We start from the raw sequence: 52,064 nt of genomic DNA, 5'->3' as shown, positions 1-52,064 counted from the left end.
CTCCTAACCTCCCGCGCCGCGCGCCCGGACGCTGTTTTCGCAAGCTCCTGGCCCGCCAAAATCGTCCCATGAAAGCCATCCTCGCCCTTGAAGACGGCCGCCTTTTTGAAGGCCGCGCGTTCGGATCATCCGGCACCACCACCGGCGAAATCTGCTTCAATACCTCGATGACCGGGTATCAGGAGATCATCACCGACCCATCCTACCGCGGACAGATCGTCACCATGACCTACCCGCAGATCGGAAACTACGGGGTCACCCCGGAGGACGCCGAATCCGCCTCACCGCATGTCCGCGGTCTCGTCATTGGCGAACTTTCACCCGTCGCCTCAAACTACCGCTCGCGCCAGACCCTCGCCGACTACTTCACCGAACACGGCATCATCGGCATCGAGCACATCGATACCCGCGCCCTCACCAAGCACCTCCGTTCGCTCGGAGCCATGCGCGCCTGCATCACCACCGAGCTCAGCGCCGAGGAAGCGATCGAAACCGCCAAGAGTTCCCCACCGATGGAAGGCAGCGACTTCGTCAAGGAAGTCTCCACCAAGGAAAGCTACACCTGGGATCAGGACTCGCGCCGCTTTACCCTGCCAAACGTCGTCACCGAGCAGCCCGACAACTGGCTCCCGCTGCCACCGGTCAAGCACCGCATCGTCGCCTACGACTTCGGCATCAAATACAACATCCTCCGCCGCCTCCGTCAGGCTGGCTTCGAAGTGGAAGTCGTCCCATCGACCACTCCCGCCTCCGAAGTCCTCGCCAAGAAGCCCGACGGCGTCTTCCTCTCCAACGGCCCCGGCGACCCCGCCGCACTCGGCTACATCCACGAGGAAGTGAAGCAACTTATCGGCAAGACCCCGATCTTCGGCATCTGCCTCGGCAACCAGATCCTCGGCCACGTCTTCGGTGGCTCGACCTACAAACTCAAGTTCGGCCACCGCGGCGGCAATCAGCCCGTCAAGGACCTGCGCTCCGGCAAGATCTCAATCACCTCGCAGAACCACGGCTTCGCCGTCGATGGCACCAATCTCCCCGACAACGTCGAGGTCACCCACATCAACCTCAACGACAAGACCGTCGAGGGCATCCGCCACAAGGAGCACCCGATCTTCAGCGTCCAGTACCACCCCGAAGCCGCCCCCGGCCCGAACGACGCCACCTACTTCTTCGACGAATTCGCCGCGCTCATCGATTCGACCAAATAAAAATTTCACCGCCAAGACGCCAAGAGCGCCAAGATGGAGTCAGTCATGATTTCTTTGCGGCCTTGGCGTCTTGGCGTTTCCCATTTTCAAACCCTGATCACTGATCACTGTCCACTCGGCTCTTTTTAATGAACACCATCGTCACCGGTCTCCAATGGGGAGACGAAGGAAAAGGCAAGATCGTCGACTACCTTACCGAAACCGCCGACGTCGTCGTCCGTGGTCAGGGAGGAAACAATGCCGGCCACACCGTCATCGCCCGCGGCACGAAATACGTCCTGCACCTCCTTCCTTCCGGCATCCTCTGGGACAACAAGAAGAACTTCATCGGCAATGGCGTCGTAGTCGATCCCATCGGCCTCGTCGCCGAGATCGAGAAAGTCGAAGCCCAGGGCGTCTCGATCACTCCCGACAAGCTCTTCATCTCCGACCGCTGTCACGTCGTCCTTCCCCTGCACAAGGAACTCGATGCCGCCCGCGAAGCCGCCCTCGGCGACCGCAAGATCGGCACTACCAAGCGCGGCATCGGCCCGGCTTACGCCGACAAGATCAACCGCGTCGGCCTGCGCGTCGCCGACCTGCTCAACGAAGCATACTTCCGCGAAATGATCGCCCACCGCACCGCCGAAGCCAACGAGGTGCTCGCCAAGTTCGGCCTTCCCACCTTCGACGCCAAACAGCAGGCCGACGAAGTGCTCGCCGCATTCGCGCGACTCAAACCGCACGTCATCAATACCATTCCCGCCCTTCACAAGGAGTGGAAAGCTGGCAGCACGATCCTTTTCGAAGGCGCGCAAGGCGGCCTGTTAGACATCGACTACGGCACTTACCCCTTCGTCACCTCATCAAACACCACCTCCGGCGGCTGCTGCACCGGGACCGGCCTGCCACCAACCGCCATCGATGAAGTCATCGGCGTCTGCAAAGCCTACACCACCCGTGTCGGTTCCGGTCCTTTCCCCTCCGTCGACGAAGGACTCTCGCAATACCTCCACGACCTCGGCCGCGAATTCGGCGCCACCACCGGCCGTGCCCGCGGCTGCGGCTGGCTCGATGCCGTGCTCCTCCGCCACGGCTGCATGGTCAATGGCACCACCGGACTCGCCGTCACCAATGTCGACGGCCTCGACAACTACGAGACTCTTCGTATTTGCATTGCCTACGACATCGACGGCACCCACCACGAACTGCCACCCGCCGACCGTCACGCCTGGGATCGTGCCAAGCCGGTCTACGAAGACCTTCCCGGCTGGATGAGCGACACCACCGCCTGCACCAGCTACGACCAGCTCCCGGAGAACGCCAAGGCCTACCTCCAGCGCCTTTCCGATCTCTGCGAAACCCCGATCAAGTTCATCGGCGTCGGCCCCGACCGCACCCAGACACTCGTCCGCTGATGAGGGGAGCGCGGGCGTCCCGCCCGCATCCACCCCAATTGGCGTCGGCCGCACTCTCGCTTTGACATTGAAAAATTGAGCATTGGAAATTCCCCCGCAATTCACCATTGGTTCACCCAATTTCAAAGTCGCTACTCCAATCACCCTCCATGCCCGAAACGCCAACAACGCCCAAGCACATCGCCATCATCATGGATGGCAACGGTCGCTGGGCAAAAGAACGAGGTCTCCCCCGCCGGGAAGGTCATCGTGCCGGCGCCGAATCCGTCCGGGAGTGCGTGGAAGCCTGCAAACAGCTCGGCATCGGATATCTCACTCTCTACGCCTTTTCTTCGGAGAACTGGAATCGTCCGGCCGCCGAAATCACCGCCTTGATGGCTCTGCTCGAACGCTTTCTCGATCAAAAGGCCGACGAGATGATGAAACAGGACGTCCGGCTCCAGGCGATCGGCCACATTGAAAGGCTTCCTGAAAAAACCCGCAAAAAGCTCCGCACCGCCATTGAGCGCACCGCCAACAACAAATCCCTGACCCTCGTGCTCGCCCTTTCCTACGGCTCCCGTGAGGAAATCACCGAAGCCGCCCGTTCGCTGGTCAAGGATGCTTCAGAAGGCCGACTCACTGCTGCTGATGTGACCAAGGAATTGTTCGCCTCACGCCTCTACACCCACGACATTCCCGACCCCGATCTCATGATCCGCACCTCCGGCGAAATGCGGGTGTCAAATTTCCTCCTCTGGCAAATCAGCTACGCCGAGCTCGTCATCTTCAAGAAATTCTGGCCCGACTTCGGCCAATCCGACCTCTTCGAAGCGGTCGAGGAGTATTCCCGCCGCCACCGACGCTTCGGCGGACTTTAGTAATGCACGTCATTCAACTCGCCTTTTCGATGAGCGAGGTTCATGGATAGGACCAGCGGACGCCCACGGGGTTCACTTTTATGCAATTTTACGCATGTCCTAAATTCTGATGCCTGCCTCGCTGCTTGCGCTTGCCGCCATCTCGCCACAATCTCCCGCGCCCCAATCCATGGAAACTTCCGAAGGCCAAACGATTCTGATCGTTGACCGGGACCACGACTTTCTCGAGTGGGCCACGAAGCACCTTGCCGCCGATGACCTGCGGATCCTTCGTTGTGACCAGGCCGACAAGGCGATCAAGGTGGTCGAGAAGACTCCGATCGACGTGGTCATCTCCGACATGTCGATCCAGCCTTTTGACGGGCTCGAATTGCTTTCCCGGATCAAACAGGTCGCCCCTAACACACTGGTCATCCTGACGGTTGGCTTCCCCAGCACGGGTCAGGTGATTGAGGCGACTCAACACGGAGCCCACGACGTGATGCGCAAGGAGGCCCTGCCCTTCGAGCTGCGACCCGTGGTCGAAAGTGCCCTGCAGCTCGCCGGGGAAAGGCGCGATGCCGACCAGTCGAATCCGGAAGTCCAACAGCAGGACAGCCGAGTGAAAATCATCGGCGTCTCCCGTGCGCTTCAGGATGTTTTCAAAGTCGTCGGACGCGTTGCCCGATCCGACGCGCCCGTGCTCGTTTTTGGTGAGTCTGGCACCGGCAAGGAACTCGTTGCCCACGCAATCCACGAGTATTCCCCCCGCCGACAGCAGGAATTTCTGGCGATCAATTGCGGCGCCATTCCTGAAAATCTCCTTGAGAGCGAACTCTTCGGTCACGAGAAAGGTGCCTTCACCGGCGCCATCGCCAAACGGGCCGGCCGCTTCGAGCAAGCGGATGGAGGCACACTCTTTCTCGACGAGATTGGAGACATGCCGCTGTCGGTCCAGGTGAAGTTGCTGCGCGTTCTTCAGGATGGCACTTTCTCACGCGTCGGTTCCAATGAAACCCAGAAGGCGGACGCGCGGATCGTCGCTGCCACCAATAAGAATCTCGCCGATGAAGTCGCTGCCGGGAACTTCCGGGAAGATCTCTACTACCGACTGAATGTCGTCGAAGTCAGACTGCCGCCGTTGCGCGACCGTCCGGAGGACATCCCATTGCTCGCAGAGTTCTTCCTTCAGCGGATCACCCGCAAGAATGGCATGGCGCGCATCAAGCTCTCGGGCGAAGCCGTCACTGCCCTGCAGGCGCATCACTGGCCGGGCAACGTTCGCGAGTTGGAGAACACGATTGCGCGGGCTTGCGCCCTGGCCTCTTCGAACATCCTCCTGCCTACGGATATTCCCTTGGCCACGGCCCCGGGTGCCTCGTTGAAATCCCTGGCGGCCGCAATGGACTCGCTCCTCGATGCCATGCCCGCCGGGCGCGGTCACGCCTGGCTGAATGAAAAATTTGCTGCCCGTGTCCTGGAGCGCAACGACGGCGACCTCAAGCAAGCCGCCTCCGCTCTGGGCGTCACGACGGCCGAGTTTCGAAAGAATTTGCGCTGACGGTGGGCCATCTCCCTTTCGCAGATTAGGGTTTAGCGTTTTTCATTTCATTCGCTATCGTCCCCCCATGTTGCTGCGCACTGCCCTTTTCCTGGCCATCCTCCCGATGGGCCCAGTGCTGGCCGAGGGCCCCAAACTCGAGGAAATCCCCGCCTACTCACTTGGGATCGACGCGCTCTCAGGCCAGTTGTGGGGAGTCGCCACCGCCCGCTTCGAGGACGCGCTCGAAACTGAGGATCTTGATCCTTCCGTGCGCCAGGAATTGCTGCTGCGTCTCGCCGAATCCCAGATTCGTGATGGCAAGGCCGAGGCAGCTCAGAAAACCTTGGAAAATCCCGCCCTCGCCGAAAATCCGTCGCTGGGCTTCTGGCGCGGGCAGGCCCTCACCGTCGCGGGCAGGTTCAGCGATGCGATCGAAGTCTTCCGATCGGAAGCCACGGGAGCCAAAGCCCCGCATCGCCGCGAAGCTCTTCTTACCCAAGCCGGTCTTCAGCGGGCCATTGGCGACAGCAATGCCGCGCTGATCACCATCGATCAACTGCTGGCGATCGATTCTTCCATGCTTCAGGCCCGTCTTTTCAAAGCCAGCTTGCTCATTCAGGAGGAGCGGGCGGATGAAGCCCTCAAGGTCCTTCCCGCCGACTCGGAATTGGAGGGAGCCTTGGCAAACGAGGCCAAATTCCTCCGCGCCCAAGCCTTGTTGGCAAAGAAGGACTATGAGGAAGCGGCAGCCATTTTCAGCCAGCTGATCGAATCCACCAGCAAGCAATCCCTCGAACGGTATCACGCCTCCTCTCTCGGTCTGGCGCGTGCGCGATTGGAAGTCGGGGCGACCACCGCAGCCGCTGACGGCCTGCTTGCCTTCATCCAGCTCAATCCCGCCTCACCCCTGCTCAACGAGGCTTTCGACCTTCTCATGGAGTGCGTCCCCGCCCAGCCCACACCCAATGACGCCATCCTCACCCGCATTCGGGAATGGGTTCCGAAAGCACGCCTCACCTCCCCCGCCCTCCCGATCTGGAGCGATCGCGCCGCCGCGAGTTGGCCCTTCGTCGAACCGGAGAAAACTCAAAGTGCTCCCGAGGCCATGTTCCACCTTGCCATCGGTCTGCGCCGCGAAAACTCGGCCGATTCAAGAGTCGCTGCACGCCGACTTTTTAACCGACTCCGTTTGGAATTTCCCCAGCATCCCTTGGTTGCACGAGTGCTCTTGGAAGGAGGCCGATGGGATCTGGAGGACGGTCGCAGAGAACAGGCCGCCGTCAGTTTCGCCGCCTTGAACTCGCTGGCCGATGTCCGTCCCGAACTTCGTGCCCAAGGCCTGACACTCGAAGGCACCGCTCGATTCAAGGAGCAGGACTTCGAAGGAGCCGCCGAATTGTTCCGACAAGCCTCCGAACTATTGGAAAACGAGCAACGCAATACGGCACGCCTCAATGCCGCCACCTCGCTGCTCGCCAGCGGAAACGTTGCTGCCTTTGAAAAACTCACTGAGGAGGTCGAAAACCCCAAACTGCAGAGTCACCTGAGCTTGGAGCGCGGCCTCTACCTGGCGTCGAAACGGGACCCCGGTGCCCTGCCCGCGCTCCGAGCGTTCATCGCCCGCTACCCGAAACATCCCCGGTTGCCCGAAGCCCGACTGCATGCTGCGCTTTCGGCTCTCGACGCCATTCCTCCCGATATTGATTACGCTCAAGAACAATTGGATGCCTTGAGCGAAGAAGCTCGACTTGAACTGCCTCCCGCCCACCTCGCCATGGCGGAAATCCATCTTCACAACCGCTCAGGCGAATGGGCGCTGGCAGCGGAAAAGGCCAAAGCCTACCTCGACTCCAACGAAACCGGATCCATGCGCACTTCCATCCAGTTCGAACGCGGCAAGGCCCTCTTTCAGAACCGGGATTACAACGATGCCCGCCTCGTTCTCGAGAAACTCGCCACCGAAGCTCCGGACTCTCCCCAGGCCCCGGCAGCCCTGCTCCTTTCCGCAAGAGCCGCCGCCGAAGGAGCCACCCCTCAGTCCCAGGCCGAAAGCATCGATCTCTTCGACAAGCTGATCGACACCGGTTCCACCTTCGCGGATGTCGCCCGCCTCGAGAAAGCCGACATGCTGATCCACCGGCTCTCGATGCTCGATGAAGCCGTCAAGACCCTCGATCCTTGGTTTCAGAGGATGGAGAAAGATGATCCCTTGTTGCTCAGCGTCGGTCTCCTTCTCGGTGAAGCCCTTTTCGCCAATGCTGAAACCAACACCGAGGTCCTGAATCGGGCGCTGTTAGTCTACGACCGCCTGCTCGCCGACCTGCCCGCCGATTCTCCGACCCGCTCGAGCATCCTCTATCGCAAAGGCATGACGCTCGAAAGATTCGGTGACCGCGAAGACGAAGCACTCGACTGCTACGTCGGAGTCGTTCAGGCCGCCAGCGGCTCCTCCCGTGCCGATTGGAAATCCGTGGAGCTTTGCGGTTTCAGCGCATTGAGAATCCTGGAAAAGCGCAAGCAATGGGCAGCTGCGAAGAAATTTGCGACACGAATCGCCGATCTCAAGGGCCCCCGCTCGAAGGAAGCCGCCGAGCGCGCCACTACCCTCGGACTGGAACACATGATCTGGGACGCCGCTTCCGGTGAAGAAGACATTTCAGAAGACGAGGAAAGGTAGCCCCCTTTTTTGAAACTCTTCCCGATGACTTTCCCCATCCTCGCAGGCACGCTCATCTCCACGTCCGCCGAAGCCCGAATCGCAAGGTTCCACGCCAAGCCCCCGGTCCTCATGCTTCCCAAGCAGTTCCAGCCGCACCCGGGAGGTCGTTGATCCTGCTTGAATCGTTCAGGCTATCGAGCACGATGGACCCCATGAACCAAACCCCTCTGAGATTCACACGCCGCCGCTTCCTCGGAACTTCCATCGCGACCGCCTTCGCCGGGCCCCAGATCGTTCGCGCGGAAACCCTCGGCAACAACTCCAAGACCGGAGCAAATTCCCGCATCGGCCTCGGCTTCATCGGCGTCGGCCTGATCTCCCAAGGACACGTTGCCAGCTTCGCCGGCATGAAGGACGTCCAGCCACTCGCGGTCTGCGACGTGCGCGACTGGAAGATCAAGGAAGCGGTCGGCAAGTTGAAGGAACTCGGAAACGACGACATCCAAACCACCTCCCGCTTCGAAGAAGTGCTGGCCAATCCGGACATCGATGCGGTCTGCGTCATGACCCCGGATCACTGGCATGCGGGAGTTGCCATCGCGGCCATGAAGGCGGGCAAGGACGTTTATGTCGAGAAACCGATGACTCTGACGATTGAAGAGGGCAAGTTGATGGTCGAAGCGGAAAAGAAATACGGCCGGATTGTTCAGGTCGGATCGCAGCAGCGCTCAGCAGTCCACTTCCGTATCGCCGCCAACCTGGTGCGCAACGGCATGATTGGTGATATCAAGGAGGTTTACTGCAGGCTCGGCACCTTTCCGAAGCAACCGAAGGAAGAGACGATCATCCCGGTTCCGGAAGGCTTCGACTACGACCGCTGGCTTGGACCAACCCCCTTCTACGAATACTCCAAGAACCGTGCGGAAGGAAACTATGGCGGTGGCTGGCGTTGCTACTGGGATTATGGTAGCCGCAAGTTCGGCGACTGGGGCGCCCATCACTTCGACATCGTCCAGTGGGCACTCGGCCGCGATGACACCGGACCCGTCGAATTCATTCCGGCCGGATACGATGGCAACAAGTACCACCACTTCCGCTATGCCGATGGCATCACGGTCTGGCGCGACAAGCAACCGGACCACGGTCACATGATCCGCTTCATCGGCACCGAGGGCGAAGTCCACGTCAGCCGCGGCAAGGTCGAAACCATGCCCAAAACTTTGGTGCGGCACCGCTTCGGTGAGGGCGACGAGCAGGTCTACGAATCGAAGGACCACCGCCAGAATTTCATCGACTCGATCAAATCGCGGAAGCCGACCATCTGCCCGGCGACCGTCGGCAAAAGAAGCGGGGAAATCTGCCTGCTCGGTGGCATCGCCGAGCGTTTGGTGCAACCGCTGAAGTGGGATCCCGTGACCGAGCAAATCACCAACAACGCCGAGGGTGCCTCCATGCAGCAACGCCCGCGTCGCAAAGGCTACGAGCTTCCAGACATCGGGTAAGGAATCGTATTCCTCCGATCGCCCTCGTTCTCCCACTCGTCCATCGTCCTCGAAATTGGTGCCAGAAGAGCCCATCGGTTCGAGGACGAGCAGGATGGACGCGCCTCCAAGCACCCGCCATTCGGGTCGAAAATCGGTAGATCCTGATCAAGAATGGAAGCCTCGCTTCTCCCCTTCTCATGCGTTTGAGTGAGTGGGATGGCTCAAAAAAGAGGCGCGGATTCCGAGCACCCTCGCTCGACCTGCGGCTTATTCACAAAAATTTGAGCTGAATCGCTGGCGAGCAGAACCACTGAGCTACGCGTTTCTCCTCGTTCAACGCCGCCCAACTCGTCCTTCAGCGGGTGGTTGACCGCGCCCTTAATCCAGCAATTTCAGGGGAATTCCCAGATGTTTTAAGGAAAAGCGTAATTTCAAGGAGGCGAATTCTATCAGGATTACTTGCTATTTCAAACTAGTTGGTAGTCTGATTAAGCTTCTTAAAAGCTTCTTGATCAATGACTTACAACATGTCCAAGCTAACCCAATGGCCACCCTCCCCCCCCTCCCTTTGGCTTCGATCGAAGCCATGCGGCCCGTCTTCATGATTGTCATGGGGCTCTCCCTTCTGTTTGTCGCCTGGCGCCTGACGCGTCACACAAGCGGATGGTCGTCCCGAATCCTGATGGCTGGCGCACTCCTCCTCGCGCTCGGTTACTCGCTCATCATTCCCCTCTACCAAGCGAATGTGATTATGCCGCTCAGCCTGCTTGAATACTACCCGAATGCCGATGCTGGCCAAGTCGTGGGATGGCACCTGGCCAAGATCTTCTCCATGAATGGTGGCTGGCTGCTCTTCGGGCTGGGCCTCGCAATCCACGCCAAAGTCTTCGAGACCATGCGCCCTGCTCCAGCACTCGCCCGCAAATCCACTCCACAATCTGAACCCACCCTCGGATGAACTTCCTTCTCGAAATCGCCATCAAACAAAGCTTCCTCCTCGATCTTCTGGGGGTCGTCGGACTTGGCCTCGTCGCCCTCGCCGCCATCCGCTTCGCGAAAAAGCAGGGCTCCACCGGTGGAACGATCATGATCTGGGGCGCACTCGCCCTGCTCACCGGACGAATCGGCATTCTGATTTTCTCCCACATCATGCCATCACCTGATCAGGTTGGGTTTGACCCCACCCTGATTGCCCTCTGCAAGAACGTCCCATTGACCCTGCTCACCGTCGGACTCGGCGCGATCGTTTGGGGACTCTGGGGACACGAGCGAAAGCTTTCTGGCGAACCCATCACTGACTAATCCCCCCCGAACCAGCCCTTCCGGCCGCTTGGCCGGAAATGAAAAGTGGCCCGTGATTTCCCAGTCGGAGAATCACGGGCCACTTCTTTTAACCAGTCAGTGGTGGGGTTGTTTTTGATCCGTTGAGTTTCCTTTTCGTCTGGCTGATGACTTCCGTGGGGAGGGGGGGAGTGGAAGCATCAGCCCGTCGCGCAGGGCGCTCAGTTGATGGCCAGAGAATGACCCGAAATCCCTCCCGCGCCCATTACGTGATCACCGGGAACGTGATCACGGAGGGAAATTGCCACCATTTCCCAGGTTGACTTGACCGATTGGTCAAGTAGCTGTTCGGCATGCCTCCGACGAGCACTGCCCGCCTGCGTCTGCTGGAAGCCATGATTGGCGCCATCTGGGAGCGGAGCTATGGCTCGACCTCGGTCGACTCGATTTGCGAGCGCGCGGATGTTCGGAAAGGCAGCTTCTATCATTTCTTCAAATCGAAATCCAAACTCGCGGTCGCGGCCCTCGACCACCTTTGGGAGACTTCAAGCAAACCCGTAATCGAAGAAATCTACGCCCCATCCCGTCCTCCGCTCATCCGCTTCGAGAAGATGATCGAGTACTGGTATCGAAGTGCTCTCGAATGCCAGCAGGAACACGGACGCGTCCTTGGCTGTCCTTATTTCAATCTCGGAGTGGAAACCGCATCAGTCGAACCCGAGGTCGCCAACAAAGTCCGCGAGATTCTCGATTGCTATCAGCAATACCTCGAAAACACTTTGGAGGAAGCCAACGAAAAGGGCGACATCAAGATAGATAGCCCCCACGAAACCGCCGCCTGTATTTTCTCGATGATCGAAGGCTGCTCGACTCAGGCCCGCATTCACAACGATCCCGAGAGAGTCCGGCACTTCGCAGAGGCATTCGGCCGAATCGTCGGAGCGAAGCTTCAACCGAATCTCCAAGGTCAGACGGCCGATTTCTAACACCTTTTCCAGAGACGATCCAATTCTAACATGAGCTCCTCATCTCAATCGCGCCAAGGCCTTGCCTGGATTGGCATCCTTTTCCTTCTCGCCCTCACCTCATGGTTTGGGTGGAAAGCACTCCGTGATGCAGAACCTGAAGCCGGACCGAGCGGTCCTCCCGGCGGTCGACCACCGAGCACCGTGATCGTCCGCCCGATCGAAGAGAAGGAAGTCGTCGAAAGACTCACCGTCACTGGCACCCTGCGTGCGGTTCGACGCGCCGATGTTGCCGCTCGGGAATCCGCTGCCATTGACAGCCTCAGCATCGACGAGGGCGATCTGCTCGCCGCCGGAGACACGATTGCCCGCCTCGACACGCGCCGAATCGAAGCGCTGGTGCAGGAATCCTCCGCCGCACTGACTGCTGCCAAAGCCGAGATGACCCAGCGCGAGGCCGAAGCCGAACGTGCCGTCCAGGACGAAGAAATGATGCGCGGCCTCTGGGACCAGAAGGCCGTTGCCGAGCGCGAGTATCTCGACAGTCTCCGCGAATTGAAAGTGAGCGAAGCTCGGGCCAACGCCGCCTCCGAGGCGATCGCCGTTGCCGAAAAGCGCCTCGAATTGCTCGAAGTTCGGTTCAACGATCTTGAAATCAAAGCGCCCTTTTCCGGCCGGGTCGTGGCTCTCCACACCGAACTCGGCGAATGGGTCAACGAAGGGGATCCGGTCATCACCCTGCTCTCAACCGGCGAGGTCGAAGCCTGGCTGCAACTTCCTGAAAGAAGCGCTTCACTCATGAAGCAAACGTCTCCCGAGTCCGTGGAGCTGCGCCTTCCAGGAAGAATCGAGAGTATCCAGGCCGACAAGATTTCACTCGTCCCGGATGTCGAAGGGCGTTCCCGACAATTCAACCTCATCGCCCACATTTCCGACCCCGAGAACCTTCTGACACCCGGCTCATCTGTCGAGGCCAGCGTCCCTCTTGGAGCTCCCGAGAAGCGTCTTGTGATCTCCGCCGACGCGGTCCTGAAGAGCTACTCCGGAAACCATGTCTTCGTGCCCGACTTTACGAACGATGGCCCTCCCATTGCCAAGCAGGTTCCAATCGAACTGCTCTACGAGCGAAACGGCGAATCGATCATCGCCTCAGGCGCTCTTGCCGCGGGCGACCCGGTGATCGTCGAAGGCAACGAGCGGCTTTTCCCTGGGACTCCACTCGACCCGAAGGATTGGGAAAGCACCCGGGGCGACGCCGCAGAACGGCAAGACGTTGAACCATGAAAGGCCTCATCGAAGCCCTGATCCGCCAACCGATCACGATTGCGGTTGGTACGATGCTTGCCGTATTTACCGGCATTCTCGCGATCACCCAGGTACCGGTCCGGATGACCCCGGAGGTATCCTCGATCGTGATCGCCGTTACCACCAACTGGGAGAATGCGTCATCCGAAGAAATCGAGTCCGACATCATCGAGGAGCAGGAAAAGGTGCTCGGCGAAATCACCGGGCTTCGATCCATGGTCAGCACCAGTGCCGCAGGACAGGGCACGATTCGTCTTGAGTTCGAAACCGGTATCGACATTGCCGACGCGCAAGACGAGGTCCTTCAGAAACTCGATGAAGTCCCCGGGTATCCGAACGGAGTCCTTCAGCCAGTCGTGGAGGACATCGACCCGGAGTCCGCCGATTACATTTCGTGGATCGGGCTGTTCTCCACCGATCCCGAATTCGATCCGGGTCAGCTCTATGATTTCATGGACCGGAGCATCAAGCCACGCTTCGAACGCATCCCCGGCATCAGCGAAGTTGGAGTTCGTGGTGCCACCGCTTCCGAGCTTCAAATCATCGTCGACCCCCATGCGCTCGCCCAGCGCGGGATCACCTTCGCCCAGTTGCGCGACGGCATCGCTTCGGCCAACGCCAACTTCTCCGGCGGCAAGATCGAACAAGGCAAGCGCGACTTCCGAATCCGTGCCACCGGTCGCTTCGACAACCCCGAGTCGGCCGGTGAAATGATCATCTTCCGCGATGACGCCGGACCGGTTTACCTCAGCGACGTCGCCGAGATCCGCAGCGACTGGAAGGAACCGACCTCCTGGGTCCGTGCGCGCGGCCAGCGGGCGGCATTCTTCAATTTCCAACTCCAGCGCGGTGCCAATCTTCTCGAGACCATGGGCCTGCTGAACGCGGAAGTCGCGGCCTTGAACGAGCCCGGTGCCCTCCTCGCGGAAAAGGCCGTCGACCTCGGTCTCGATGGCACGCTCGAACTCGTCCAGACCTACGATGCCTCCACTTACGTGCAGGACGCCTTCCTGCTCGTGCGGTCAAACCTGATTCTTGGCGGTATCCTTGCCACGATCACCTTGCTGTTTTTCCTCCGCAGCCTGCGCGCGGTCGGGATCATCGCGATCGCCATTCCCGTTTCCACCATCGCCTCCTTCTCGGTCCTCGTGATGCTCGGTCGCTCGATCAACATCATCTCCCTTGCTGGCCTCGCCTTTGCCGTCGGCATGGTCGTCGACAACGCCATCGTCGTCATCGAGAACATCTTCCGCCACCTCGAGATGGGCAAGAAACCGGCGAAGGCCGCACGCGACGGAGCCGTCGAGGTCGGTGGTGCCGTTTTGGCCTCGACCATGACCACGGTCGTCGTCTTCGCCCCCATCCTTCTGATTCAGGAACAAGCGGGGCAACTGTTCCGCGACATCGCCCTTGCCCTGATGGCAGCGGTGACGCTCTCCCTGATCGTCAGCCTAACAGTGATCCCCGTCGCCTCGGGAAAATGGCTGACTCCGCACAAGAAGGATGGTGGGCCGTCGTTGTTCGACCGCATCTTCGGATCGACCTTCTTCAAGATTCTCGGTGCTCCTTTCCGCCCCTTCGGGATTTTGTTCGAAAAGATGCCGGACCTCGCGGCGAGTGCCGTCGCATCCATCACCTCGACCTGGCCACGCCGACTCACCGTGATCGTCGCCTTCACGGCCGTGACCATCATCGGCACGCGAGTGCTGCTGCCACCGCTCGACTACTTGCCGAAAGGCAATCGCAACCTCGTCTTCGGTCTGCTCTTTCCCCCACCCGGCTACAATCTGGAGACCCTCTCCAAAATGGGTGAGCGCATCGAGGAACAGATCAAGCCGCTATGGGAGGCGACTCCCGACAAGTATGGTATCGAAACCCGGCTCTCCGGCGGCAAGATGGTTTCCGAGAACAACATCCAGCCCGTTCCGGTGGGCGACGGCTCCGGCGAGATGGTCACGCCGCCGCCACTCGACAACTACTTCCTCGTCTCTTTCGAAGGCCGGATGTTTCACGGGGGCATCTCGGCAGACAAGTCAACGGTCGCCGACCTTGTCCCCGCCTTCAACGCAGCCGCCTCAGGCACCGCGACTCCGGACACTTTCGCCATCGCCTTCCAAATGCCCTTGTTCCGCGTCGGCGGATCGACCGGAACCGCCGTCCAGATCGATTTCCAGGGCCGCGATCTCGATGCCGTCTCAGGTGCTGCCGGTGCCGTCATGGGCGCGCTGATGAGTGGCCCCGGCCCGCAGGCGAAAATCACCCCGGCCCCGCCGAATTTTGCCTTTCCGCTCGATGAAATGCGTATCGTTCCCGACGACGCCCGCCTGCGCGAACTGGAGATGACCCGTTCCGATCTCGGCCTCGCCGTGCAGGCCGGCGGCGATGGCATCGTGCTCTTCCGCGACTACGAGCAGGATGGCGAACTCAAGGACATCAAGATTCTAACAAAAGGTGATGAGGATCAGGAACCTTTGGACCGGCTGCTCGATCTCCCGGTCGCCACGCCTTCCGGCGAAATCGTCGACCTGCGCTCCATCGCGAGCCTTGAGCGCGTGCGTGGACCCGATCAGATCCGACATGTGGACCGTCTCCGGGCCGTGACCCTCGAACTCACCCCTCCTCCCGGGCAGCCATTGGAAACGGTGATCTCTGAGGTGAACGGGCTGATCGAAGGCATGAAGGAACAGGGTGCCATTCCACCCGGCGTCGATGTCAGCCTTTCCGGCTCGGCGGGCAAGCTTGCGGAGATCAAGAATTCGCTCCTTGGCGACGGCACCCTCATCGGCACGGTCGCCAGCAGCCTGTTCCTCGCCTTCGTCGTCATCTACCTGCTGATGGTCATCCTTTTCCAGAGCTGGAGCTACCCGCTGGTGATCATGCTCAGCGTCCCCCTCGCCACCTTTGGCGGATTCCTCGGCCTGGCATTGGTCCACAAGTGGAGCGAGCTCGACCGCTACATGCCGGTCCAGAACCTCGACATGCTGACCATCCTCGGATTCGTGATTCTCGCCGGCGTGGTGGTGAATAATGCCATCCTGATTGTCCATCAGGCACTCAACTTCATGAAGCGGGACGGGCTTGAACCCATGAATGCCGTCGTCGAAAGCGTCCGCAGCCGCGTGAGACCCATCCTGATGTCCACGCTGACATCCGTCGGCGGCATGCTGCCACTCGTCCTGATGCCGGGTGCCGGCTCCGAACTCTACCGTGGTCTGGGTGCGGTGGTGGTCGGCGGTCTGACCGTTAGTACGGTATTCACCGTATTTCTCGTTCCCGCCGTCCTCAGCGCGATCTTCGCCCTCAAGCAACCCGAGCCTCAAACCGACTGATCCGGCCGGACCACGAACCATGCGTCTCCGCTCCTCCATGATTCACTCCCTCAAAGTCACTGCCCTCGGTGTTCTTTTCGGCGTTTCCTTCAGCTCCTGCGCAGTCGGCCCGGACTACGTTGCGCCCCAGGCAGAGCTTGAAGCTTCGTTCAAGAACGCGGGCTTCTCCGAACCCCCTCCCGAGGGCTCGTGGTGGTCACTGTTCCAGGACCCGGAGCTTTCGCGGCTGATCAACGCAGCAAACACCAAAGGTCAGGGCGTGCGCAGCGAACTTGCCCGCTATGATCAAGCCCGCGCAGCTCTCGGACTGGCCCGAGCCGACGCCTCGCCGGCGGTCACCGCAGACGCCTTCGCCGTCAAACAACAGGACAGCCAAAACGCCAACTTCTCCTTCGGCACCTACAACGAGTACCGCGCAGCCCTCAATCTGAGCTGGGAAATCGATCTGTGGGGCCGCGTTCGACGCGGGATCAAAGCCGCCGAAGCCAACATGCAGGCTGCGGAGTATGACTACCAGGGCCTGATCCTTTCGCTCCGCGGAGAAATCACGCGCGCCTATGTGTCCCTTCGCTTCGCCGATGCCGAAATTGATCTGCTGGAAAAAACGCTGCAGCTCAGAACCGAAGCGCGACGCCTGATGAAGGCTCGCTTTGATGGAGGCGCCAGCAGTCGCATCGACTTCAAGCGCGCCGAGACCGAAGAGGAAAGCGTCCGCGCGGAACTCGCCCAGATTCGGGCGCAGCGGGATCGCTTTGAAAATGCCCTCGCCGTCCTGACCGGCCGCAGTGCTTCCGGATTCCACATCGCCGCGACCGGCAAGACCCCCACCATCCCCACGCCCCCTTCGGCCGTTCCCTCCGACCTCTTGAGGCGACGCCCCGATCTCGCGGCCAACGAAAGAAGACTGGCCTATGCCAGCGAAACGATCGGCGTGACGATCGCCAACTACCTTCCCCAAGTCAGCCTTACCGGCATCGGAGGATTCCGATCGCTCAGCAGTTCCGATCTGTTCAATCCTCAATCCAAAGTCTGGACTCTCGGGCCCGAGGTCTTTTTCCCGGTCTTCCAAGGCGGTCGGGCATTCTCCGACACCGACAGCGCGAAAGCCGCCTACCGTGAGGCTTTGGGAATCTATCGCGGCTCACTACTCACCGCAGTCCAGGAGACCGAGGACGCACTCGGCGACACCCGCTACCTCGCCACCGCTTCCAGCGCTCGGGAAAAAGGTGCCTCCAGTGCGCAAGATGCCGCCACCCTCAGTCGCAAACGCTACGCCGCGGGCATCACCGACTACTTCGAGGTCGTTGATTCCGAACGAACGGCACTCAATGAACAACGTGCCGCCCTCGCCATCGGACTCGACCGGGCCCTGGCGGCCACTCGCCTGATTCAGGCATTGGGAGGAGGATGGACCCGCTGAAGACTCGGAAACTCCCTGCCCATCAGGCAATGGATCAGGCAATGCTTACGTTCGGACACTAGACAGGCGGCCAAAGCCGGTACATGCTTCTCCAGATGCTCCGACTTGCCGTCCCCATTGTATTGGCCGCCCTGATCGGGTCTGCCGCGGCAAGCCCGAAGATTGCTGTCGTGCGCGTTGCCGAGATCCACCGCTCCCTTGATGCCACCAAAGAACAGGAAGCCGCCATCAAGGCCGAACGTGAGGCACTCGCTACAGATGCCCGGCTCCGCGCCTATCGCTCGGTCCTCCAGGAACTCGAAGGCATCAGCAAAAAACTAAAGGAAGCTCTGGCCGACACCGCCAACCCAGACAACTCTGTCAGGGAAGGCCTCAAGCGCGACTATTCACTGAAACTCCAGGAAGCCTCCACCCTTCATCGTGAATACGAAAGCTTCCGCAGCGATCGTCTCCGTGAAATAAATGCCAAAATGGTCTCGCAAATGCAGGCAAGTCTCAATCTCATCCACGCCAAGGCCTCCGAGCTCGGTGAGCAGCAAGGTGTTGACTGGGTTCTCGACAGCTCTGGCCACACCAATACCGGAACACCCTTCATCCTCTACGCCAAAAATCCTCTCGATCTGACCAACGATGTCCTCAAGGCCCTCGGTCAGTCGACCCTCGAAACCGCAGAACTTCCCCGTTAACCCCCATGGAACCATTCCTCGAATACATCAAAGAGCCCTTCGTCTGGGGCCTCCTCATCGGCCTCGGACTTGCATTTTTCACTTGGAAATCAGGTCTTTCGAACAAGATCCGCCTCTCACGTGACGTCCGCCGTCTCGAAAGCGAACTCCGTGAACTGCAGGGCCATTTGAATACCCAGCTCAAAATCAATTCTCAGGGCAACCAGACCCTGCAGGATGAACTCGACGAACTGCGTCGCCAGAACGAAAATCTGAGGGTTTCTTTCGCCGCCGTCCAAACCAAGCCGGGCCGCGCCGAAATCAGGCAGTTTCAGGTGACCGACAATGCCGTGCGACTGATGCGTGAGCAGGCGCCCGGATTCGCCCCAGCTTGGGAAAAAGCCGTCCGCCAGGCCGAGCAGGAAGTCGAAGCCAGCGAAAGCGGCCTCAAGAAGCTCGTCAGGAAAGTCATGCCCGGTATCGGCATGTCCTCCGGTGCCGCCGCTGCGACCCACGACGACGACGAGTCCTGATCGGGACCCGACGCGAGGTCCACTTCGGGACCCCAGCCTGGACTCCTCCCTCCCTCTAGCGAGGGCGGAACAAGCGTCTTCCGGTTTACGGAGCCGGGAGGAAATCGCTGTCTCGCAAAATCTTCGCTTTAACACGACGGGATTTGCTATATGAGCCAGAGCCAGCAGTAATGATATTATCTTGAGAAAGCATCTTGATATCTATTCTGTTACCTCATTATTCTCGTGCGCCTCAACGACAAGTCCCCCACTTAACTCGTGATGACGAAAGCCACCGGCAGCAGCAGCCTTCAACTCCTTGACCTGTTGGTTTCCGTCTGGTCAACCGGCCGGGGTTGCAAGATTGGCCCCCTGTCTTCAAATGGATCCCCGTCCACCTTCGCGACCTCTCGTCCTGGCTTTCTCTACTGCTGGAATGAGAGCCACGAACCGGTCAAAATCACCTTTTTGGCTGAAGGCAGCCATCGGTTCTCACAGGAAAACGGGCATGCCCTTTTCATTGGAGCTGGACGCGGGGATCTAGCCCTCCAAATCCCCGATCTCCCCCAACATCTCATCAAGGCGGAGGACCCAATCGATGCAAGGCAACTTCAAGAAATCATCGGGGATGCGCGCAACAGCATTCGATCACCGCAGCCGGACTGCAGGGATGAACTTACGACCATTACCTCTGCCCAACGTCTCGCCGCACTGGGATACGATGCCCGCAACGGTAGCAATGGCGGCGACAAGTCCGAGAAGCTTTCAGCGAAGAGTCGGTTCGTCGACGATCTGCATGCCTGGCTGGCCGAGCATATCAAGGATTCGGTCAAACTCGGTGACGCCGCCAGCCAACTCGGCAAGAGCCCGCGCCAACTGACCAGGATCCTCAAGGACACCAGCGGAGCAGGGTTTGCCGAACACCTGACCATGCATCGTCTGACCCTTGCCCGCACCAGCTTGATGAGGTCCGACGAATCCGTCATGGAGGTCGGGAGGAAGTCCGGATTCAATAGCCGCGAGCAATTCATTCGTTCGTTCAATAAGGCGTTTGGCTGGACGCCCCTTCAGTTCCGCAAAGCCTGGAACCGGGCATCTCTCGCTCAAGGCGAGCTCGACTCATTATGCCGGGCATCCGAGAGATCGGAGGTCAACTGGCAGGAGCCTGGCCAGCTTGCCAACGGTCCGACCAACCCAGAGAACTGCACTCCCCACACCCTCGTTGTCACCAACGCAGTCCATGAGATCGTCGAACTTTTCTCAATTGATCCAGCGGGCAGGCCGTCCCGAGTGAATGTTCTCGATCGAGGCGCGATGGTCTTCATCGGTCGCGATTTCGAAAACTCCAGCTGGCTCGTCCGCACTCTCACCGGCAGCTTCGAGCGGAGTTTTACCACTCCCGCAAATCACTGCATTGCGACGATCAATCCGACCCTCGGAGGCAAGAAGAAGGGTCGCAGGTAAGAAGAAACCCGCGACCCTTGTAAATCCGTTTTTGCGAGGCCTTCCTCGGCATCAGGAAGCCGCCAACCCGTCAGCAAGAGCCTTGGGCAATGGCTTCTCCTTGCGCCGCAACGCCTTCCGCATCTTCGTCAGCGCCACATTCTGAAGCTGGCGGATCCGCTCGCGGGTCACCCCAAATTCGCGGCCAACTTCTTCCAAGGTCAGTGGCTTCTTCCCACCAAGCCCGAAACGCTCGTCGATGATCCGGCGCTCGCGTTGATCCAGAACCGCAAGCAAGTCGTCCAACTCGCCGTGCATGTTCTTGTCGGTCAAACTGTCGAGCGGGTTGTCGGCCGCCTCATCACCAATAATTTCGCCAAACTGAGTGGCCTCACCATCGTTGATCGGGGCGTCCAACGAGGTCGGACGCTGCGAAGCCTGCTTGAGCATCGCCAACTTACGACGCGGCAAGCCGAGTTCCTCGGAAAGCTCTTCGTCCGTCGGTTCACGCCCAAGCGCTTCTCCCAACATCGAAGAAATCCGCCTCATCTTGGCGATCTTATCGACCATGTGGACCGGAAGGCGGATCGTCTTGCTCTGGTTCGCGAGGGCACGCTTGATGGACTGCTTGATCCACCAAGCCGCGTAGGTTGAGAGCTTGCCTCCTTTTTCAGGATCAAACCGTTCGACCGCCTTCATGAGTCCGATGTTGCCCTCGGAAATCAGGTCAGCAACCGGAAGCCCGTAGCCCGAATAGTCCTGAGCGATTTTCACCACCAGTCGCAGATTCGCGCTGATCATCTGGGTGCGGGCGGCCTTGTCACCGTTCTTGATTTTCGCGGCAAGTTCCACTTCCTCTTGCGGAGTGAGAAGCGGTGTCTTGGAAATCTCCCGAAGGTAGAGTTTGAGGCTGGAGTCGTTTTCAAATGCCATTGTTTTGGGTCCCTGTGCGGGATGGTTCGTGGGTCTCTAGAGGGTTAAACGTCGCAGGGAGCTGTTTTGTTCCCGATTTCTTCGACTTAATTTGTAACTACATGGTTATCACCATCCATTTCCCTCTTCAAGGATTGTAACCAGCAAACCCCATACCACGCCCATTTTTTCCCAGTTTCCCCTTGTAACTTAGGTAATTGTGAAACGTGACGTTTTCCCGACGGCCATTATGACCGATGCATTTTGCCCCTATCGTGGCAGAATGTCCCAGTCCCCTCTATTTCCAATCTACGCACATTCACGCATTCCTAAATTGATCCGTCGGTCTCCCCTCAGGTTCACGCGGGTAAATTCGCCGTAAAGCAGACCTCCGCTTCTTGATCGCTGCAAGCGTCGCCCACAGCATCTCCGATGTGATGAAATCAACACTCCGCATCGTGCTCTTCCTCGGCCTACTCCCTCTCCAAGCCTATGACCTTCATGAATGGGGCACCTTCACCACCGTCTCCGGCTCGGATGGGAAGCTCTTGATCGGCCTCCACCGGGAAGAAGAACATCTGCCCTCCTACGTCTTCCACCACCCAGGCTTCAATCAGCCACCACGGACGAACGTCTACCCTTTCGCGATTTCCGCCAAACGGATGCCTATCCCAGTCACAAACGTGAAGGTAAAGATGGAGACTCCGGTGATCTATTTTCACTCAAGAGAAGCATTCTCCGCCAAAGTCGAAGTCGAATTCGAGGGAGGCACCATTGCCCAATGGTATCCCGAGCGCAGTGGCGGTGAAGTCGTCACCACTCCAAACCCGAGCATTCTCCCCAAACCCGACCTCCCCAAGTTCCTCGATTTTGCCAAACCTTACACCGGTTCGATCGAATGGCAGATCGATGTGCTTTCCCCATCCGCCAGCAAAGAGACGACGCTTTTCCATCCGGATGACCTGCTCCAGTGGACCTACGCCCGGGTCCCGGAGGCGAATGTCGTTCGAGCAAAGAATGGCAGTCACGAAGGCTTCCTTTTCTACCGCGGGCTCGGAAGTTTCGATCCGGGTCTGGTGACACGCGTGACCGACGACGAAACGCTGCATCTTGAGAATCAAACTGGCGGACGCATCCCCTACACACTCGTTTACGAACGTTTTCCCGATGGCAGCTCCCGTTGGTGCGAGTCAGGGGGCCTCTCCCAGCAATCGACAAGCAGCATTCCTGAGTCATCTCTCAAGGTGCGGTCTGCCGGGTTCGACGCCGAGCTCTTCGAAACCCTGCGTGACAAGCTCGCTGCCCAAGGCCTGCTCAAATCCGAAGCCGAAGCCATGGTCAAGACCTGGTGGAACAGCTACTTTGAAAAGCCCGGTCTGCGCGTCTTCTGGATCCTTCCCGGAGAAAAAATCGACGCGATCCTTCCTCTAACAGTCGAACCCGCCCCCGAAAAAACCGTCCGCGTCATGGTTGGCCGCTCGGAAATCCTTCGCCCAAAGCAGGAACGTGATTGGTTGGCCATGGCAAGTTCCACCGAAAAAGAGGAAGCTTCCAAGTGGATCTGGATCACCAGCGGCGACCGCTTCGGACTGGCCTACGCCCAGCGCATTGAGATGCTCCGAGCCCAGGCGAAACGCTGATCAACCGCGGCGAATCGTCGAGCCAGTAAAAACGATCAAGATCCGATACACCTTTTTCTCACGCGTTTCGATCTTCCCGGTCTGAAGGTCGAATCGCTCCGGAATTTCCTGTCGGTGAATGTCCACACTGGCTCGAAATCCGCGCTCGGAAAAGATATCGATCAGAATCGCCAAGGCAACCGGCTGCTCGAACAGCGGATCTTCGGTGTTGATCATCGTCCGTCCGCTCACCGCATAGCGTTTGATGATCGGCATCATCTTTTCCTGAATGAAGTTAACGACGTCTCGTAGAATCTCCGGATGCTTCACCTGGTAGCCATCGAGACGACGCACCAGTTCCTGACGGGCGTGCTCGACGATTTCCTCTGCCAAGGGAATCGACCGCAGCGAATCGTATGTCCGGGGATCGAGCTCGAGTGAACTCTGGTAGTCCAGCTCACGGATGATGTTCTGCTGCACCACATCAATCGAGGCCTGCGCATTGATGAAGTGGTAGTGGAAAATCTGCTTCAACGAGACCAGCGCATCAAAGGTCTTTTCCTTGAAGGTCCGATAGCGATTGCGAGCCAGTTCAGGATCAAAGTCGGTCTTCCTTTCCTCCCACAGTTCACCGACACCCGATTGGCGGACCTCCCTGTTGTGGGCAATCGATTCGCGACCCCGTTTCAGCTGCCGCTCGATGCTTTCCGCCTCATCAACGAACAGCACCATGATGTGAAAGGTCGGCTGCCGGAAGTGATGGGCCATGCGGGTCCCGGAAAACTCGCGCCGCAGCGCGATCATCTGATCGTAAAACAACTTCAAACACTCCACCTGGACCTTGGTCCGTGGAAAGCCGTCAAGGATGGTACTATCCCGAAATCTCGGCTCTAACAAACGAAACAGCAGAAGGCGCAAAACCTCTTCGTCGCCGACCATTCCACCCTCTTCCTTGATCTTCCGCGCTTCGGGCGAATCGAGCAGCTCACTAATAACAATCGGCTCCGCCGTGATGCCGCGCATCTGCCGGATGAAGTTTGTGTTCGTCCCCTTACCCGAACCCGGGGCACCACCGAGCAGGATCAACTCCTTGGGAAAACGCATGTTCTCGCGGCCGATCTCGGCTTCGAGATCTTTCCACACCCGATTGAAAATGAGATGGGCGTCCTTGATCTCAAGATCCTGTGGAGGACTTGGCGCGGGCTGCTGCTTGGATGTCATCTGGCCGGAACCCCACACCAACTCGGTCGGATCGTCCAGCCCAGTGATCGCTTTCCTTGTTATGCCAATCGCTCCATCGCCCTTGCGAACAGGCCAAGCCCGGCCCATAGCTCGTCGGTGTCCTCGCTGATCCGCCGAACCGGAGCCTTCTCCCACCGCAACCCTCGGCTCTTCGTCTGGTTCCGTGTGCTCTACAACGCCCGCGCCTACTATCCGATCCTCGCCATTTTCTTCCTCGATCTCGGTCTGACACTCGACCAGTTCGTGATGCTCAACTTCGTCTGGGCCGCCACGATCTTCCTCCTCGAGGTGCCGTCCGGGGCCTTTGCCGATACCCTCGGCCGCAAACGTCTGCTGGTCGCCGCTGCAGCCATCATGGTGGTGGAAATGGCGATCCTACTGGTCGCCCCGAAAGACGGCGGCTGGCTCCTGCTCGTTCTTTGTGCCATCAACCGCCTGCTCTCCGGTGCCTCCGAAGCGGCCGCCAGTGGCGCCGACGAAGCCATCGCCTACGACAGCCTCCCCGAAGAAAACCGCGAGCATGCGTGGGATGATGTGCTTTCGACCACCATGCGCTGGCAAGCCGCCGGCTTCCTCATCGCCATGAGCCTCGGCGGCCTGCTCTACGATCCTTCTTGGTTCAATCGACTCGTCCCCGAGAGATTCGCGATCCCCATCGAGGTCGCTCACCGCCTGCCGATGGCGCTGGTCTTTCTTCAAGCCATCGCCTGTCTGATCATCACCCTCCGCCTTGAGGAAACCCCTCCGAGGACGGGCAACACCGCCGAGCGCTGCCGCTCCGCATTCAAGCTCACCCTGCGCACCGCCAAACGGGCCTTCACAACGAGAAACATCGCCGTGATCCTGATCGGAGGGCTCTTGATCGACTCGGTGATCCGCAACTTCGCCACCATCACCAGCGAGTATTATCGCCTGATTCAGGTGCCCGAGTGGGCCTTCGGATTGATCGGCTCGGTGATCGCCATTGGAAACTGGTTCGTCCCCGCCATTGCCAAGCGAATCAATCATCGCTTCCAAGCGCTAACAACCTTGGCCATCGCAGCAGCTGTCACAATCGTCGGCCTCCTCGCTCTGGCTCTCGCAACCGCCTGGCCATGGCTCGGCTTGATCCCCGCCGTGCTCTTGATGAGCCTGCTCGGACTCGTCGGGTTCACCGTCAGCCGTTTCCTTCACAGCGTCGCCGAATCCGACCAGCGGGCAACCCTGCTCAGCGTCAAAGGCCTCGCCTTCAATCTCGGCTACGGTGCCTATTCACTCGGCTTTTCCCTGCTGATCGCCGGACTGCGGGGAGCTACAGGCGGCGACGCGGCTTTCCAGACAGCGCTTTACTGGCAGGTGGGCATCGTCGCCCTGATCTTCACCGCCTACTTCATCCGCGTCCTCTGGCAGCGAAAAACGGATCAAGCAGCCGGATGAAACGAATCATCTGTTTCCTCTGTATTTGATTTCAGGCAATGACTGGGTGACGGTCGGCTGAACTAAAAAATAACAGCAAGCTGATGCCCCGATTTCTCCTCATCCTCCTCACCAGCCTTGCCTCCGCCGAGCCACCTTTGCCTGGCCACTCCCATCAAGGGCACGCCTTCAACGAAGGGCCAAGACAGGAAGCCGTGTGGATCGATGGGACCGGCGATGTGCATCTGCCAATCACCAGCGACTGGGATTCTGCCCAGACTTTTTTCAATCAAGGTCTCGGCCAACTCCACGGCTTCTGGTATTTCGAAGCCGAACGTTCATTTCGCCAAATTGCCGCGAACGACCCGGAATGCGCGATGGCTTACTGGGGCATGGCGATGGCCAATTGGGAAAACCAGGAACGCGCCAAGGGGTTCATCGACAAGGCGAGCGAATTGTTCGAATACGCCTCACCCCAGGAACAAGCCTACATCAACGCGCAGGCCAACTTTCTCGACGGCATTCCGAAGGACCCGAAAGCACGCAATCAGGAACTCCTTCGCGATCTCGAAGATCTCATTCATCGCTATCCGAATGACCTTGAGGCCAAAGCCTTCCTCGCCTGCCGTCTTTGGCAGTTCTCCGAAAAAGGGGGTATCCCGATTCCCAGTCACGAGGCCGTCGATGCCCTCCTGCAGCAAATTTTCGCCAAGGCCCCACTCCACCCAGCCCATCACTACCGCATCCATCTCTGGGACAAGCAGAAGGCCGGGCGCGCCATCGACTCGGCCGCCGTTCTCGCCACCACCGCCCCGGCCATCGCCCACATGTGGCACATGCCGAGCCACATTTATTGGAAGCTCCACCGCTACGAGGACACCGCCTGGCATCAGGTGGCATCCGCCCGCATCGATCATGCCCACATGATCGAGAAAAGACTCCTCCCGGATCAAATTCACAATTACGCTCACAACAATGAATGGTTGGCGAGAACCTGGGTTCACCTCGGCAACAAACGCGATGCCCTCGCGATGGCGAAGTCACTCCTCGCCAACCCCCGTCACCCGAAACTCAACTCCCTCGAAGGGAAAGCCCACTCCTACCGCTACGGCCGCGATCGCCTGATTGAGATTCTCGAAAAATTCGAGCTTTGGGACGAAGTCATCCTGCTTGCCGGCACCCCATGGCTTGAACCGCTGCCGAAAACACGCGACGAACTCCCACGCCTGCGTCTCCTCGGACTCGCCCAGTATCATCTGGACCAGACAAGCTACCTTGAGAAGACCATCGAAAAAGTTGAGAAGCTCAAGGCGAAGACCGAGCAGGCGCATCAGAAGGCCCAAGCGCAAGCACGCAAGGGAGCTGGTGATAAACCAAGGAAGGAACTCGACCGCCTCGCACGCAATGCAGGCCGACCCCATGCGCAGGAACTCGAGACCATCAATAAGACCCTCGACGAACTGACAAGCTGCCTCGCATTCCTGAATGACGACCCGGAAGCCGCTCTGTCAGTCCTCGAAAAGTCCCAAGCACCGAGTTATGCCAAGGCGCTCGATTGCCTTGTCATCGGAGAAATTGAAAGGGCCGACAGCCTTTCAAAAAAGGCGGTCGAAAGCGGTCCGGGAGAAACCCTTCCGCTCGCAGCACGCATCGAGGTCCTCCACCAACTCGGTCGTCATGACGAGGCCCGCGAAGTCTTCGAGACACTCAGAAAAAGCTCCTCCCAACTCGATCTCGCGGCTCCTACCTTTGCTCGACTTGCGCCCATCGCTGCCGAATATGCCTTTCCCGAAGATTGGACGCTTCCCTACGAAACTCCGGCCGATTTTGGCGAGCGCCCGGATGATTCCACGCTCGGTCCGCTTCATTGGAAACCACCCGCCGCTCCGCGCTTCAATATCTATGACCAATTCTCAACAAGGTTCTCTCCCTCGAACATTTTTGGATGGAAAAAGCCCGTCATCCTCATCCACTACCTCGGGCACTCCTGCCTTCACTGCGCCGAGCAACTCAATGCCATGGCGGAACAAATCGATGAGTTCGAGGCCGCCGGCTTAGCCGTGGTCGCCGTCAGCACCGACCAACCGGAAGATCTTGAGAAGTCCCAGGCCAATTACAACGCCGGCGGCGAAGAGTTCCCCTTTCAACTTCTCGCTGATCCCGATTTGGACACCTTTCGCGCTTATGGCGCTTATGATGAATTCGAAAAACAAGCCCTTCACGGCACCTTCCTGATCAGCCCGGACCGCAAGCTCCTCTGGTCCGATATCGGCGCCGAGCCCTTCATGGATCTCGACTTTCTTTTGGAAGAATCCAAGCGCCTGCTGAAGCTCCACCGCCGCTAGCCGAGTGGCTTCCCAGCGTCATTGGCCGGATTGCTGCTTTTTCTCACTTGCGATCCGGACCTTTCCGTTTCATTGCCCGACCCCAACAGCCCCGCTTCCGGGGCTGAAATCACCCCTCTTCACCAACCGTGAAACCATTTCTCATCACCAGTTCCCTCCTCGTCGTGGTGCTCAACGGACTTCTCATGGTCCCCGCCCTCCACGAGCACGCCATGCCACTCGGAGCATCCGCCACCGGCCTCGCCGTGCTGACCCTCGGTCTCGCCATCGCCAGCGGCGGAAAATCAGCCTCACCCGCCACCCCGACAGCGCCACCCGCCGCCGCACCCCCTCCGGCACCGCCCGCCAACCAAGCCGAGGCAGAAGTCATCGCCTTCTTCGGCCTGCTCCAGGAGAAAGGACGCTTCGTCGACTTCCTCATGGAGGACATTACGCCCTTCGATGATGCCCAGGTCGCCGCCGCCTCGCGGGTCGTCCATCAGGGTTGCAAGGCGGTGCTCAACGAACACTTCGACATCACCCCGGTCGCCGAAGGATCTGAAGGCGCTTCCTTTACCGTTCCCGCTGGATACCCAGCGGATCAATTTCGCCTGTTAGGCAAAATCAGCGGCGAAGCACCCTTCACCGGCACGCTCGTTCACAAGGGCTGGAAAACGACAGGCGTCAAACTGCCCCGGATCCTCAAGTCCAACGAAGATCACCTGCCCGCCATCGCACCCGCCGAAGTGGAATTGAAATGAGCAGCTCATTCAGCCTCGGGATCGACCTCGGCACCAGCAACAGCGCCGCCGCCATCGAGGACTTCGAAAGCGGACGCAGCTCCATCGTCGAAGTCACCCAGATCATCGGCCCCAATCAGGTCGGCGAGAAACCCACGCTCCCTTCGGCCCTCTACATTCCCCATCCCGATGAGTTCCCCGGCGATTCGCTTCGCTTGCCATGGTCGAAAGCAAACGAAACCGCCATCGTCGGCCAATTCGCCAAGGACCATGGAGCCTTGGTCCCCGACCGACTCGTCACTTCGGCGAAATCCTGGCTATCGAACTTCCACACCGATCCAAAGAAGCCGGTCCTGCCGTGGAACTCGGACATCACCGAGGCCAAGTTCTCTGCCTTCGATTGCTCACGCCTCTATCTCGAACACCTGCGCGAAGGTTTCCTCGAGGCCGAGCGGGCGGAAGGCCGCCACTGGGACCTCGGCTCCGGCCAGGTCGTGATCACCGTGCCGGCCTCGTTCGACGAAGTCGCACGCACCCTTACCACCGAAGCCGCGGAGGCCGCCGGCTTCGGAGAAGTCGTGCTCTTGGAGGAACCCCAGGCCGCCTTCTACGCATGGACCGCCCAAAGCGACAGCGATTGGCGGAAGCAGGTCGGCACCGGCGATATCGTGCTGGTCTGCGACGTCGGCGGAGGAACCGCCGATTTCAGCCTGATTGCGATCACCGGTCAGGACGGTTCGCTCGAACTCGAACGCATCAGCGTCGGCGAGCACCTGCTGTTAGGTGGCGACAACATGGACCTCGCCCTCGCCTACACGCTTCAGGCGCAGATTGAGGAAAGCGGCAAGTCCCTCGACGACTGGCAGTTCCTCGCCCTGATCCACGCCGCCAGCCGGGCGAAGCTCCAACTCTTCAACGACCACTCGCTCAGCGAAGTGCCGATTGCCGTCCCGTCGCGCGGCTCAGGGCTCTTCGCGCAGACCGTTTCCACCAAGCTCGACCGCAGCACCCTTGAAGCGGTGGTCCTGGATGGATTCTTTCCGCTCACTTCGATCACCGAGCTGCCCGAGGATTCCTCGACCGACGGCCTTCAGGAATTCGGCCTCCCCTACGCGGCGGACCCGGTGGTCAGCAAGCACCTCGCCCGCTTCCTCAGCCGCAGCCTGATGAACGTCAAGGCCAGTGAAGCGCTCACCGCCCTGACCAAACCCGAAGCTCTCGTGGGTGAATGCCTGCGACCCACTGCCGTCCTCTTCAATGGCGGCGTCTTCAATGCGGAACCGATCCGCCAACGGGTCATCGAGCTCCTCACACAATGGACCGATGGCGAAGCACCCCGCGAACTGGCCGGATTCCAGCCCGATCTCGCCGTGGCCAAGGGAGCCGCCGTCTACGGCCGCAACCGTGCCACGGGTCAGGGCCTCCGCATCAAGGCCGGCACCGCCCGATCCTACTACATCGGTCTGCAATCTACGAGACCTGCCGTACCTGGATTCAAACCGCCGATCAAAGCACTCTGCGTCGTCCCCCAAGGCATGGAGGAAGGTAGCGAATTCATCATCGATGGCCAGGAGTTCGGCCTGACGATTGGGCGGCCCGCCACCTTCCGTTTCTTCGCCTCGGAAGTTCGCAGTGGTGACACCCCCGGTCAGATCATTCCCAATGCCGAGAAGGATCTTGAGGAAACCAGCAAACTCGAAGTCACCCTGCCCGCCATCGAAGGTTTCCCCGAAGGCCAGGCGGTCCCCGTCCGAATCAACCCCCTGATCACCGAAGTCGGCCAGCTCGAACTGTGGATGAAACACACCGCATCCGATCATCGCTGGAAGGTCGAGTTCGAGGTGCGCACCGAGTAGCGCCACCATGGCTCCCTCAAAATACAGCATCGGCATCGACCTCGGCACGACCAACTGTGCCCTGGCCTACGAGCCCATCGAAGGAGGTGGCACCCGGATTCTCCCAATTCCCCAATGGGAAGGACCCAACTCCCGAGTCGAGTCCGAGACGCTGCCATCCTTTCTCTACCTCCCGACCGCTGCCGAAGCCCCTTCGCTTGGAGGAGAGGCCGCGTGGGTCGCCGGGCGCTTCGCCAGAAAGCAGTCCGCCGAAGTCCCGGGCCGGGTCATTCACTCGGCGAAATCCTGGCTGGGCCACCACGTCCTCGATCGCAGCAAGCCCTTCCTCCCGTGGCACTCGGACTCACTCACGCGCAGCGAGCACCTCTCGCCGATCGAGGCTTCGGCGATCCTGCTCCAGTATCTTCTAACAAGCTGGAATGCCCGCTTCCCCTCCGACCCGTTCAACCAGCAGGCAGTTACCATCACCGTTCCGGCCTCCTTTGACCCCGTTGCTCAAAAGCTCACCCTCGAGGCGGCCAAACAGGCAGGATTCCCCGACGACGTCCGCCTGATCGAGGAACCCCAGGCCGCCTTCTACCGCTGGCTCGAACAGCACGAGAATGCGGATTCCCTTCTAAGCGATCGCCCCACCCACCTCGTCGTCATCGACATTGGCGGCGGCACCTCTGACTTCAGTCTTTTCGAAATCTCAAAAGCTTCGCCGCTGCCACGCATCCGACGAGTGGCGGTCAGCGATCATCTGCTGTTAGGTGGGGACAACATCGACCTCGCCATCGCCCACCGCGTCCAGCAAGCGCTTCCCGCCGGCACCGAACTGGCGCCGATCCAGTGGAGCTACCTCGTCGCCCGCTGCCGGGAGATCAAGGAAGCCTGCCTCGGCGATGTTGCCGGGGAAGACTTCACCGTTTCCATTCCCGGTCGAGGCTCCGGCCTGTTCGGCGGCACGCTCACCGCAAAAATCCAGCGTGAAGACATCCTCACGATCCTGATCGACGGTTTCTTCCCTCACTGTGCCGCCGACGCCGAACCCGACCGCGACGAAGCCGGTCTCCGGGAGGTCGCCCTGCCCTACGCCACCGACAGCGCCGTCACCCGCTACCTCGCCGAGTTCCTCCAAGGAAGACCGAGGGTCGACGCGATGCTGTTCAACGGAGGCACCCTTCATCCAGAGCTCCTGCAGCAGCGCCTCATCGATCAGATTGCCAGCTGGCAGGACGGCCAAGCTCCCCTCAACCTTCAGAACCCCGAGCCCACCCTCGCCGTTGCCCGCGGCGCCGCCCGCTTCGGGTCGATCACGCGTCAGAAGCTCCAGCGTATCGAAGCCGGATCAGCCCGCGCCGTGTATCTCGAAGTCGCCGCCAAAGACAGCGCCCGCCAACTCGTCTGCATCCTCCCCCACGGGGCCGAGCCTGAAGAAGTATCCGAAGTCTCCCTCCCCGACCTCACCCTGATCCTCGGTCGCCCGGTCAAGTTCCAGTCATTTTCCACCACACGCCACGCCAGGACCCGCGCCGGTGCCATCGTCGCATGGGACCCTCGCAGCTTTCATCCGCTTCCGCCGCTGCAGACCACCGCCCGATTGCCCGGTGCCTCCATCGACAGCCTGCCCGTCCATATCACAGCCAGCCTCAATGAAGTCGGCCTGCTGAACGTGCTGCTGGTCAGCGCCGACCCCGAGATCGTGGCGTCATGGCCACTGGAATTCAACCTCCGCCCACACGACGAAACTCCATCGATCGATACGAGCACGATGGACTCGGGCGTCGATGATGAAACCCTCAAAGCCGCCTCCGATCTCATCGGCCACTACTTCCGTAGTAGCTCATCCAAGAAACAGAAGCTCACCGCCAACAATCTCCTCAAGAAACTCGAGGAGGCTCTCGGGCAGCCCAAACATGAATGGAACGGACTTCTGCTGCGAAGCCTGTGGCCGGCACTTCATGACTGCTCGGAGTTCTGCAGCCAGTCGCCAGATCACGAGGAAGCCTGGCTGATCGTCGCGGGCTACCTCCTGAGGCCCGGGTTCGGTTTCGATGGCGACCCCACCCACATGGATCAACTCTGGCAGCTCCGCGCCAACGGCCCGGCTCACCCGGGCAAACGCACGGCTGTGCAGCAGTGGGTGACCTGGCGGCGCGTCGCCGGCGGGCTCGATCACGACCGCCAACAAGGCATTCTGGCCCCGGATCTCGAGAAACTCTCCGGCAGGAAGGCCTCGGCCGAACTCATCCGACTCGCCGGCGCCTTCGAGCACCTCGAGGTCTCTCTGAAAGCCGGACTCGCGACCGATTTCACGTCCCGCGTCGTCGAGTTGGCCCAGACCAGGCAATACTGCGCGCCCTGGCTTGTCGCCCTCGGCCTCCTGCTCAACCGCGCCCCACTCTACGCCGGACCGTCCACCGTGCTTCCCCCCGAGCAGGTAACCGAAGCCTATGAAAAATTTCGTGACCTCGATTGGACAAGCCCCGAACTCCTCGAGATCCAGAACCTCTTCCTCCGCGCAGCCAGAGTTGTCGATGACCCGGCACGCGACCTTCCCAAAGCCATTCGCCATCAAATCGCCGATCAGCTGGAGAAGTCCGGGGTCGCCGCCGTGAAAGCCGACAAGGTCCGTAGCTACCTCGCCATGGAGGCCACAGATCACGCCGGTCTCTTTGGCGAATCACTTCCACCGGGTCTGGTGCTCGCCGCTACTTAGCTCCACTCACTCGAAGAAAGTATCCTCGTGCCGATAAGGCGGGGCACAGCAACAGAGGAAACGAAGATCTTCCTTGGCGACCATCTGGTGCCACGTGCCAGCCGGGATGAGAATCGCATCGCCGACTCCAACCTCACGAGTCTCCCCATCAATCTCCATCGTGCCTGCGCCCTCGAGGATGAAATAGAACTCCTCACTGTCCTTGTGCCAGTGCCGCTCGGTTTTACCACCCGATCGAATTGTCGCTTCCGCGAGACTCTGTTTCTCAACCGGAGCATTCGCCAGATCAAGAATGCTGCGAATCGTCGAACCGTCCTTGGTGGTGAACGGCGTTTGTTTGTCGAGCGCACGGACTTCCATGCCGCTGATCCGACATGCCAAAGACCTAGTCGCCAAGAAAAACCAACTCCTCGGCCACGCGATTCAGAGTCAGCCGCGCTTGAGGCAGGATTTCCGATAGGTCTCCGAAGAGCTGCCTCGGAGCATGGCGTGGAATGTTCGGGTTGTCGGCCGCTTCTCGATAGGCCTGCCGTGCGAAGTTTTCGTAAAACTCGATTCCCGGTGCGCCACGACGTTCGCATCGACGTTTAATGAATCCGGGAAACAATCCGGTCAGCACGAGGAACTGGTTGCCTGCCGCCACCTGAAGATGGAAACGAAGACGTCCGCGTGCCGACTCAAGAATCGAAATGAAGTCAGCCGCATGGGTCACTCCCGATGGGACACCTTTCAAGACATCGTCCGGCTCAGCACCCACCCGCTCCGCCATCACACTGGAAACAAAGTCGGCAATTGCCACATCCTCGATTCCTGCTTCAAGGAACGAGTGCCGGACGAGCACGTAGAAATAAAAGATCGGTGACACGCATACCGCGCCGGGTGAATCAATCACCCCCCGAAAAACCTCTTTGAGATCGAGCATCTCACGAATCGCCTGGGGGTCTTCCCAGAGCGTCCAAAGGTGCCGATCCTGGTCTCCGGGTGAGAGAATTGAAGCGAGAAAGGCGAAGTCCGACCGAGTAAACCGATCGCAACAGGAGGAAATCCACGTCTCCATCATTGGAGACCAACTACCAGAAGCTTTGCCAATCTGACGATAAAAAACTTAATGAATCCTAACTAAACCTGAGAAAACCATTGATTCCACGGGAAAATCGTCATTTTCCTCAGTCGGCATTTTGCCTTGTCACCTCCCGCGAACGGTCTTATCGGAGCGCTGCCGAACGTCGGCGTAAACCACTCAGAACAAACCATGACCCGGACAATCCAATCCGCGGCCCTGGCATTTGCCGGAGCCCTCCTCTTCACTTCATGCGCCACTCAGGCGAATCAGAAAAAGGAGCCCATCGCCACCCAATCCACCTGGAACGTGAAATCCGTGCAGAAGGGCCAGGCTTCCTGGTATGGCATCCGCTGCAATGGCGGGACCCACACCGCCAGCGGTGAAACGCTTTGCAACTACGCCCCCACCGCCGCGCACAAGACCCTGCCGATGGGCACCAAGGTTCGCGTAACCAATCTCAACAATGGCAAGTCGGAGATCGTGAAGATCAATGACCGCGGCCCCTACACCCCCGGTCGGATCATCGATGTGACCGAAGGCGTCGCCAAGCGACTCAAATTCTTCAGCAACGGCATCACCAAGGTAAAGGTGGAAGTCATCGAAAAGGCTAACACCGAAGAAGATTCCAAGAGCTAAGGCAGGAGTTCGAGTTGATTTTTTCAAGGCCCTCGCTTTCATCAAGCGAGGGTTTTTTTTCGTCCTCAAACGACGGGAATTGATGAATTGACAGTAAGCTCGCGATCAAGCGTGCTTCCAACGAAGTCGATCCCTCCCGGTTCGACAACGAATCTTTTTTCGCCGCCCGACCCGACGATGTATCGCAAGCAATCCGCCGATGGCTACCGTTCGCTTCCTCACAAGCGACCTTTCTTGGCAGCCGGATTCATCGCGATGATCCACTATCTGGCGCTGATCACCGCCATCACCTTGGGCTTCATCCTCGTTCAGGAAGGACAGAAGAAGGTCACCTACGCCTTCATCGCCGCCGTGATCGCCGTCGCGATTAGCTGGCTCTTCGGCTTTTTCCGCCGCTCATCCGCCAAGTGCCCACTGTGCAAAGGCACCCCTCTTCTCGACACGCAGGCAGCCAAACACAAAAAGGCCTATCGCGCCTTCCCCCTGAACTACGGCACGACCGCACAAATCAGCCTGCTGATGACCCACCGTTTCCGCTGCATGTACTGCGGCACCGGCTTCGACCTTCTTCGCAGGCCATCAAAAAACCGCTAGTTCGGATCACTCCGCTCAACCGTGACGGCAAGATCTTCACCGAGCGACTCAATCGATTCGACCAAGGCTTCCATTGAAAGCATTTGGGGCAAGGAAACCACCCCGACCGCGTGAAATAGCGGATGACCAGCCATCGGCGCACTTTCCAGCGCGGTGTGAAGTTCCTCAACGTTGGCCCCTGCTTCAGCAATCGCCGCCGACAGCGCTTTGACAATGCCCGGTCGATCGTTCCCCACCACATCCAGCGTGAGCATCGCCTGCTTCGGAATCTCGGCCACCGCCTCGCGCTTCACTTGAATCGAGATACCCTCCTCTGAAAGGGCTTCAAGCGCCTGCACCAGGCCCATCATCTTGGCGGCGTCACACTCGATTCTCAAGATCCCGGCGAACTGGCCCGCCAAGCGAGCCATCCGACTTTCAAGCCAATTTCCGCCGTGATCCGCAATCGTCTCCGATAGCTGTTTCACGATTCCCGTACGGTCTGATGCAAGCACCGTCATAACTACCGACTCGTTCATGGAGCCATCAAGCACGAGGCCGAAACCAAGGTCAGGTCTTTTCTCAGACGATTCATTATTAATAGTTTAGATAACTTGATATTTTATTTTAGAGAAATTCACGGTTGACCGCTTCCGGTGTGACGTGCAGATAATGCTACCAATCTATCTCGCCATGATCATCCCCGACAACATCAGCCCCTTCCCGGTGCTTCCTGCGTCACACGACTCGGAGAAGAAGCCACGGATCGAGATCGAAGGCTTCGTATGCGAAGACACGATCCGTGAAATTCTCGCGGGGCCGCTGTCAGTCTCTCCCCTCGTGACGACCCAGGTTCCGATCGATGAAGGCTTTGCGGGACGGAATGATCTGGTCACCCCGGTGGCATGCCCCTTTGTGAAGCCGCAAGCCTGCCCATTTGTGGCGCTTTCCTCGGACGAAGCCTACGCGGATGAGGCTTCCATGGTTCTGGAATCCAACGGACCGCACCCCGCTCTCGCGGAGCCCACTCACGTCGCTCCCACGATTACCCGGGTCGAAGCCAGCAAGGGCTGGAGAAAGCGCCACAACAGTGACCGCTGGTGGGTTCTCGGCATGGGCGTCGCCCTCCTCGCCGTCCTCGGATCCGGCACCGTGATCGAAATGGTCTCAAACGAGGCGCTTCGCCGTTCGCAGATCACCGAAGCCGTCGAAACAGCTACTCCCGTAGCAAAGGAGAAAAGCTCCGACCATCAGCCGCTCGCGATCTCGAATCCGGAATATCCCGCCCCGTGAGTCACGCTCTGGGATTGCGTCGGACCAAATCATCCGCCTCAATCCCGTCCCCATGGCTCGCCCCGGACTGATCCTCAAACTTTCCTGCCCGGACCAACCCGGCATCGTCTCGAAGATTTCCGGCTACGTCGCCTCTTACTCGGGCAATCTCGTCGAATTCGCCCAGTTCACCGACAAGCTCGCTGGCCGCTTCTTCTCCCGCCTCGAAATCGAAACCGGCGGACTCACCGTCGAAGTGCAGGATTTCATCGACGGCTTTGGCACCCTCGGCCGTGCCCTCCAAGCCCAGTGGCACTTCCGCCGCCTGCCCTACAAGATGCGCACCGCCGTGCTGGTCACCAAAACCGATCACTGCCTGCAGGAAATCCTCTGGCGCACCGAACTCGGCGAACTCCCCGTTGAGATCACCTCGATCATCGGTAACCGCGATACCTGCAAAGCGATCGCCGATCACGCCAAGATCCCCTTTCATCAGATCGAGATGGACGGCGAAAGAAAGACAGCAGGCTTTGCCGAAATCCAGCAGCACCTCCAGGCCGAAGACGTCGAGTTGGTGGTTCTGGCTCGCTTCATGCAGATCCTTCCCGATGACTTCTGCCGCGCCTATCAGGGACGCATCATCAACATCCACCACAGCTTCCTCCCCGCCTTCATTGGTGCCAACCCGTATCGTCAGGCCTACGAGCGTGGCGTGAAACTGATCGGTGCCACCTGCCACTACGTCACCGCCGATCTCGATGCAGGCCCGATCATTGAACAAGAGGTCGACCGCGTGCAGCATTTCCACACCCCCAACGATCTCGCCCGACTCGGCCGTGATTGCGAACGAGCCGCCCTTGCCCGTGGCATCCGCTACCACGTCAACGACCGCACCATCATCGACGGCAGCCGCGCCATCGTGTTTCCGGATTAAGCTCGCCATCTAACAGGGTCACTTCCCATACCCACGCTTCTTCGTATCCGGAGTAACGGGACCTCTCGGGGGAACCTCGGCGCCATTTTTCCTCATCATAGCCTCGACCGCATCCATCATCTCGGCGATCGGGCGGAAGTTGCCGCGACGGTAACCGCGCGCGATGGTCAACGGCGTGCGACCATAGCGGTTCTCCCGGTTCCAAACCTCAATGTCCGCCCCCTTTTCATCGAGCAAGGCCACCAACTTGAGTGAGGCCTTGTAAGCCGCTCCGTGCATCACGGTTTCCCCGTTGGCATCCGTCGCATTGATGTCCGCCCCAAGCTCCAGAAGGTAAAGCAGCGTCGCAATGGCGTCATCCTCCGTCCCCGCCTCCTCGCCGGGCGCATTCACCCCAATTCCACAGGTCATCAGAATCGGAGGTGTTTGATCGGCATTCGGAATCGCCGGATCAGCCCCGAGCTCCACCAGCAATTTCAGGAAGGGAAGATCGCAGGTTTCCGCAGCCATGAAAAATGGAGTGGCACCCCTTGGATTCATCGACTCCGCGTTCCCCCGACCCTGCTCAAGCCGTCGATTCACATCAGCCCCCGCTTCCACCAGCTTTCGAACAAATTCCAGACTCGTCACGTTTCCCGATCCATCCGGCGGCGGCACGCCGTTATCACCATCGCCTCGAACACTCTTCCGCACCCAGGTCATGGCATGTAGCGGCGTGAATCCAGAACGCTGGTCGTTGGGATCCGCACCCGCCGCCACCAGCTCAAGCGCCAACTCGAAATGCCCGTTCTCCACCGCCAGCATCAGCGCAGACGTGCCCGGCCTCATCGACTTTCCATTCGGCTTCTTCGGTCGCGCCACCTCATTCACCTCCGCCCCCGCCTCCAGCAAAACCTTCACCGCACTGATATGCCCCTGCCTCACCGCGAAAAGGAGCGGCGTAAAACCTGAATCAAGCTTCGCCTGCCCATCGGCACCATGCTTGAGCAAGCATCTCACCACTTCCTCGTGACCTTCCGCCGCTGCCCACATCAGCGCCGTCTGACCCCGACGCTCCTTCGCATCCACCGTCGCGCCCTTGGAAATCAGCGCTTCCACACAAGCCACGTCTCCCGTCCGGGAAGCCGTCATCAAACAGGTCTCACCACCAGCAAGCGAGCTGTTCGCATCCGCGCCTGCATCGAGCAACAAGAGCACGAGTTCCGCATTCCCATTCCGGCAAGCCAGCGAAAGCGCCGTCACCCCATGGCGATTCGCCTGCGTGGCCAAATCCCCATTCACCAACAGGGCCTTCACCGCCTCCGAATCATCCCGATGCGCAGCCTCTAACAACTGGTCCAGATCACCCGCGAATGCCAACGAACAAGCCGCCAATATCAACAACGAAACGACGCGGAATTGACGAAATTTAAAGGAAGCATGTCTCGCACCAAAAGGACCCGGCAGTGCCCTCAAATATTTCGCGTCATTTCGCGTTCTTCGTTGTTTCAAAAATCTGCGTCCATCCCCGTTCATCTGCGGTCAAAAATCAAATCCCAAGTGGCAGACTCAACTCGTCGATCGTGCCATTGCTGTCTCCGAACGAATCCAGATCCACGCCCGCCTTTTCGAGCAGGGTCAGGTGAAGGTTCGCAAGCGGCTGCGGCTTGTCGTAGCGAATGTGTCGACCGCCCTTCATCCCTCCCGCCGCACCGCCGGCAACGACCACCGGCAGGTTGTTGTGATCGTGCACATTCGGATTCCCCATGCCACTGCCGTAGAGAAACAAGGAGTGATCAAGCAGGGACCCATCCCCATCCCTGGTGCCTTTCATTTTCTCCAGGAACTCGGCGAAGAGCGACACATGGAAGGCATTGATCTTCGCCATGCGGGCAATTTTGTCCGGATCATTTCCGTGATGGGTCAGCGGATGGTGAGGATCGGTAACGCCTGTCTCCGGGTAGGTCCGATTGCTGGTTTCACGAGCCAACTGGAAGGTCGTGACCCGGGTGATGTCTCCCTGGAAAGCCAGAATCTGCAGCTCAAACATCAGCCGCGCGTGGTCCGCATACGAGGCCGGCACTCCTTCTGGACGGTCGAGATCCGGCAGGGGGTTGTCCTTGGCATCCGACTCCGCCTTCTGAATCCGGCGCTCCACTTCTCGAACCGCCTCCAGATAGTCATCCACCCGACCCCGATCGGCTGCGCCGAGTTCACGCTTCAGGCTCGCCAGATCATCACCCACCCAGTCAAGCAGGCTCGCCCGACGCTTCAAGGTTGCCTGCCGTTCCTCAGGTGTGGCTCCTTCGCCAAAAAGGCTCTCAAACACCAAGCGCGGATGAGCCTCCGCAGGAAGTGGCGTGGTAGGCGAGGACCACGAAAGGTTGTTCTGATAGACACAGGCATAACCGTTGTCGCACTGACCCACGGTCTGCATCAAATCCATCGACATCTCCAAGGACGGCAACTGGGTCGCGCCTCCGATATGCTGGGCGGCGATTTGATCCACCGTCGTCCCGAGAAAGTAGTCCGAGCTCTCGGTTCGTCGTGCCCGGGCTGCACTGAGGAAAGCGGCATTCGAGGTTGCATGCGTTCCCGGATAGGCCGGTTGCAGCTCCAGATTCGAAATCACCGAGATCTGATCCTTGACCGAGTCCAATGAACTCAGGATCGGCGACAACTGACCAAGCTTGTCACCCCCTTCAGGCGTCCAGCGCGTGATGTCGCAACCCATTGGCATGAACACAAAGCCAAGCCGCTTCACCGGCTTCGCCACGGTCAGCGTCGATGCCGTCGCTGCAGGAATCATCGCATCAAGCAAGGGCAGACCGATGGTCGCCCCCATGCCTCGGAGGAAGGTGCGGCGGTGAAGGGATTTTCTGGATAGGATCATGGCTTTTTTCTCATGGTGAAGGGGACGCTTTTGACGACCCCGATGATGATGTCTGAGAGCTTGTAGTTGGAGACCGCGGCCTCCCTCACGATGGACCGAACGGCAGGAGCATCCCGATGCTCGATACCTCGACCAACCCCGTAGGTTAGGAGTTTTTCAGCCACTGTCCGAGCAAAAAGCTCAGGGCTCTCCAAGAGACCGTCTTCCAGCCCCTCCACGCCCACGGACTTGGTCCCATCCGGCAAGCCGCCGGAAGCATCGACCGGCAGATCGCCCTCACGCGATCTCCAGCGCCCGATGGCATCGTAGTTTTCAAGCGAGAAACCCGGAGGATCCATCAACACATGGCAGGCGGCACAGCTCTTGTCCTCACGGTGGGCAGCCAAGCGCTCACGCATCGGAAGACTCTCGGAAATCACAACTTCATCGAGTGTCGGAGTATTCGGCGGCGGTGGCGGTGTCGGCGTCCCGAGGACATTTTCAAGAATCCAGTTCCCCCGGATCACCGGCGAAGTACGATTGGCATAGGAGGTCACGGCAAGAATGCTGCCATGCCTCAGCAAACCACCCCTTTGCCGATCCTCGCCGAGCGATACCCGACGAAATCGATTTCCATAAATACCAGGGATCTCGTAGTGCTTTGCGAGACGCTCGTTGAGAAAGGTGTAGTCCGCTTTCAGCAGATCCAGCACGCTCCGGTCCTCATCGAGGATGCTCTTGAAAAAAAGCTCCGTCTCCTTCTTGAACGCCTGCCTCAAGTTGTCATCAAAGTCGGGAAACAGTCGCAGGTCCGGAGAAACCGAATCCAGGTTTCGAAGATGAAGCCACTGATTGGCAAAGTTGGTCACCAAGGACTCCGCCTTCGGATCCGCCAGCATTCGGCGAACCTGTTGCTCAAGTTTCCTCGGATCGGATAGCTCACCCTTCTCCGCCGCCTGCAGCAGGGTCTCGTCAGGCAGACTGCTCCACAAAAAGAATGAGAGCCGCGATGCCAGTGTGACGTCGTCCAGCCGATAGACACCGCCGGGCTCGACCTCCGCCGGGTCCTCCTCAATACGGAAGAGGAATCGCGGACTCACTAAAATTGAACTCAAGGCCGCCTCAATCCCCGACTCGAAGCCATCTTCGGCGCTCACCTCTTCAAAGAAGCGCATCGGCCCGGCCAGATCCTCCTCACCAACCGGCCGGCGATAGGCCCTGCGCATCAAACCACTCAGGATTTCCTCCGCGCAGGCGACTTCATCCGCCTCGTTTTCCGGTATCCTCGTGAAGATCCTTTTCCGACTCGGCGTGCTCTTCTCCTCACCGATCGTTGAGTTCTCGAAAGGCCCCGAAATCGAAACCTGAAAAATTGCCGGAGCCTGACGCGGATGCCGGTGCATGTTATACTGCGCTTCGTAGGGCTTGCGCTTGATCTCAAGCAGCGACGATGACTTCTGGACAAAGGTGACACCCAACTTCTGAGGCCCTCCTGGCACTCGAATCCGCTGCTTGAGATTCGCATCCACCATCGCGGATCCCTTCGGACCCTTCGGCGGCTTGACGGTGAACTCCGCCATCTTCTCGTCACCGATCAGAACTTCGATTTGATGAGGCTCACGGAGCCCTTCCACGCTTTCGTTTCGATCCCTCGCCAAGCGGACATCAATCTCATATTCACCCGTCACCGGAAAAGTGTGATCAATCACCACACCACCCCGGGTGCCAAACGGCAGGCCTTCAAGGTGCTCGTCCTGAGTTCGATCGGCCGGCACGCGAACCACTCGAATCTGAGGCGAGCCCTGATCGCCACCCACCGCGATGCGGCTGATCTTTTGTGCCGCGCTGATGTAGCGATTGAGCAGCGTGGGCGAGAGACTCCCAACCGTGATATTGTCGAAACCATGGCTCGATTCGTCTTTCGGCAGCATCTCGCTGATATCGACCTCGACGGCCAAGAGATCACGAATCGCATGCTGATATTCGGTCCGGGTCAATCGACGGATCGCATCCACATGACCCGGATCAGGAGATTCGGCAGCACGGGTGTCAAAGTAATCCGTCAGCGCGGCCAGCGAGGCGTTGTAGGTTTCCTCATCTGGCCGAAACTCATCCGGAGGAGGCATTTGCCGGGCACCCATCCGTCGAATCACCTTTTCCCAGATCTCCGTATGATCGCCGAGCCCATCCTCGGCAATCGCCTCGAGATCCAAGCCACCTCGCTTGAGACCACCGTCATGGCAGTCGATGCAGTACTCATCGAGAAGCGCCGGAAGATCCGCCGCTTCAGTCGCCGCAAAACCCATCGACGCACTCATCCAAGTGATGGCGAGACTGCCTTGAACAATAGCGGGGATTTTTCGGGACACAGTGAGCTTTGGGAATTGAATCAATACAGGCGGAGAATACCGCACCTGTCAGGGAAAATTGGTGCACGCCCGGTCGAGCGCCTCCCCGGCGTGAATAAGCACCGTGATTCCTCAGCCCGGGGAATGATCGGCCCGATTCGCCGCTGCGGCCTGAATCCCTCTCAAACCTTCCTCATTCTCCAATTTCCCATTTCCAATTCCCCCATTCCCGCCTATCTCCCGCGCATGCCTTCACCAAAACTCTTCGCCCCCGGCCCGGTTGACGTTTCGCCAGAAACCTTCGCCGCCATGTCCCACACCATGATTGGGCACCGCGGCAAGGATTTCGAGGAACTCTACGCCTCCGTCCAACCGGGACTTAAAACGGTTTTCGGCACCGAACGGCCGGTCTTCCTTTCGACTTCATCCGCCTGGGGCGTGATGGAGGGCGCCCTGAAGAACCTCGTCCAAAAGAAGGTCCTCTGCCTCTGCTGCGGCGCCTTCTCCGACAAGTGGTTCGATGTCGCCAACAAGATGGGCTACGAGGCGGAAAAGATTCAAGTCGAGTGGGGTGAAGCCATCGACCCGGCCGCCGTGAAAGCGAAGCTTGAGGAAGGCGGATTTGACACCGTGACCTTCATCCATTCCGAAACCTCGACCGGAGTGCTCAATGACCTCGAGGGTATCGCCAAGGTGGTGAAATCCTTTCCCGATACCATGCTGATCGTCGACACCGTGTCGTCGCTCTCGACCGTGCCGATCAACATGGATGCCATCGGTGCCGACGTCATCCTTGCCGGAGTCCAGAAAGCCTTCGCGCTCCCTCCAGGCCTCGCGCTCTTTGCTGTCTCGGAAGCCGCTTTGGCCCGCGCCAAGGACATCCCGAACCGCGGCTACTATTTTGACTTCTTTGAGTTCGCCAAGAACGACGAAAAGAACAACACCCCGTCCACGCCATCGATCTCGATTCTTTTCGGACTCCAATACATGGTTGGTGTGATCGAAAAAGAAGGTCTGGAAAACCGCTTCGCGCGCCACGCCAAGACCAACGCAATGATCCACGCCTGGGGTGCCAAACACGGCTTCGAACTCTTCGCTCCCGAAGGTCGTCGTTCCAAAGCCCTGACCTGCTTCGCCACTCCGGAAGACTTCGATCTCCCGACCTTCATCAAGGACCTCAAGACAAAGCACAACTTCCTGATCAACGGCGGATACGGCAAAATCAAGGGCCTTACCTTCCGCATCTCCAACATGGGCAACGAAACCGAAGCCACCATGCAGGAACTCATCGATGCGATGGATGATGTCTTGGGCTGATCGGAGGCGGAACCCCGTGCCGCATGGGCAGAGCGCTCTTTGGTATTCGTAGAAAGACCGCTCCTTTGGTGGAAAGAACGTAACTGGGACGGACGAAGCCTTCACTTTACGGCACGAGGGCGTGCCGTCCCATCAAGCATTCATCAACTCCTCGATCTCTTCCGCTTCGATCGGGATGTTCGCCATCAGGTCGACGTTGCCATCAGGTCCAATCACGACGTCGTTCTCCAAACGAACCCCAAGCCCTTCCTCACGGATGTAGATGCCGCGCTCGATGGTGAAGACCATCCCCTCGGCAAAAGGCTGGTGCGGCGGCGCCACATCGTGGACATCCAACCCCATGTGATGCGAGGTGCCGTGCATGAAATACTTCTTCACCAAGGCCTTGTCCTCACCCTGCTCCCGCGATTCTTTCGCACTGATCAGCCCGAGATTCACCAACTCGGCCTCCATCAATTCGATGACCTGCTTCTGATATTCCAGCGGGGTGTTCCCAGGTCGGAGAATCTCATTCGCTCCACGAAAAACACGCAGCACGGAATCATAAACGTTCCGCTGACGTTCGGTGAAGCGCCCGTTGACCGGCACCGTCCGTGTCAGGTCGGAAGCCCAGCCACCATACTCGGCCGCCACATCCATCAGCAACATGTCTCCATCCTGACAGATGCAATCGTTCTCCAAATAGTGAAGCACGCAGGCATTTTTCCCGGAGCCGATGATCGGACTGTAGGCAAAGCCACGCGACTTCCGGCGGAGGAACTCGTGCATCAGTTCCGCTTCAATTTCCCATTCGCCGACACCCGGCTTGATGAAACCCAAGGTCCTTCGAAAACCGGCTTCAGTGATGTCACAAGCTTTCTGGATGAACTTGATCTCCTCGGGATCCTTCGTCATCCGCAACTGATGCATCAGGGGGGCCAGCCGCTCGTAGTGATGAAGGGGATAACGTGACTGGCAGCACTTGATGAAGCGATCATTCGCCGTCTCCACCACCACCGAAGCACGCAGGTGTTCGTTGGTCGGCAAATAGATGTGATCCACCTGGGGCACCAGGCGGTGAAGCCAGCCCTCGAAGCTGCTGGTCCACTCCACGCGCTTGATCCCCGTCTGCTTGCGCGCCTGCTCCTTGGACAACTTCTCCCCTTCCCAGATCGCGATGTGCTCGCTCGTTTCCTTGACGAAGAGAATTTCCCGCTCCTTGGGATCGACCGCATCCGGCATCAGCACCAGCACCGTTTCTTCCTGATCGACCCCGCTGAGATAGAAGAGATCAGCGTGCTGTTTGAAAGCCATCGTCCCATCCGCGTTGGTCGGATAAATATCGTTGGCTTTGACGACGACGATGCTGTTGGGCTTCAACAAGGCCCTCAAACGATCACGATTCCGGACGAAAAGCTGCGGATCAATCGGCTCATAGCGCATGCCCGCAGTTCAGCGCATGTCTGCTTCTCCGGCAAACCCATTCACCGACAGCCTCAACCACCCCGCCAGTTGAGCTTCTGCCGGAGAGCGGCATAGAATGAGCGATCCTCCAACCTCAGGAGGTTCAGCTTCTGGGCCGCCTTCCTGACTTCAATTCGGTCCTTGGCAAGAATCTCCATGCAATCGCGACCGTCGACGGTGAACAGCATCGGCCCGTCGGAAGTATCCTCCGGCGAAAGCTCGATCACCACTTCATCGTCCACGATCAAGGACCGCTGGCTCAGCGTGTGCGGACAAATCGGGGTGATCACGAATACCCCGGCAGACGGGCTTATCAATGGGCCACCCGCCGAGAGGGAGTACGCGGTCGACCCGGTCGGCGTCGCCACGATCAGGCCGTCGGCTCGATAATTGTTCAGCAGCTCACCATTCACCGAAGCACTCAGGGAGACCAGACGTCCCGTCTGACCACGAGCCAGCACCGCTTCGTTCAAGGCAATGAACTCACGTGGCTCCTCCCCCTCACGAATGACCCGGGCTGAAATCAGGGTTCTTCGGCTAGTACTGTAGTTGCCGCTCTTCAATGCGGCGCCAAAGGAGTCAATCTCGCCATCCGTGCAGCTGGTCAGAAAACCGAGCGTCCCGATATTGATCCCGGCAATCGGTTTCTCCGTCCCACCAAGCCTCGCCATCGCATTCAGCATGGTTCCATCCCCGCCAAGCACCGCGATGACATCGGCTGCTTCCGCCAGCTCGGAATCCGACAAGCCGCCGGTTTCCCCCGCCAACTCCGCCGTTTCCCGGGAAAGAATGGCTTCCAGTCCATCGGCCCGGAGAACATCGCCGAGGCGCTCAAGCGCTGCTTTCGCCCCAGCTTTATGGGGATTGGCGATGATACCGACCTTCATAAGCTCACTTCTAACCACATCATCCCAACCATGCAAGGAACTCGCGGTTCCCATCGGTGCCGGTGATCGGCGAGTCAACCAAGCCCTTCCATTCCCGACCCAGATCATCCACCACAAAGCTCCGGATTTTCTCCACTGCCCGCTGATGGAGCTCGGGATCCCTGACGATCCCGCCCTTTCCGATGTCGTCCCGCTGCAATTCGAACTGGGGCTTGATCAAGGGAATGATCGAACCCCCATCCTCAAGAACTTCGAAAGCCGCAGGCAAAATCTTGGTCAGCGAGATGAAGGACACATCGATCACGATCAGCGCCACCTTCTCTCCAAGGTCCGACTCGACCATGTGCCGTGCGTTGAACTTCTCCCGGACCTTCACCCGGGAGTCACTCCGGATCTTCCATGCCAGCTGATTCGTTCCCACGTCCACCGCATGGACCCGCTCGGCTCCCTGTTGCAGCAGGCAATCGGTGAATCCTCCCGTCGAAGCTCCGATATCCAGACAAATCAGACCGGATGGAGAGATCCCGAAGGCATCCAGTGCTCCCTCCATCTTCAGTCCCCCTCGCCCCACAAACTTCGGCTTCTCCTTCACTTCCAGCGGCATGTCTTCCGGCACCTTCGTCGCCGGTTTGTCGATCATTCGATCGCCACTCCGGACCTCCCCCGCCAGCACCAGCCTCTTCGCCTGTTCCCGCGTCTCGCAGAGACCCCGCGACACCAAAAGCACATCCACCCGCTCCTTCTTCACACCGCTGTGTATCCCGTTCGGATGCCGTCCGTCTAGTGCTGAGACATCGGGGATCGTTCAGGCTTTGGGGTACAGGGGTCAGGATTCAGGGGTCGGAAATACAAAAGCCATCGCGTGAGGCGAAGCCTTTTACGCGACTGACCACTGCCTGAATCCTGTTCCCCAAAGCCCGCAGCACCTTACCTCTCCGCAGCACCAACAACCTCACCTCATCCTACTTTCCCCCTTGCCAGTGCGCACCCGCAGCTTGCAACGTCCCACGCGTGACCCAGCACCGCACCGATGACCTCCGTATTTCCGGCCTGAATCCCCTGATTTCTCCGGCAGTCCTGAACTATTTCCAACCCATCACCGAGGAAGTTTCGGAGCTGGTTGCCAATTCACGGGAACAAGCCGACGCCATTCTCAAAGGCAAGGACGACCGTCTGCTCGTCGTCATCGGCCCGTGCTCGATCCACGACCCCGCCGCAGCGATCGAGTACGGAAAAAAACTCCAGCCGCTGATCGAACAGTATCGTGGCGAACTGCAGATCATCATGCGGGTCTATTTTGAAAAACCCCGCACCACCGTCGGCTGGAAGGGCCTGATCAACGATCCGAACCTCGACGGCTCGTTCGACATCAACCACGGCCTGCGCGTCGCCCGCGGCCTGCTGCTCGATCTCGCCAAACTCGGCATTCCTGCCGGCACCGAATTCCTGGATACCATCTCACCCCAGTACATCGCCGACCTGATCTCCTGGGGAGCCATCGGGGCCCGCACCACCGAAAGCCAGATCCACCGCGAACTCGCTTCCGGCCTTTCCATGCCCGTCGGATTCAAAAATGGCACCGGCGGTTCGATCCAGATCGCCCTCGATGCCATCCAATCGTCTTCGCGGCCCCACCATTTTCTCTCCGTCACCAAACAAGGCGTCTCCGCCATCGTCTCCACCACCGGCAACGACTCCTGCCACATCATTCTTCGCGGTGGAAAATCCGGACCGAATTACGAGGCCAAGGATGTCGACGAAGTCGTCGTCTCCCTCGAGGAACAGGGACTTCCTCCCCACGTGATGGTCGACTGCTCGCATGGCAATTCGCTCAAGGACTACCGCAACCAACCGCTGGTTGCCGCCAACCTCTGCAATCAGATCTCGAACGGATCCCGCTCCGTGACCGCCGTGATGATCGAGTCCAACCTCACCGAAGGAAATCAGAAGCTCAATCCCGACCTCAGCAAGCTCACCCACGGCCAGTCGGTTACCGACGCCTGCATCGGATGGGACGACACCATCAAGGTCCTCGAAAAATTCGCCGCCGCCGTGCGCGAGCGCCGCACCAACTGAGCCCGAACACAAGCGTTTGTAGTTCCACCTTCAGGTGGTGCCTTTCCTTCAACCGCCCTTTCTATCCGCAGCGGCATTGAATCATTGCCGATCGAGAAAGTTCCACCAACATCGATCGAGAGGACCCAGCGCCCGAAATTCTGGATCCAAAGAACCCGCCGGTTTTGGTTCGGATTGGCACGACTCCTACTCATGATCGGGTTCGTCACAGCTGTGGCCGCTGGTCATCATCGGCTCCATCCTTTGGCCCGTCTGGATTTACCGCGCCGACAAAAAGGAAGCGGAAATATTCTCCGCTCCCGACATTCTACACTCAGAGCGGTAAACCCTTGACTTCCATGTTTCCGGAAAAGTTCTCCATCAGGATTTTCACCTCCAGATTCATCTACTGATCCTTTTCCAAAACCTTCACCCGCTTCAGCAACTCCGGAAGCTTCCTGAGCGCGGCCTGCTGCCGCTGATGCACCATCAAAGGTTGGGCCGGAGTGCCTCCATACTTCTTCCCCCCATCCAAGCTGACCGCCACGCCACATCGACCCGCCAGCATCGCATGATCTCCAACCGTGAGATGCCCGGCGATTCCCGCCTGAGCGGCGACAATGACGTAGTCACCCGTCTTCGAACTGCCAGCCACCCCACTTTGGGAAACGAGGAAGTTATGCTTTCCGATGTGCACATTGTGCGCAATCTGAACGAGATTATCCACCTTGGTGCCCTCGCCGATCACCGTCCGACCGAAACGGGCCCGATCAATCGTCGTGTTGGCTCCGATCTCCACGTCGTCCTCCAGCACCACAATCCCGATCTGCTCAATCTTCTCATGCCGGCCGTTGACGGTCTCATAGCCGAAACCATCCGAGCCGATCACCGCACCCGGCTGAAGAATCACCCGATCTCCGAGAACGCAACGCTCGCGAATGGAAACGTTCGCATGCAGATGACAGTCACGACCGATCACCACCTGCTCACCAATCACGACGTTTGGCCCGATCTCCGAGCCCTCTCCGATCTGCGCTCCCGCCATCACGACCGCGCCGGCATGAATCCGGACCTTCGCCGGGTCCACTTTCACGGAAGGGTCAACCACCGCCTTCGGGTGAATCCCCGCCTGAAAACAATAGGAAAGGGCCTTGGTAAAATGCTTCACCGCCAGACCGAAGGCGTAGGAAGGATTCTCAACGGCAATCAAAGCCATCTCCTCGGACCCATCAGCGAAACCTTTGGGAACCATCACGACCCCGGCCTTGGATTTCAAAAACTGATTGTAGTATTTCTCGTTACCCAGAAACGAAATATCTTCGCGCACCGCCTCATCGAGCGAAGCGATGTTGTCGTAGACAGCAGAAAGCTCGCCCCGGACGATGTCTCCATCGACCAAGCGGGCGAGCTCGGAAAGGGTCAAGGCAACAGCCATCAAGGTCGACTTACTCGCCTGCTTCTCCCTCAGGAATAATAACTTCCTCGGTCACCTCAACTTCGGTTGGGGCATCCTTGTTGAGGGTCTTCAAAAGTGTCGCGGTGATGTCGGTCGCATCCTTCGTGTAGAGCAGAAACGGAACCTGCGAGGTGCTGAGGCCGGACTTGTCGAAGACATAGTCATAGTCTTCGGCCTTCGCCTGCTCTTCACCCAGTTTGCGGATTTCCTCAAGGATGCCCTTCATGCGCTGCACCATCTTCTCGTTGAGAGCCTGATTCCGGCGCTGCAGGAACTCACGACGCTCGCGGTCAAGCGCGATGCCTTCGTTCTGCTTCATCTGCCAGTCACGATAGACGGTCTGCTTCTTCGAATCGGAAATCGATGGATCATCGAGCTGCTTGCGCATGTTCTGAAGCTCGGTATCCAGCTCGCGGATGCGGGCCAGACGCTCGTTGTTCTCCTTCTGAATCCGAGCACGCTCAACGTTGATCTGCTTCTGGGCGGCGTTGGTGCGGTGGTATTCCTTGAAGAGCTGCTGCATGTCGATCGTGGCGATCTTCAGCTTCCCATCTTGGGCGGTGGCGGTTCCGACAAGGCCAACGGCCAGGATCAGGGCGGTAAAACGACGAATAATGGTCATGAATAATTGGGGATCTTCCTTAGGTTTCGAGGGAACCGTGAACGGAAAACCCGACCCCGTCAACGGTCGGTTCCGCACTTGCCGTCGGCCTCCCCACCCGGAAACCTAGCGCCCATGCGAATTGTCGCCGATCCCGCCACATTTCCTGCCCGCCCGCAGCAAGCCCGCATCCTCGTGCCCACCATGGGCGCGCTGCACGAAGGCCACCTCGAACTGATCCGCCGCGCCCGATCCTTCGCTGGACCAAATGGAGAGGTCGCCGTCTCGATTTTCGTCAATCCCATCCAATTCGACCGCCCCGACGACCTCGCCGCCTATCCCCGCCCGCTTGAAGACGATCTCGAAAAATGCCGCGCGGAGGGCGTCGACCTCGTTTTCACCCCGGAGGCCGACTCGATTTTCTTCCCCGATCGCTCGACCACCGTCCTCGAGTACTCCCTTTCAAAGACGCTCTGCGGAGCCACCCGGCCCGGCCACTTCGACGGCGTCTGCACCATCGTGCTGAAGCTCTTCAACCTCATCCAGCCCAGCGCCGCCGTTTTCGGGGAAAAAGACTACCAGCAACTCGCCATCATCCGCCGCATGGTCCGCGACTTGAATGTCCCGGTTGAAATCATCGCCCATCCGACGATCCGTGAATCCGACGGTCTGGCCATGTCCTCGCGCAACACCCGCCTCACCCCCGAGCAACGCACCGACGCCCCCCGCATCCGCCGGGCATTGGTCTCGGCCGCAAAAATGCTCACCCCGGCGTCGATCCTCGACACCGCCCGCGCCGCCATCGAGTCCCCCCTCAACCGCATCGACTACCTTCAACTCGTCGATGCCGAGACCCTTGAACCCGCCACCGATCTCAAGCGCTCCTCTTTGCTTGCGACCGCCGTTTTCTACGACAAGGTCCGCCTCATTGATAATCACGCCGTCCCATGGCATTGAACCTCACCGACTTTTAGGCTTTTCGAGCGCCTCCATTTAGATTTCCTGTCTTCCACCCCATGACCTCCGACTTCCTCGTCCTCGGCACCGGCATCGCAGGCCTGTCCTTTGCGATCCGCGCAGCCAAGCACGGGACGGTCACCGTCATCACCAAAGGCAAGGCGCTCGACTCCAATACCGCCTGGGCGCAGGGCGGCATCGCCTCGGTCCTCCCCGAAAACCTCCGCGATCCGGGAGATTCCTGCGAACTCCATGTCGCCGACACCCTCGATGCCGGCGCCGGACTTTGCAATGAGGAGGTCGTCCGCACCATCATCGGCGAAGGCACGGCCACCATCGATGATCTGGTCGCCCACGGTTCGGACTTTGACAAGGAAGGTGACCGCTTTCAACTCGGCAAGGAAGGCGGCCATAGCAAACGACGCATCCTTCATGCCCGGGATACCACCGGGCACGAGATCGCGACCTCCCTGCTCGAGACCGCTCGAAAGACCCCGAACCTCAGGATCCTCGAAGACCACTTCGCCATCGATCTGATCACCACCGGCAAACTCGGCGTCGTCACCGAAGACCGCGTGCTCGGTGCCTACGTCCTCGAGCGCGAAACTGGAGAAGTCAGGATCTTCCGCTCCGACCGCATCATTCTCGCCACCGGCGGCTGCGGAAAGGTCTACCTCTACACCACCAATCCGGACTCCTCCACGGGCGATGGCGTCGCGATGGCATGGCGTGCCGGAGCCCAGGTCGCCAACATGGAGTTCATCCAATTCCACCCGACCTGTTTCTACAACCCCGGCGCCACCGGCCCCGAAGCGCGCTCCTTCCTCGTTTC

General features: G+C 59.2%; 43 protein-coding genes. 30 read left to right on the top strand and 13 right to left on the bottom strand.

Annotated features, from left to right (window positions below):
• The first annotated feature begins 68 nt into the window (after window positions 1-68).
• The 16 genes from carA to WBG04_RS01025 all read left to right on the top strand — a co-directional run bounded on the left by carA (window position 69) and on the right by WBG04_RS01025 (window position 20,071).
• Window positions 69-1,208, top strand: a complete 1,140-nt coding sequence (carA, locus tag WBG04_RS01100; RefSeq protein WP_424312490.1) for a glutamine-hydrolyzing carbamoyl-phosphate synthase small subunit — start codon at window positions 69-71, stop codon at window positions 1,206-1,208.
• Between the two features lie 128 nt (window positions 1,209-1,336).
• Window positions 1,337-2,605, top strand: coding sequence for an adenylosuccinate synthase (locus WBG04_RS01095; protein ID WP_424312488.1), 1,269 nt, complete (start codon window positions 1,337-1,339; stop codon window positions 2,603-2,605).
• Between the two features lie 149 nt (window positions 2,606-2,754).
• Window positions 2,755-3,465 (top strand): isoprenyl transferase, encoded by a 711-nt coding sequence (locus WBG04_RS01090; RefSeq protein ID WP_424312487.1) that lies wholly within the window; start codon window positions 2,755-2,757, stop codon window positions 3,463-3,465.
• Between the two features lie 169 nt (window positions 3,466-3,634).
• The gene (locus WBG04_RS01085; protein WP_424312486.1) at window positions 3,635-5,005 is read left to right on the top strand and encodes a sigma-54-dependent transcriptional regulator; all 1,371 of its coding nucleotides are present in this window, start codon (window positions 3,635-3,637) and stop codon (window positions 5,003-5,005) included.
• 67 nt (window positions 5,006-5,072) lie between these two features.
• Complete coding sequence (locus WBG04_RS01080) at window positions 5,073-7,664, top strand: tetratricopeptide repeat protein (RefSeq protein WP_424312485.1); 2,592 nt, start codon at window positions 5,073-5,075, stop codon at window positions 7,662-7,664.
• Window positions 7,665-7,688: 24 nt separating this feature from the next.
• Entirely contained in the window at window positions 7,689-7,817 is a 129-nt protein-coding gene (locus WBG04_RS01075) for a hypothetical protein (protein ID WP_424312484.1), read from the top strand.
• A 41-nt stretch (window positions 7,818-7,858) separates the two neighbouring features.
• Window positions 7,859-9,148, top strand: a complete 1,290-nt coding sequence (locus tag WBG04_RS01070) for a Gfo/Idh/MocA family protein (RefSeq protein ID WP_424312483.1) — start codon at window positions 7,859-7,861, stop codon at window positions 9,146-9,148.
• Between the two features lie 526 nt (window positions 9,149-9,674).
• Complete coding sequence (locus WBG04_RS01065; RefSeq protein WP_424312482.1) at window positions 9,675-10,088, top strand: hypothetical protein; 414 nt, start codon at window positions 9,675-9,677, stop codon at window positions 10,086-10,088.
• Window positions 10,085-10,432, top strand: coding sequence for a hypothetical protein (locus WBG04_RS01060; protein ID WP_424312481.1), 348 nt, complete (start codon window positions 10,085-10,087; stop codon window positions 10,430-10,432). The genes WBG04_RS01065 and WBG04_RS01060 overlap by 4 nt, the downstream gene beginning before the upstream one ends.
• A 332-nt stretch (window positions 10,433-10,764) precedes the next feature.
• Window positions 10,765-11,397, top strand: a complete 633-nt coding sequence (locus WBG04_RS01055; protein WP_424312480.1) for a TetR/AcrR family transcriptional regulator — start codon at window positions 10,765-10,767, stop codon at window positions 11,395-11,397.
• Between the two features lie 30 nt (window positions 11,398-11,427).
• Entirely contained in the window at window positions 11,428-12,660 is a 1,233-nt protein-coding gene (locus WBG04_RS01050; protein WP_424312479.1) for an efflux RND transporter periplasmic adaptor subunit, read from the top strand.
• Entirely contained in the window at window positions 12,657-16,010 is a 3,354-nt protein-coding gene (locus tag WBG04_RS01045) for an efflux RND transporter permease subunit (protein ID WP_424312478.1), read from the top strand. The genes WBG04_RS01050 and WBG04_RS01045 overlap by 4 nt, the downstream gene beginning before the upstream one ends.
• Before the next feature lie 37 nt (window positions 16,011-16,047).
• The gene (locus tag WBG04_RS01040; RefSeq protein ID WP_424312477.1) at window positions 16,048-17,430 is read left to right on the top strand and encodes an efflux transporter outer membrane subunit; all 1,383 of its coding nucleotides are present in this window, start codon (window positions 16,048-16,050) and stop codon (window positions 17,428-17,430) included.
• 95 nt (window positions 17,431-17,525) lie between these two features.
• Window positions 17,526-18,116, top strand: a complete 591-nt coding sequence (locus WBG04_RS01035; RefSeq protein WP_424312476.1) for an OmpH family outer membrane protein — start codon at window positions 17,526-17,528, stop codon at window positions 18,114-18,116.
• A 5-nt stretch (window positions 18,117-18,121) separates the two neighbouring features.
• The gene (locus tag WBG04_RS01030; RefSeq protein WP_424312475.1) at window positions 18,122-18,628 is read left to right on the top strand and encodes a hypothetical protein; all 507 of its coding nucleotides are present in this window, start codon (window positions 18,122-18,124) and stop codon (window positions 18,626-18,628) included.
• A gap of 261 nt (window positions 18,629-18,889) precedes the next feature.
• Window positions 18,890-20,071, top strand: coding sequence for a helix-turn-helix transcriptional regulator (locus tag WBG04_RS01025; RefSeq protein ID WP_424312474.1), 1,182 nt, complete (start codon window positions 18,890-18,892; stop codon window positions 20,069-20,071).
• Window positions 20,072-20,122: 51 nt separating this feature from the next.
• Here the strand turns inward: WBG04_RS01025 and WBG04_RS01020 are convergent, their stop codons facing one another.
• Window positions 20,123-20,983, bottom strand: a complete 861-nt coding sequence (locus WBG04_RS01020; RefSeq protein WP_424312473.1) for a sigma-70 family RNA polymerase sigma factor — start codon at window positions 20,981-20,983, stop codon at window positions 20,123-20,125.
• A gap of 416 nt (window positions 20,984-21,399) precedes the next feature.
• On the opposite strand from WBG04_RS01020, the gene WBG04_RS01015 reads away from it, so the two are divergent.
• The gene (locus WBG04_RS01015; RefSeq protein ID WP_424312472.1) at window positions 21,400-22,602 is read left to right on the top strand and encodes a hypothetical protein; all 1,203 of its coding nucleotides are present in this window, start codon (window positions 21,400-21,402) and stop codon (window positions 22,600-22,602) included.
• Here WBG04_RS01015 and WBG04_RS01010 read toward each other — a convergent pair whose 3' ends face one another.
• Window positions 22,603-23,802 carry a nucleoside monophosphate kinase gene (locus tag WBG04_RS01010; protein WP_424312471.1) on the bottom strand — a complete coding sequence of 400 codons (1,200 nt, stop codon included), beginning with the start codon at window positions 23,800-23,802 and terminating at the stop codon, window positions 22,603-22,605.
• A gap of 117 nt (window positions 23,803-23,919) precedes the next feature.
• Between WBG04_RS01010 and WBG04_RS01005 the strand changes: the two genes are divergently transcribed.
• The 5 genes from WBG04_RS01005 to WBG04_RS00985 all read left to right on the top strand — a co-directional run bounded on the left by WBG04_RS01005 (window position 23,920) and on the right by WBG04_RS00985 (window position 32,839).
• Window positions 23,920-25,239 (top strand): MFS transporter, encoded by a 1,320-nt coding sequence (locus WBG04_RS01005; protein ID WP_424312470.1) that lies wholly within the window; start codon window positions 23,920-23,922, stop codon window positions 25,237-25,239.
• 83 nt (window positions 25,240-25,322) lie between these two features.
• Entirely contained in the window at window positions 25,323-27,563 is a 2,241-nt protein-coding gene (locus WBG04_RS01000) for a peroxiredoxin family protein (RefSeq protein ID WP_424312469.1), read from the top strand.
• A gap of 128 nt (window positions 27,564-27,691) precedes the next feature.
• Entirely contained in the window at window positions 27,692-28,303 is a 612-nt protein-coding gene (locus tag WBG04_RS00995; protein ID WP_424312468.1) for a DUF2760 domain-containing protein, read from the top strand.
• Window positions 28,300-30,138, top strand: coding sequence for an Hsp70 family protein (locus tag WBG04_RS00990; protein WP_424312467.1), 1,839 nt, complete (start codon window positions 28,300-28,302; stop codon window positions 30,136-30,138). The genes WBG04_RS00995 and WBG04_RS00990 overlap by 4 nt, the downstream gene beginning before the upstream one ends.
• A gap of 7 nt (window positions 30,139-30,145) precedes the next feature.
• Entirely contained in the window at window positions 30,146-32,839 is a 2,694-nt protein-coding gene (locus WBG04_RS00985; RefSeq protein WP_424312466.1) for an Hsp70 family protein, read from the top strand.
• 6 nt (window positions 32,840-32,845) lie between these two features.
• Here the strand turns inward: WBG04_RS00985 and WBG04_RS00980 are convergent, their stop codons facing one another.
• Both WBG04_RS00980 and WBG04_RS00975 read right to left on the bottom strand, forming a co-directional pair.
• Window positions 32,846-33,199 carry a cupin domain-containing protein gene (locus WBG04_RS00980; RefSeq protein ID WP_424312465.1) on the bottom strand — a complete coding sequence of 118 codons (354 nt, stop codon included), beginning with the start codon at window positions 33,197-33,199 and terminating at the stop codon, window positions 32,846-32,848.
• A gap of 25 nt (window positions 33,200-33,224) precedes the next feature.
• Window positions 33,225-33,761: a hypothetical protein gene (locus WBG04_RS00975; protein WP_424312464.1), complete on the bottom strand. Its 537-nt coding sequence runs from the start codon at window positions 33,759-33,761 to the stop codon at window positions 33,225-33,227.
• Between the two features lie 330 nt (window positions 33,762-34,091).
• Between WBG04_RS00975 and WBG04_RS00970 the strand changes: the two genes are divergently transcribed.
• Complete coding sequence (locus tag WBG04_RS00970; protein ID WP_424312463.1) at window positions 34,092-34,538, top strand: septal ring lytic transglycosylase RlpA family protein; 447 nt, start codon at window positions 34,092-34,094, stop codon at window positions 34,536-34,538.
• A gap of 111 nt (window positions 34,539-34,649) precedes the next feature.
• Entirely contained in the window at window positions 34,650-35,132 is a 483-nt protein-coding gene (locus tag WBG04_RS00965) for a hypothetical protein (RefSeq protein ID WP_424312462.1), read from the top strand.
• Here the strand turns inward: WBG04_RS00965 and WBG04_RS00960 are convergent.
• Window positions 35,129-35,632, bottom strand: coding sequence for a glycine cleavage system protein R (locus WBG04_RS00960; RefSeq protein WP_424312491.1), 504 nt, complete (start codon window positions 35,630-35,632; stop codon window positions 35,129-35,131). The genes WBG04_RS00965 and WBG04_RS00960 overlap by 4 nt on opposite strands.
• Before the next feature lie 172 nt (window positions 35,633-35,804).
• On the opposite strand from WBG04_RS00960, the gene WBG04_RS00955 reads away from it, so the two are divergent.
• Together WBG04_RS00955 and purU are read left to right on the top strand one after the other, a co-directional pair.
• On the top strand, window positions 35,805-36,404 hold the full coding sequence (locus tag WBG04_RS00955; RefSeq protein WP_424312461.1) for a hypothetical protein: 600 nt from the start codon (window positions 35,805-35,807) through the stop codon (window positions 36,402-36,404).
• A gap of 52 nt (window positions 36,405-36,456) precedes the next feature.
• Window positions 36,457-37,317 (top strand): formyltetrahydrofolate deformylase, encoded by an 861-nt coding sequence (gene purU / locus WBG04_RS00950; protein WP_424312460.1) that lies wholly within the window; start codon window positions 36,457-36,459, stop codon window positions 37,315-37,317.
• Between the two features lie 18 nt (window positions 37,318-37,335).
• On the opposite strand, the gene WBG04_RS00945 is transcribed toward purU, so the two are convergent.
• From WBG04_RS00945 to WBG04_RS00935, 3 genes are all read right to left on the bottom strand, one after another.
• A complete protein-coding gene (locus WBG04_RS00945) occupies window positions 37,336-38,700 on the bottom strand; it encodes an ankyrin repeat domain-containing protein (protein ID WP_424312459.1) in 1,365 nt (454 codons plus the stop codon).
• A 145-nt stretch (window positions 38,701-38,845) separates the two neighbouring features.
• A complete protein-coding gene (locus tag WBG04_RS00940) occupies window positions 38,846-40,189 on the bottom strand; it encodes a DUF1552 domain-containing protein (RefSeq protein WP_424312458.1) in 1,344 nt (447 codons plus the stop codon).
• Entirely contained in the window at window positions 40,186-42,537 is a 2,352-nt protein-coding gene (locus WBG04_RS00935; RefSeq protein ID WP_424312457.1) for a DUF1592 domain-containing protein, read from the bottom strand. The genes WBG04_RS00940 and WBG04_RS00935 overlap by 4 nt, the downstream gene beginning before the upstream one ends.
• Window positions 42,538-42,762: 225 nt before the next feature.
• On the opposite strand from WBG04_RS00935, the gene WBG04_RS00930 reads away from it, so the two are divergent.
• Window positions 42,763-43,833: a pyridoxal-phosphate-dependent aminotransferase family protein gene (locus WBG04_RS00930; protein WP_424312456.1), complete on the top strand. Its 1,071-nt coding sequence runs from the start codon at window positions 42,763-42,765 to the stop codon at window positions 43,831-43,833.
• Between the two features lie 132 nt (window positions 43,834-43,965).
• Here the strand turns inward: WBG04_RS00930 and WBG04_RS00925 are convergent, their stop codons facing one another.
• The 3 genes from WBG04_RS00925 to WBG04_RS00915 are packed head-to-tail and all read right to left on the bottom strand — an operon-like array spanning window position 43,966 to window position 46,911.
• Window positions 43,966-45,255, bottom strand: a complete 1,290-nt coding sequence (locus WBG04_RS00925) for an aminopeptidase P N-terminal domain-containing protein (protein ID WP_424312455.1) — start codon at window positions 45,253-45,255, stop codon at window positions 43,966-43,968.
• 53 nt (window positions 45,256-45,308) lie between these two features.
• A complete protein-coding gene (locus tag WBG04_RS00920; protein WP_424312454.1) occupies window positions 45,309-46,163 on the bottom strand; it encodes an NAD(+)/NADH kinase in 855 nt (284 codons plus the stop codon).
• A gap of 19 nt (window positions 46,164-46,182) precedes the next feature.
• Window positions 46,183-46,911 carry a TlyA family RNA methyltransferase gene (locus tag WBG04_RS00915; RefSeq protein ID WP_424312453.1) on the bottom strand — a complete coding sequence of 243 codons (729 nt, stop codon included), beginning with the start codon at window positions 46,909-46,911 and terminating at the stop codon, window positions 46,183-46,185.
• Between the two features lie 263 nt (window positions 46,912-47,174).
• On the opposite strand from WBG04_RS00915, the gene WBG04_RS00910 reads away from it, so the two are divergent.
• Window positions 47,175-48,239, top strand: a complete 1,065-nt coding sequence (locus WBG04_RS00910; protein ID WP_424312452.1) for a 3-deoxy-7-phosphoheptulonate synthase — start codon at window positions 47,175-47,177, stop codon at window positions 48,237-48,239.
• Between the two features lie 385 nt (window positions 48,240-48,624).
• Here WBG04_RS00910 and lpxD read toward each other — a convergent pair whose 3' ends face one another.
• Together lpxD and WBG04_RS00900 are read right to left on the bottom strand one after the other, a co-directional pair.
• Complete coding sequence (lpxD, locus tag WBG04_RS00905) at window positions 48,625-49,653, bottom strand: UDP-3-O-(3-hydroxymyristoyl)glucosamine N-acyltransferase (protein ID WP_424312451.1); 1,029 nt, start codon at window positions 49,651-49,653, stop codon at window positions 48,625-48,627.
• Between the two features lie 10 nt (window positions 49,654-49,663).
• On the bottom strand, window positions 49,664-50,296 hold the full coding sequence (locus WBG04_RS00900; protein ID WP_424312450.1) for an OmpH family outer membrane protein: 633 nt from the start codon (window positions 50,294-50,296) through the stop codon (window positions 49,664-49,666).
• 114 nt (window positions 50,297-50,410) lie between these two features.
• On the opposite strand from WBG04_RS00900, the gene panC reads away from it, so the two are divergent.
• Together panC and WBG04_RS00890 are read left to right on the top strand one after the other, a co-directional pair.
• A complete protein-coding gene (panC, locus tag WBG04_RS00895) occupies window positions 50,411-51,232 on the top strand; it encodes a pantoate--beta-alanine ligase (RefSeq protein ID WP_424312449.1) in 822 nt (273 codons plus the stop codon).
• A 59-nt stretch (window positions 51,233-51,291) separates the two neighbouring features.
• On the top strand, window positions 51,292-52,064 hold a 773-nt coding region (locus tag WBG04_RS00890; RefSeq protein ID WP_424312448.1), incomplete at its 3' end, for an FAD-binding protein.

It is taken from the genome of Haloferula sp., from assembly GCF_049672945.1.
Lineage (GTDB): Bacteria > Verrucomicrobiota > Verrucomicrobiia > Verrucomicrobiales > Akkermansiaceae > Haloferula.
This window is presented reverse-complemented; position numbering and strand designations above follow the sequence as displayed.

Bases quoted from the DNA above. Each gene is read 5' to 3' on its own strand.
- WBG04_RS01060 (WP_424312481.1), top strand. From the start codon at position 10,085: ATGAACTTCCTTCTCGAAATCGCCATCAAACAAAGCTTCCTCCTCGAT.
- WBG04_RS01045 (WP_424312478.1), top strand. From the start codon at position 12,657: ATGAAAGGCCTCATCGAAGCCCTGATCCGCCAACCGATCACGATTGCG.
- WBG04_RS01055 (WP_424312480.1), top strand. From the start codon at position 10,765: ATGCCTCCGACGAGCACTGCCCGCCTGCGTCTGCTGGAAGCCATGATT.
- WBG04_RS01015 (WP_424312472.1), top strand. From the start codon at position 21,400: ATGAAATCAACACTCCGCATCGTGCTCTTCCTCGGCCTACTCCCTCTC.
- WBG04_RS01070 (WP_424312483.1), top strand. From the start codon at position 7,859: ATGAACCAAACCCCTCTGAGATTCACACGCCGCCGCTTCCTCGGAACT.
- WBG04_RS01090 (WP_424312487.1), top strand. From the start codon at position 2,755: ATGCCCGAAACGCCAACAACGCCCAAGCACATCGCCATCATCATGGAT.
- WBG04_RS00980 (WP_424312465.1), bottom strand. From the start codon at position 33,199: ATGGAAGTCCGTGCGCTCGACAAACAAACGCCGTTCACCACCAAGGAC.
- WBG04_RS00975 (WP_424312464.1), bottom strand. From the start codon at position 33,761: ATGCTCGATCTCAAAGAGGTTTTTCGGGGGGTGATTGATTCACCCGGC.
- WBG04_RS01050 (WP_424312479.1), top strand. From the start codon at position 11,428: ATGAGCTCCTCATCTCAATCGCGCCAAGGCCTTGCCTGGATTGGCATC.
- WBG04_RS01040 (WP_424312477.1), top strand. From the start codon at position 16,048: ATGATTCACTCCCTCAAAGTCACTGCCCTCGGTGTTCTTTTCGGCGTT.
- WBG04_RS00955 (WP_424312461.1), top strand. From the start codon at position 35,805: ATGATCATCCCCGACAACATCAGCCCCTTCCCGGTGCTTCCTGCGTCA.
- carA (WP_424312490.1), top strand. From the start codon at position 69: ATGAAAGCCATCCTCGCCCTTGAAGACGGCCGCCTTTTTGAAGGCCGC.
- WBG04_RS01020 (WP_424312473.1), bottom strand. From the start codon at position 20,983: ATGGCATTTGAAAACGACTCCAGCCTCAAACTCTACCTTCGGGAGATT.
- WBG04_RS00990 (WP_424312467.1), top strand. From the start codon at position 28,300: ATGAGCAGCTCATTCAGCCTCGGGATCGACCTCGGCACCAGCAACAGC.
- panC (WP_424312449.1), top strand. From the start codon at position 50,411: ATGCGAATTGTCGCCGATCCCGCCACATTTCCTGCCCGCCCGCAGCAA.
- WBG04_RS01000 (WP_424312469.1), top strand. From the start codon at position 25,323: ATGCCCCGATTTCTCCTCATCCTCCTCACCAGCCTTGCCTCCGCCGAG.
- purU (WP_424312460.1), top strand. From the start codon at position 36,457: ATGGCTCGCCCCGGACTGATCCTCAAACTTTCCTGCCCGGACCAACCC.
- WBG04_RS00920 (WP_424312454.1), bottom strand. From the start codon at position 46,163: ATGAAGGTCGGTATCATCGCCAATCCCCATAAAGCTGGGGCGAAAGCA.
- WBG04_RS00985 (WP_424312466.1), top strand. From the start codon at position 30,146: ATGGCTCCCTCAAAATACAGCATCGGCATCGACCTCGGCACGACCAAC.
- lpxD (WP_424312451.1), bottom strand. From the start codon at position 49,653: ATGGCTGTTGCCTTGACCCTTTCCGAGCTCGCCCGCTTGGTCGATGGA.
- WBG04_RS00940 (WP_424312458.1), bottom strand. From the start codon at position 40,189: ATGATCCTATCCAGAAAATCCCTTCACCGCCGCACCTTCCTCCGAGGC.
- WBG04_RS01075 (WP_424312484.1), top strand. From the start codon at position 7,689: ATGACTTTCCCCATCCTCGCAGGCACGCTCATCTCCACGTCCGCCGAA.
- WBG04_RS01030 (WP_424312475.1), top strand. From the start codon at position 18,122: ATGGAACCATTCCTCGAATACATCAAAGAGCCCTTCGTCTGGGGCCTC.
- WBG04_RS01085 (WP_424312486.1), top strand. From the start codon at position 3,635: ATGGAAACTTCCGAAGGCCAAACGATTCTGATCGTTGACCGGGACCAC.
- WBG04_RS00970 (WP_424312463.1), top strand. From the start codon at position 34,092: ATGACCCGGACAATCCAATCCGCGGCCCTGGCATTTGCCGGAGCCCTC.
- WBG04_RS01035 (WP_424312476.1), top strand. From the start codon at position 17,526: ATGCTCCGACTTGCCGTCCCCATTGTATTGGCCGCCCTGATCGGGTCT.
- WBG04_RS01095 (WP_424312488.1), top strand. From the start codon at position 1,337: ATGAACACCATCGTCACCGGTCTCCAATGGGGAGACGAAGGAAAAGGC.
- WBG04_RS00960 (WP_424312491.1), bottom strand. From the start codon at position 35,632: ATGACGGTGCTTGCATCAGACCGTACGGGAATCGTGAAACAGCTATCG.
- WBG04_RS01025 (WP_424312474.1), top strand. From the start codon at position 18,890: ATGACGAAAGCCACCGGCAGCAGCAGCCTTCAACTCCTTGACCTGTTG.
- WBG04_RS01010 (WP_424312471.1), bottom strand. From the start codon at position 23,802: ATGACATCCAAGCAGCAGCCCGCGCCAAGTCCTCCACAGGATCTTGAG.
- WBG04_RS01080 (WP_424312485.1), top strand. From the start codon at position 5,073: ATGTTGCTGCGCACTGCCCTTTTCCTGGCCATCCTCCCGATGGGCCCA.
- WBG04_RS00900 (WP_424312450.1), bottom strand. From the start codon at position 50,296: ATGACCATTATTCGTCGTTTTACCGCCCTGATCCTGGCCGTTGGCCTT.
- WBG04_RS00925 (WP_424312455.1), bottom strand. From the start codon at position 45,255: ATGCGCTATGAGCCGATTGATCCGCAGCTTTTCGTCCGGAATCGTGAT.
- WBG04_RS00930 (WP_424312456.1), top strand. From the start codon at position 42,763: ATGCCTTCACCAAAACTCTTCGCCCCCGGCCCGGTTGACGTTTCGCCA.
- WBG04_RS01065 (WP_424312482.1), top strand. From the start codon at position 9,675: ATGGCCACCCTCCCCCCCCTCCCTTTGGCTTCGATCGAAGCCATGCGG.